Below are 57,671 nucleotides of genomic sequence, written 5' to 3'. Positions count from 1 at the left end.
GATCTCGCGCAAAGACATGGAGCAGCTGGGAGTGCATCATATCCTGCATTCGCTGGGTATTGCCAGGGTGGTGCAGTTCCCGGCCCACACGCACGTGCTCGATGTGGGTACGGGCGGCGGTTTGCCCGGCCTGCCTCTGGCTATTATGTTTCCGGAGGTGCGGTTCCATCTGGTAGACTCTATTGGCAAGAAAATACATGTGGTGCAGGAGATTACCCGCGAGTTGCACCTGCAGAACGTAACCGCTGCGCACACCAGAGCAGAGCAGGTGCGCGAGAAATTCGATTTTGTGGTAAGCAGGGCCGTAACGCGCCTGGCCAACTTTTATCCCTGGATCGCCAACAGCTTTAAGCGAAACGAGCTGCCTGCCAAAGGACTCTACTACCTGAAAGGTGGAGACCTGGCAGAAGAGATCGCAGAATCAGGCCTGATTACGCAGGTATACGACCTGAAGGATTATTTCAGCGAAGACTTTTTCGAGACCAAAAAGGTAGTGTATGTGCCGCTGCCATGAAGCCTTTTCACATGAGAATTCAAAATTAGAAATTATGGCAGGTGGCTGCTCCTGCTTTGTCTGAATCAGGAATAGAGGATTTGCAGGATCTTGTCTGAATCTTTCTATAGGGCCACTACTCAAGGGATTAAAAATTTAAGAATGTGCAGCATAAGCCTGTGCTGGCCCCAGTTTCCGACTACACCCAGCGGAAAGCCGAATCTCCACACCTTCAAATTTCTAAATCAAAAAATTAGCACATCAGCACATTAAACAATCAGCACATTAATCGAACTCCTCCAGCAGGAACTGCACTGCCCGTATTTCTGAGTAATAAATATTGTTCCGGAAGTCGATGGCAAAGCCAACGTGCCCGCCTCCGGATGGCGCCTCCAGGTAGAAATTTGGGTTCTGTTCCGCCTCCTGCACCGGAAAGCAGCCCTTCGACAAGAACGGATCGTTTTTAGCGTTAACGAGTAGGGTAGGGATGCGGATGTTTTTGAGGAACTGTTTAGAACTGGCGCGGGCATAGTAATCGTCGGCACTTTTAAAGCCGTGCAGGGGGGCCGTATAGCGTTCATCAAACTCCGGGAAAGACCACAAAGGGTTATAATCGCTCAGGTCTACCTTGTCTGGGAACAACGCCCGCTTCTCCTGCAGTTTCAGCTCCAGCGACTTCAGGAAACGGCGGCTATAGATCTTCGATATCTTTTGGGCAGAGCCTTTCAGATCGACCGGAGCCGAAAACACGATAGCGCGTTTTACCTGCTGCGGCACCTGCTCTGGTGCCTCGCCCAGGTACTTCAGGGTAATATTGCCGCCGGCACTAAAGCCTATCAGGTAAACCTGCTGATACTTTCCGGTTTGCAAAGCATGCCGGATCACAAAGTCAAGGTCGTCGGAAGCACCGAGGTGGTAGGACCGGAGCAGACGGTTAGGTTCGCCGCTGCAGCTGCGGTAGTTCCAGGCCAGGGCGTCTATGCCCCGGCTGTTAAAGATTTTTACCATGCCTTTTATATAAGACCGCTCGGAGTCGCCCTCCAGCCCGTGCGACAGAATGACGACCGACTCCGAACCTACCAGCGACCAGTCTACGTCTATAAAATCGTTGTCGGGGGTAGGCAGCCGCTCCCGCACATACGGCACATCCCTTACCTGGCGGAACAAGCCAGGTAAAATGGTTTGGAAGTGGCCATTGAGCAGATAAAACGGTGGCTTATAAGCAGAGGGAACTACGGGCATAAGAAATGATCAAACAAATCTGTAATTGTATTTATTTGCGAATTTAAGCTTTTTTAGGCTCTATAAGGCAATAAGTATATCAATATTTTGTTTCTGACGTAATATTAACTCTAAACTTAAAATTTCTTGAACTTATGAAGATAGCAGCAATATTTAAAACCGTATTTTTTGCGCTGGCACTAGGCGCATTTATGTTTGCCTGCGAGCAGGAAACATCGAGCCAGACAGCAACAGAAGCAGAAGTGGTAGAAGTTGAGACGGATACCGATACAGATGTAAGAGATACTCAGATGGAGGCAGAAAGAGAATACAATGATTTTTCTGCCTGGGTAAATGAGAAGTCTGCCAGGGCTGAGACCGCCACCGAAGCAGAGTGGAAAGAAATGAAGCAGGAGTACAAAGACAAAGAAGCTGAACTGGATGCGAAGAGCGATTCCTGGGACGAAAAGACAAAGCAGGAGTGGAAGGACCTGAAGGCCAGCTGGAAAGAAACAGCAGATAAAGCAGAAGCTCGCTGGAAGAAGAACCGCTAGCCCTCTGCTGCAATCCCGAAAACAGAGCTGCTGTGGCCATTGAGCTGTAGCAGCTCTGTTTTCTTTAAAGTGCTTGGTTTTGCCAAAACAACTCGCTTACTTTGCATACGCAAACAGCAAGGGCTGCCGGAATTTTATCCGAAAAAGGCTTTGGATATTAATTCAAAAGACACTACCTTTGCAAACTCATTTACGGATAGGAACAAAGAATTTAATTTTATATTTGAAATAATATGGCTAACCATAAGTCGGCATTAAAAAGAATCAGGGCGAACAACGCTAAACGTCTTCGTAACAGATACCAAGCGAAAACGACTCGTACTTTTATCAAAAGGTTGAAAAGCACAACTGACCAGGCCGAGGCGCAGGAACTATACAAGACAGTTGCTTCCATGATTGACCGTCTGGCCAAGAAAAACATCATCCACAAGAACAAAGCTTCTAACAACAAGTCTAAATTAGCGAAATTCGTTAACGGCCTGGCAGCAGCTTAATCTTTGTAGATTCCCATTCCAGTAAGAAGCCTTGTACGCTGTGCAAGGCTTCTTGTGTTTGGGGCTGCTACTGGCTCCAGCAGGTGCCTGGGTTGTTTTGTCTGGCCTGCTATGCAAAGTGTGTCAGCAGCGGCAACAGTGGGTAATACCTCTGGAGGGCCTTTTTTATTTAAATAATTGTGTTGCGGTACCTGCTTGTGCTGCCTGCCCTTTCCAGGCCAAACCCGTCATAAAAATAAAAGCCTGAGACCGTTCATTCGATCTCAGGCTTTCTGCAGTTAAAGTAGTTCGTGCACTAAGCCACGCTCAGCTTAATCATGTTGGTGCGTCTGTCCTCGCTCATCGGCATGCTGGCAGTGTTCACAAAAACATCGCCTGCCTCCAGGAAACCGCCCTCCAGCAGTGTTTGCTTGATATCGGCAATGGTGGCGTCTGTCGATTCGAAGGTCTCATAATAGAAGCCTCTGATGCCCCAGACAAGGTTAAGCGTGTTCAGGAGTTTCTTGTTCTCCGTGAATACAAAAATATCGGATTTAGGACGGTGCCTGGCCAGGCGCAGGGCCGTATAGCCGGATCTGGTGATGCCGATAATGGCGCGGGCGTTGGTGTCGCGGGCAAGGCCGCAGGCGTTGGCAACCAGGCTGTCGCTCAGGAAGTGCGGCGAGTCAGGGCGAAGCGTGTAGGATTTGTCAAATACGTTGGCGTTGCGCTCCACATTCAGGATAGTGGCCACCATGCTGCGGATGGTCTCCAGCGGGTAGGCGCCCACGGCTGTCTCGGCGCTCAGCATCAGCGTGTCGGCTCCGTCTATCACGGCATTGGCCACGTCGTTGGTTTCGGCGCGCGTAGGGCGTGGGTTCACGATCATGCTCTCGAGCATCTGCGTGGCCACAATTACCGGCTTGGCGGCCTTGTTGCACTTCTCCACCAGCATTTTCTGGATCATCGGCACCTCTTCCATGCCCACTTCCACACCCAGGTCGCCACGGGCCACCATAATGGCGTCGGTTGCCTCAATTATCTCGTCTATGTTGCGGATAGCTTCCGGCTTCTCTATTTTGGCAATTACGCGGGTATCCTTGCCGCGTTCTTTGATAATGCGCTTAATCTCATGAATATCCTCTACCCGGCGCACAAACGAAAGGGCAACCCACTCCACGTCGTGGTCCAGCCCGAAGTGCAGGTCCTTCAGGTCTTTCTCTGTTAAGCAGGGCGCCGACACCGAGGAGTCGGGGAGGTTAATGCCTTTGCGGGGTTTCACGATGCCGCCATAGATCACCTCGGCCTCTACCTCCAGGTCATTGTCCGTAGAGATCACCTTGAGTTCCAGCTTGCCGTCGTCGAGCAGAATGGCATCGCCTGGTTTTACGTCCTTAGCCAATTCTGTATATATAGTAGAGAGCCTTCCGTGTACGGTAAGAGAGCCATCGCAAACAAGCTTTATGATCTGGCCTTCTTCTATTTCAATGCCACCGTTTTCTACGTCGCCCAGGCGTATTTTAGGGCCCTGCAGGTCCTGCACCAGGCTCACGTTGGTGTTCAGCTCCCGGTTAACCTCGCGCACAAAGTTGATGACCTCCAGGTGCTCTTCGTGGGCACCATGAGAAAAGTTAAGACGGAAGGCATCAACACCTTCTTTCACCAATGCCTGAAGACGCTCATAGCTATTGCTGGCAGGGCCAACGGTGGCCAGTACTTTTGTTTTGTTAAAAAATTCCATATTAGAAGATCAGATTTTTCTTGAATTCGATTTTTGAGTAAAATTATTTTTGAAGGTTAAGTTGCCCGGTCCGAACGCTTATCGAGAGCAATCTCAACAGAGCTGGCTTACAGTGCACCTCCGGCAGGCAGTGTTGTGGTGTTCTGTAGCGTAATGTAAATAGAAGGGCGGGTGCCTGGCATAAAGCGCTGCCTCTTGTTTAACTGCCCGGAGAATGTTTGTCCATGCGATCATCTTCACATTTGTAATTGTTAATCAGATGTTTGCCTCTTGCCTGCCCTGCCTTGCAAAAGTACTTTTGTTTACATAATTGTGCTAGCAGAAGCCAACTTATTTTGTGGCCGGGTTTATTTTGCTTACACGTTAAAGCTACACAAAAAAGCTTTATAACATGGCGGCGAAACCTGGCAGGCCGTCGTTTTTTACTGCAATTTCCGAATAACACCAAAAATAAGATTCTTAGTCCGTAAAACTACATATAAGGCATAAAACTTTTCAAAAGGCACGAATGCCGTAATTTTTTTTGATATTGTCTGCTGAAATATATTTCTTTGCACTGTGTTTTAATTAACTATAAGAAAAAATGTCGGAAATCGCAGAAAAAGTAAAGGCTATCATCATTGATAAGCTTGGTGTTGAAGAATCAGAAGTAACCCCGGAAGCAAGCTTCACAAACGATCTTGGTGCTGATTCATTAGATACTGTTGAGCTTATCATGGAATTCGAAAAAGAATTCAACGTATCTATTCCAGATGATCAGGCTGAAAATATTGCAACCGTAGGGCAAGCTGTAAGCTACCTGGAGGAACACGCAAAATAGTACCCCCTATCATCACTCTATTATTAGTTAAATTTCTACTATCTATCCTCTACTAACAGCTTATGGAGCTTAAGAGAGTTGTAGTTACTGGGCTAGGCGCACTCACGCCAATTGGGAACACTGTTGCAGAATACTGGAACGGCTTATCCAATGGCGTGAGTGGAGCTGCGCCTACTACACGTTTCGATGCCGGTAAATTCAAGACGCAGTTTGCGTGTGAAGTGAAGGGATACGTGCCAGAGAACTACTTCGACCGCAAAGAGGCCCGCAAAATGGACCTCTTTTCGCAATTCGCAATGGTTGTGGCTGATGAAGCTGTAAAAGATGCCAACCTCGTGGAAGGCACTTACTCCCCGGATCGGGTTGGCGTAATCTGGGGCTCCGGCATTGGCGGGCTGCGCACTTTTCAGGAAGAGTGCGTGAACTTCGCCCATGGCGATGGGACCCCCCGCTTTAACCCGTTCTTCATCCCGAAAATGATTGTCGATATCAGCGCCGGCCATATTTCTATCAAGTATGGTTTTCGCGGTCCGAACTTTTCTACAGTCTCTGCCTGTGCCTCAGCCACCAACGCCCTCATCGACTCCTTTAACTATATCCGCCTGGGTATGGCAGATGTGATCGTGAGCGGAGGTTCTGAGGCGGCCGTTACAGAAGCTGGTATAGGTGGTTTTAACGCCCTGAAAGCCCTTTCGGAGCGTAACGATTCCCCGGAAACCGCATCGCGCCCTTTCGACAAAGACCGTGACGGCTTTGTGCTGGGTGAAGGTGCCGGAGCCCTGATTCTGGAGGAATACGAGCATGCCAAAAAACGTGGCGCCAAAATTTATGCCGAGATCATCGGTGGCGGCATGTCGGCAGACGCCTACCACATTACAGCACCACACCCCGAGGGCTTAGGAGCCCTGAACGTGATGCAGAATGTACTGCGCGATGCCAACATCAAACCCGAAGAGGTCGATTATATCAACGTGCACGGCACATCCACACCACTAGGCGATGTGAGCGAGGTAAAGGCTATCCAGACGGTGTTTGGGGAGCATGCCTACAAACTCAACATCAGCTCTACCAAGTCTATGACAGGCCACTTACTGGGGGCAGCAGGAGCAATAGAGGCCATTGCCTCTATCCTGGCGATCCAGCATCAGGAGGTGCCGCCTACCATCAATCATTTTACAGACGACGAAAGCTTCGATCCGGGCCTGAACTTTACGTTCAACAAGTCGCAGAAACGTGAAGTGAAGGTAGCGCTTAGCAACACCTTCGGATTTGGTGGACACAATACATCTGTTTTATTCCGTCAACTGAACGATTAGTGTTTGGTCCTATTAAACCGGTACGGCGCTTTTATCAACGTATTTTTACTAAGGATAAAGACCTGGTGCGCGCTGTTGCCGGCATAATAGGCACAACACCGGACAACATGCGCCTGTATAAGCTGGCCCTTACCCATACCTCGTATGCCCGCCAGGCAGCTGGCAGCAAGCACGATACCAACGAGCGTCTGGAGTTTTTGGGAGATGCTATACTGGGCGCGGTGGTGGCAGAGCTGCTATTCAAAAAATTCCCCTACGAAGACGAAGGCTTCCTGACAGAGATCCGCTCACGCATCGTGAACCGTGAGTCGCTGAACCAGATGGCTTTGAAAATAGGCCTGAACCTGCTCGTGAAAGTAGATGTGGCAGGACAGGGACCTCGCCATAAATCAGTGAACGGCAATGCCCTGGAGGCCCTGGTGGGGGCTATCTACCTGGATAAGGGCTATGACCGGACGCGCCTTTTTATCCTGGGCAAGCTCATAAAGCCGCATGTGGACCTGCACCAGTTGGTAAATACCATATCGAACTTCAAGAGCAAGCTCATCGAGTGGGCTCAGAGCCAGAACATGGAGATAAAGTTCGAGATCGTGAAGCGGAAGCAGCAGGGAAATACTACCGAGTTTACCTGCGAAGTGTCTATTGATGGCAAACCCATTGCCATTGGCGTAGGCCTCTCCAAGAAGAAGGCCGATCAGGCGGCAGCCGAGAAATCGCTGGCCTTACTCAATATTACGTAAGGAGGTGCCAGGCCTTCTATGCCTTCCTGCCATTGTCTGAACCTTGATCAGAAGGATTTCCCGAATTAACCTGATTTTGAATTATTCTAATGAAAATGCCCCTCCGGAGGATCTTTCAGTACACAGGACGCAGGACATAAGACACAGGATTTTTTCTCCGTGCTGGGCGTAGTTTCCGACTACGCTCTTTTTATGTGGGTTAGGCTGTGACTAACCTCGTTGCCAGAGCAGCGAAAAACTATGATGCCAGAAATAATTAAGGAAAATTGGCAAGGCGTACATGTTGCGTCACAGTGCGCGGTCCGAAACTACGCCCAGCGTTTTTATTAATGTCAGCACAGGCCATTCATCTTCAAATCTCCCCACCTTCAAATCACCAAATCAGAAAATTAGCATCCTGAATTGTCTGTTTTTTTAAGAGCATCGCTTAACTTGCTTAGGCGTAGTTGCGTTAGAAAACCCGATATGGAAGATATAAGACTTATACTGGCAGGAGCCGCGCTCAACCAGACACCGCTAGACTGGGAGGCGAACCTCCTGAACATAAAAAATGCCATCGATGAGGCGAAGGCACATCAGGCGCACATCCTGCTGCTGCCCGAACTCTGCATTACCGGCTACGGCTGCGAAGATCTTTTTCTGAGCCCCTGGCTAGCCGACAAGACGTTTGAGAAACTGCTGGAGGTGAAGGAATGGTGCGACGGATTAACAGTGTGCCTGGGCCTGCATGTTATTCATAAGCGCGATGTGTACAATACCGCCTGCGTTATAAAGAACAAGCAGATTGTTGGTTTCACAGCCAAACAGTTCCTGGCCAGAGACGGGGTGCATTATGAGCCCCGCTGGTTTACGCCCTGGCCTGCCAACCAGGTAGATGAGTTCGAGATGCTGGGCCAGCGCTACCCTATCGGCGATATTATTTATGAAGAGCAGGGTGTGAAGTACGCTTTTGAGATTTGTGAAGACGCCTGGCGACCCGACCGACCAGCAGAGCGGCACATGCCCAAAGGGGTACAACTGATCCTGAACCCCAGCGCCAGCCACTTTGCCTTAAGCAAAACCGACCTGCGGCATCGCCTGGTGGTAGAGGCCTCCAAAAAATACCAATGCGCCTACCTGTACGCCAACCTGCTCGGCAACGAAGCAGGCCGCATGATCTTCGACGGAGAGGTGCTGATCGCCCAGAACGGTAAACTGATACGGCGCAACGAGCTGCTCTGCTTTAAAGATGTAGACCTGGAGTTTGCAGAAGTCTGCTTTGGCCAAGACCCGGAAATTGCCGAAACCATCGATTATCTTCCTCCCATCGACGAGAACAAAGAGGTAATTGCCGCTCTGTCGCTGGGGCTGTTCGACTATATGCGCAAGAGCCGCAGCAGGGGCTTTGTGCTGTCGCTTAGCGGCGGGGCCGACTCCTCTTTATGTGCCGTGGCAGTGGCTGAGATGGTTCGCAGGGGTATCGAGAGTTTAGGCGTGCTGGTATTTGTGGCTAAAACCCGCATGTTTGGCATGCAGGAGCTAGCCCATTTCGAATCTATGCCGGAGGAGCAGGCCCGCAAAGAGCTGGTGGGGCATTTACTCACCTGCGCCTACCAGGGCACGGTAAATTCCTCCGACGATACCTTTAACTCCGCCAAAGAACTGGCCGCCTCTATTGGGGCCGTGTTTCATAACTGGACCATCGACGAAGAGGTGCAGGGTTATATCGGTAAAATAGAAGATGCCATTGAGCGGCCACTAACCTGGGAGCAGGACGATATCACGCTTCAGAACATACAGGCCCGGGTTCGTGCCCCTGCTATCTGGATGCTGGCCAACATTAAAAACGCCCTGCTCATGGCTACCTCCAACAGGAGTGAGGCCGCTGTAGGGTATGCTACCATGGATGGCGACACGGCAGGCAGCATTTCTCCGATTGCCGGTATCGACAAGGCTTTTCTGCGCCAGGTGCTCATCTGGATGCAGACGGAGCTGGGTTATGAAGGCCTGCAGTATGTAAACAAGCTGCAGCCTACCGCCGAACTCCGACCAGCCGAAGAAGCCCAGACCGACGAGAAGGACCTGATGCCATACGAAATTCTGAACCAGATCGAGCGGCTCGCCTTTTACGACCGGCAATCGCCGCAGCAGGTGCTGGATAAGCTGATAGCCGATGGCCTGGCACCGGAAACAGCGAACGGGTACATCCAAAAGTTCTACAGCCTCTGGACCCGCAACCAGTGGAAACGCGAACGCTACGCCCCAGCCTTCCACCTCGACGATTACAACCTCGACCCGCGCAGCTGGCTCCGCTTCCCGATCCTGAGCGGCGGCTACCGCGATGAGCTGCAGCAGCTTAAGTATTAGTGGCTTTAGCTGAATGAGAAACTGCCGGGGCAGCAGCAGCAGTGTGCGTCTCTGGAGGGGCATTTTCGTTCAAATAATTGCTCTACCATACATGCTGTAGCCATTTAGTTGCCCATTCCAGGTGAAAACGCGACGCTTGCTGTACTATAGCAGCAGGTGCCGCGTTTTTGGCTTATAAAAGGGAGCACCACTTTGTGTTATCCCTGGCTGCAGCAGTAGTGGCAATACAAATTTTTTCCCTTTCCGATTTATTGTAACTTTGGCAGGTCTATCCTCCGCTATATGAGCATACTGAACTATATTACCTGGAATGTTGATCCAGAGATCTTTTCTATCGGCCCGCTTTCTATCCGTTGGTACGGCCTGCTGTTTGCCCTGGGCTTTGTAATCGGGCAGCGCATTCTCACTAAAATTTACGTAGCCGAAGGCCGCACCGAAGGCGATGTGGACGTGATCACCCTGTATATGATCATCGGTACCGTAATAGGAGCCCGGCTGGGGCATACCTTGTTTTACGACCCTGCTTATTACCTGAGCAACCCGATCAAGATACTGATGATCTGGGAAGGTGGGTTGGCTAGCCATGGGGCTACCATTGGCATATTGCTGGCCCTGTGGTTTTTTAGCCGCAAGCAGAAGCTCGATTACATGTGGGTGCTGGACCGGATCGTGATAGTGGTGGCGCTGGGTGGTGCCCTGATACGTCTCGGCAACCTGATGAACTCCGAGATTATCGGCAGGCCAACAGACGTGCCATGGGCTTTCCTGTTCGAGCGCAACAACGAGGTGATAAACGGCGTTCGTGCCTCTGCCGACCCAAGGCACCCCACGCAGTTGTATGAGTCCTTGTCAGTTTTTCTGCTGTTTGTGCTGCTCTACTGGCTTTGGAGCAAATACAGGAGTCGCCTGCCAAAAGGCCTGCTGTTTGGCATCTTCGTAACAGCCCTGTTCAGTTTCCGGTTCCTGGTGGAGTTCCTGAAAGAAAACCAGGTAGATTTTGAAGACACCTTAGCCCTGAACATGGGGCAGATCCTGAGTATCCCGCTTATTGTGGCCGGTATCATTATCCTGATAAGGGTATGGCAAAAGCCTACACCCGTGCTCCCTGACGGCAAAAGACTGGAAACGCCACATCTGAGCAGCCGGTAATCTGGGCGGGCGCTGGAGCAGCAATCTTTGTGGTTATCTAAAAAAGCAGCGGGGCCGGCACTAAGTGCCGGCCCCGCTGCTTTTTTAGCATAATCTAAATAATGCATCCAGATGGCTGACATCTGGATGGTCTGCTTATTGTAGCATTAATACCCAAAAGGAAAGACGCCTTTGAAAATTCGGGAAAGGCTTAATTCAGAGAATACCTGTACAAATTTCCGCCCTCGCTGGTAATAACGAGCGATTCAGGATTAATAAAAGCTACGCCTTCTGTCTGGCCTGCCCCGGTTAGTTTAACCTCCCGGTACTGGCCCTCATAGAATTTTCCCGGACTTTTTACATTACTGAAAATATGTAGCCTGCCTACGCTTAGCAGCACAACCTTATCTCCGTTCGGGCTGATATCGGCCCCCGTAATGCCAGCTCTTATTTTATGGCTGCCAATAAGCTTTGCCTGCTGCTGCCCCGGCTTATCCGACAAGCGGTAAATTTTGGCTGTTTCTTTCATGCCGCGGTCTTTTGAGATGAGGTAAAGGTTGCCTGCATGCCAGAATACGGCCTCGCAATCAAAGTTCATTTCTTTTTTTGATGGCGGAAAATCCTTCTGGTCTTCGTAGCTGAAGCGGATTGCTTCTGGTTTGCTGTAGTCTTTTGGGTTTACTTTATAAATGGCCAGCTCTTTGCGCTTGTTTTTATTGTTGCCGGTATCCGCTATATAAATATTCCCCTCATCATCTCGGGCAAGATCTTCCCAATCGACATTGGGTAGGCTGAGCTTTATAGTTTTTACAAGCTTCCCGTTTTTGTCGAGCTGGTAGAGGTTCGGTTTGTTGCCGGCATCGTTGTGCGTCAGGTAACCGGCACTTTTTGGCAGCACCTCTATGCCCGAACTCTCAGGAATTTCGCCGGGTAGCGCCGAAACCTTCTCTAAGCCTGCAGGGGCACTGGTCTTTTGCACCAACGGATCCCATAAAAAATAATAGCTGATAGCCAGTATCGTAATAAAAGCAAAAAAAATCTTAATCATAAGTTTCATAGTATATGGTACAACGGCGGCACAGGCATAAAGGCTAATGTATTACGCACAGAAAGCAAGCCGGTGCCATTTTTTTTATCAAAATCTGAGAACCTGATCAATTACCGGATAAATTACAGCAAGCGGAATTAAATAAGATGGATATACTGAAGATAAAAGAGACCTGCCTGTACGTAGATGACCTGGAGCGGACAAAAGAATTCTACCATCAAAAACTGGGGTTCGGAGTGATAGGGGAGGTGAAAGGGAGGCACGTGTTTTTCAGAGCCGGTGCCTCTGTACTGCTCTGCTTTGTTGCAGCTGCATCGAAGGAGGGAGGCACACTGCCGCCGCACTTCGGCGCAGGGCAGCTGCACCTGGCCTTTGAAGTGGAGAAGGAGCAATATCAGCCCTGGAAACAGAAAGTGTTAAACCAGGGCATTGCCATAGAGCAGGAGTATGACTGGGGCAGGGGCTACCTCTCCTTCTACTTCCGCGACCCCGACCGCCACCTGCTGGAGATAGTAATGGCAGGTATGTGGGAGAAGTAGGAATTTTGAATGAGTGATTGAGTGAGTTTTGAATGAGAGATTGAGAGAATGAAATGGAAATAAACTCTTAATCTGCTGCTTTTGCTCTTTCTGCAGACTGGCTGAGGAAGCTATAGTAAGTACATTCAAGCAAGACCCGTTGAATAGCAGCAGCAGCAGCGTTCTCTGGAGGGGGATTTTGATTAGAATAATCTCCCCGGATCAGAATTGGTAATTCCAACCAGGCCAGGCAGTTGTTCTTTTTCTAAATTTCCAAACATTCACTCAATCACTCATTCAAAATTCAAAACTCCAAAAGGCTGTCTTTGGTGAACTGCAGGGGCAGCAGGTCCTGAATGGAGCGGCTGCGGTAATATTTGCCATCGGGGCCGTGCAGGAGCACCGGAATGGCCATTTGCTGCTTAAACTCGTATTCTGACATAACCTGGCGGCAGGCGCCGCAGGGTGTTACGGGCAGGTACCTGGTCTCGTTTTGCCGGCGGGCAGCCACCGCTATTAGCTTTATCTTCTGTTTCGGGTAATGGGAGCTCATGGCAAACAGGGCGGTGCGCTCGGCACAGAGGCCCGACGGATAAGCTGCATTTTCCTGGTTGCTGCCTTTAAAGAAGGTGCCGTTGTCGAGAAGCAAGGCTGCGCCCACAAAAAAGTTGGAGTAAGGCGCATAGGCATCGTTGGCGGCTTCTTCAGCCAGTTGCATAGCCTGCTTTTCCTCCCTGGTCAGCTCTTCTGCTGAATCTAATACATCAATATGTATCGTAATATTTAGCGCACCTGCCATTATAGGATATAAATTAGAAAAGGGCTATAAATATAAGTTAATATCCGCTGAATAACCAACCCCTGTTGGGGTGGTTGTAAGCTGCATCGTGTTTTGTGCCATATAATTTACAGGCTATGACAAAAAAGATACTGCTGCTGGGAGCAGGCCGCTCTGCCGCTGCGCTGATAAATTATTTACTGGAAAATGCCCCTGCAGAGGGCTGGGCCATTACCATCGGCGATGTGCAGGTAGAGCACCTGCAAACAACTGTGGCGCCCTTGCCCTTTGCCAGAGCCATGGTGCTGGAGGTGCAGCAGCCGGAGCAATTGGCAGTAGAGGTAGGCAAAGCCGATGTGGTGATCTCGCTTTTGCCTGCGGCATTTCATGAGGTGGTGGCCAAAGAATGCCTGCGGCAGGGCAAACACCTGCTCACGGCCTCCTACGTAAGCCCCGAAATCCAAAGCCTGCACGAGGAGGCGCTGCAGAAAAACATGCTTATCCTGATGGAATCTGGCCTGGACCCTGGGTTAGACCACATGTCGGCTATGGCGGCGCTGCAGCAGATCAGGCAGAAAGGCGGCAGACTGCTGTCGTTTAAATCGTTTACCGGTGGTTTGGTGGCGCCAGAAAGCGATAACAACCCCTGGCACTACAAGTTTACCTGGAACCCGCGCAACGTGGTGCTGGCCGGGCAGGGAACTGCTCGTTATATCCAGAACGGTGAATACAAATACATTCCATACCACCAGCTGTTCCGGCGCACCGAAAGAGTAGAAGTGGCAGGCTACGGTACCTTTGAGGGCTATGCCAACCGCGACTCCCTTAGCTACAGAAAACTTTACAACCTGCAGGACATCCCGACCATGCTGCGCGGCACCCTGCGCCGGGAAGGTTACTGTGCCGCCTGGCATGTGTTCGTGCAGCTCGGCATGACAGACGACTCTTACCAATTGGACAATACAACTAACCTGACAAACCGCAGTTTCCTGGAATCGTTTTTGCCTCCTGCCGCTGCCACAGGTGCAGGTTTACCGCAGCGCCTCAGTTGGTACCTTGGCATACCGGAAGATGGAGAAATAATGCAAAAGTTGGCCTGGCTGGAGCTATTCGAGGACAAACCCATAGCGCTGCCGAACGCCACTCCGGCTCAGGTGCTGGAGCAGCTTCTGAAGGAAAAGTGGCGTCTGGCCCCCGGCGACAAAGACATGATCGTGCTGCAGCACCAGTTTGTGTACGAGATGGCAGGGGAGCAGCACGAATTAACATCTTCGCTGGTGGTAACGGGAGAGGACGAGGTGCAAACGGCCATGGCCAAAACAGTGGGGCTGCCCATCGGCATCGTGGCGAAGTTGCTGCTGCAGGGGAAAATTACAAAACGCGGGGTCGCAATTCCGGTAGATCAGGAGCTGTATGAGCCTGTGCTGGCGGAACTGAAGCAGTACGGGATTAACTTTACGGAAATTTAAAAGATAAGAATGAAAATGGCGCTGGAACCGTTTCTCCTTTTCCAGATCAACCAGATTATTCGAATGAAAAAGCCCCCCCAGAGGCTCTGCTGCAGCTGAAATGGACAAAAGACACAGGGCTCTTCTAAAGTTAAAAGTTATGTGTTGCGAGTTGATTGTTGTTTAAAATCTGGAGAATTCATTTCCGAATTTTTACATCTCCAAATCTTCAAATCCAAAAATCAACCACTTAACAATCAGCAATTATTTGAATGAAAAAGGCCCTCCAGAGGTTTTTGCTGCCTGTCAGAAAAGAAGGTAGTACGGCTGCAACAGCTGTATAAATTGTAGCGAATAAGTCACTGCATCGGCCTCACGGATATAAAAAGTTTGTGCAGTGGGAGCAGGGGTGGCTGTTCTGGTATAAGTCTGAATATGGCGGATGCACTTGCCTCCAAGGCGGGTGAAGACCTCCAGCGAATGCGCCCGGAACAAGCCGAAACCGGCTGCCAGCTGCTCAAAATGTTTTGCTTCGGCTGGCGGCAGCAGCAGGTGCAGTTGGCCGTCCGGAGTAAGGTGCTGTGCTGCAAAGGCCAGAATGTCTTCAAATAGTAGGTCACCGGTGTGTTTGGCGGTATCCTTAGCTTTGTTGCCCGACTTAAGCGAACTCAGGAAAAATGGCGGGTTTGATAAAATAACATCGTACGGCTGCTGGTTCTCCTTTGCGAACTCCTGCAGGCTGTGCGGGTGCAGGTGCAGGCGGTCTGCCCAGGGGCTTGCCCCGAAATTCTCCGCCGCCTGCACCTGCGCCTCCGGGTTTATTTCCACGGCATCAATTTCTGCTTTAGACCGCTGTGCCACCATCAGGGCCAGCAATCCGGTGCCGGTGCCGATGTCGAGTATCCGCTGCGCCTGTGCCACCTCCACATAAGCGCCAAACACACAGGAGTCGGTGCACACCTTCATGGCGCACTGCTCCTGCTCCACCCGGAATTGCTTAAACTGAAAGTAGCTGTTGGGCATGGGGTAATTTTGAATAAGTGAATGAGTGATTAAGTGAATGAGTGATTGAGTGAATGGAGTTAAAATTACTTTTTTACTGATGTTAAAGACCAGCGGCCAAGACCTCGCAGCGTGCGCAGCTCCTGCGAGCGTCTAAGGAAACAGTAGCAGTTCTCTGAAGCGAAACACTCGCAGGAGCTGCGCACGCTGCGAGGTTAGTGCCAAACTAAATTATTTGAATGATTTTGCCCTTCCGGAGGCTCTGTAACTCCTGCTGCTGCTGCTGCTGCACAACAGCAGTTACTTATATAAAAAGCTGCTTCTGTTACTCCTGCTGTTGGGTACATGAAGCAATAATTTGTTAGCTCCATTTATCTATTCGCTCATCTACTCAATCATTCATTCAAAATTAGAAATTCCCTCATTCAAAATTACTTCGAATTGAACTGTCCCGACTCGAAGCCTTCGTCGATGAGCAGGTTGGGGGAGAGGGCACTGGCTACGGCCAGTTCGTCGCAGCGCTCGTTTTCGGGGTGGCCGGCGTGGCCTCTTATCCAGACGAATTTTACGTTGTGTTTGGCGTACACCCGCAGGAAACGTGCCCACAGATCGCCGTTGGCTTTGCCAGAAAACCCTTTTTTCTGCCAGCCAAACACCCAGCGCTTTTCTACGGCATCTACCACATATTTAGAGTCGGAGTAAATGGTGACCGGAATGCCTGGTTTGGTTATTGCTTCCAGGCCCACGATCACGGCCAGCAGCTCCATGCGGTTGTTGGTGGTTTTGCGGTACCCGGCGGTTAGCTCTTTTTCGTGCTGCTTCCAGCGCAGAATCGTGCCATACCCTCCGGGGCCCGGATTTCCGCGCGAGGCTCCGTCAGTAAATAATTCGATCATAGGTTTGAGATTAGAATGAGTGATAAAATTAAAGACTTACTCACTCAAAATTTAACTCCAGTGTCAGGCTGCTTTTGAAGAGCTTAATGGCGATGGCCAGCAGGATAATGCCAAAGACTTTCCTTAGCACATTGGCTCCGTCTTTGCCCAATTTCCGCTCTATCCAGCTCGATGATTTAAGAACAATGTAGACGAAGATCAGGTTGATGACGATGCCGACCAGCACGTTGGGGAGCGAGTAGGCCGCCCGCAGCGACAGCAGCGTGGTCATGGTGCCGGCTCCTACTATGAGCGGGAAGGCCAGGGGTACAATGGAGCCGCTTCTGGTGTTCGGGTCGGTGTGGAAAAAGTCCTTGCCCAGGGTCATTTCCAGCCCGATCAGGAAAATAACAATAGCGCCCGCCATGGCAAACGACTGAAAGTCGATGCCGAACAGCTGCAGGATAGACTGCCCCAGAAACAGAAAAGCGATCATCAGGATGGCCGACACAATGGTGGCTTTCTCCGACTCAATATGCCCTTCCCGCTTGCGCAGATCTATGATGATCGGGATAGACCCCAGAATATCGATCACCGCAAAAAGCGTAAGCGTAACAGAGGCGATTTCTTTCAGACTGAACATAGCGGTTCGTTTTGAGTAGCGCAGGTGCTAAGAAGAAACACAGAAATTCATGTGCCTGGGCCGTCTTAAATCCAGGAGTAGTTCTGCAGGAAAAAGCGTTTCAGCTCCTCGTATTCCTCGTCCTGAATGGCCGGGAAGTTGGCAATGCGAAACGTGTTGCGTTGCCAGGGTCCGTAGCCATTGCCCAGCCGGATATCCAGTTGCAGGGCTCTCTTCTTGATCTCATCCACCAGCCGCTCGTTTGCCTGCAGGGCGATCACTGTCTTGGAGCGCACCTCTTCGTTCTCCACCAAAGGTGCAATTTCGGTGAACTGGCTGAAAAAAGCATACAGGTCCTGGGCTCTGGCCGTCAGGTGCTCGTCGAGTTGCTTTACCAGCGGGCGCTCCTCGAGCAGGCGCTTGAGCAGGTAAATGTTGAGCACGTTGGGGGTGTGGGTGGTCTGGTAGTTGAGCATTTTCTCGTACATGGCCAGCAGGCTGTTGTAATGGCCCCGCTCATTCTTCTGCTTCGCCCTGAAAATAACGCGCGGCGAGCAGGCCATTACGGCCAGGCCCGAAGGCAGGCCGAAGCATTTCTGCACCGAGGCAAACCAGATGTCGGCTTTGATCAGCTTCAGGTTCAGGCCGGCCATAGACGAGGTGGCATCTACGGCAATCAGCTTGTCGCGGAAGCGGTTCTGCAGGTTCAGGATGGGGGTGGCCGAAACGTGGGTGCCGTTGGAAGTTTCGCTCTGCGTGAAGCAGATCAGCTCCGTGTCCGGCGAGATGGCCAGGTCCTCCACCGGCATCTGTTCGTTCAGGTCGAAGCGGAAGCTTTCGGCTTTGGGACGAAGCTTTTTGGCGTAGTTAAACCAGTTCTCCCCAAAAGAGCCGTTAAAAATATGGGAGCTCTTGCTGGTGGTGAGGCTCTGGACCAGAATTTCCCAGCACTCGGTGGCCGAGGAAGCAAAGTAGATGTGGTAATCCTGCGGAATGTTAACTTTTTGCCTCAAAAGGCTCACCACCGTCCGCGAAAGCTGCACAAACTGGTCCCCGCGGTGCGGAGTTCCCAAGAATCCTTCGTCGTACGCATCAGTCAGGTATTGGCGCACTTCCGGATACACTTTGGATGGACCAGGATAAAAATTGAGCATAAAAATGTGTTCTTAAATATCGTGTTTAGTCTATCTTTAGAGCTTAATCAGACGCAGTCTTAACAGGCTTTGTTACGAAGTTTTGGCTCCGAAGCCAATCTTATTCGGCTTTAGGCGCTCAAAGTACTGCAGGGCAAGCCGGTAGCTGTCGAGTCCGAAGCCGCTGATGCAGCCTTTGCAGTAAGCAGCAAGCATACTCTTATGACGGAACGCTTCGCGGGCAAAAACATTTGATATGTGCACTTCTATGACGGGTGCCTCGATGGCCTTGATGGCATCGGAGAGGGCAACGGAGGTGTGGGTGTAGGCACCGGCATTGAGCACAATGCCCTGGTAACTGTATCCTACTTCGTGCAATTTGTCAAGCAGCGCCCCCTCATGGTTCGACTGGAAGTAAGAGAGCTCCAGGCCCGGGAAAGCCTGTTTCAGTTCCTCGAAATACACTTCAAAAGACTGGGTGCCGTAAATGCTTTTCTCCCGGATACCCAGCAGGTTCAGGTTGGGGCCGTTCAGGATCAGTATTTTCATATGCGGGTGTTTAGGGGCTTATAGGCCATGAATTGCAAAATGCTCTAAACTGCAAAGGTAAGATTAACTATCTTTGCTTTTTCATAACGGAGATAAGTTTTTGATAGGCCTGCCTTAAGGAGGGAATTTTAATTTGTTAAATGGCTGGCTGAGTTGAAAATTTGAAGATGGATTGGCAGCGCAGGTTACGAAAGCTATCAACTTTCGCTCATAGCGTTTAACTTCCTGGTGTTCTGAATCAGGCAAAATGACTGTCGTCTAACATCTGGCATCTAATAGCAGTAGTAGCGGCTCCGGAGGGCGTTTTTGATTGGAATAATTTGGTAACCGAGCCTGTTTCTCTTCTACACTAATCCGTTAATACTTCGTCTGAAATCTGGTATCTAAAACATGAACTGGCCCATCTGCATCAAACAATTTGAACAGTACCTGCAGCTCGAAAGGTCGCTTGCCGGCAACTCGGTGGAGGCATACATGCGCGACATCCGGAAGCTGACCGACTTTATGCAGCTGAAGGGCTACCACGAGAGCCCGGAGCAGATGACACCCGCCATTGTGCGGGAGTTTTTGCAGTGGGTGTCGGAACTGGGCATGACCCCGCACTCCCAGGCCAGAACCCTGTCGGGCATACGCGCTTTTTATAAGTTCCTGATCATGGAAGACATGCTGGCGCACGACCCCACCGAAACAGTGGAAGCGCCGAAGTTGAACCGCAAGCTCCCCGACACGCTGGATTTTCATGAGATAGAGCAGCTGCTCAGCGCCATCGACCTGTCTACCCCGGAGGGCACCCGCAACCGCGCCATGATCGAGACACTCTACAGCTCCGGTCTGCGGGTGTCTGAGCTGCTGGACCTGAAGATGAGCAACCTCTACGAAGACATGGGGTTTCTGAAGGTGGCTGGCAAGGGCGACAAAGAGCGGCTCGTGCCCATCGGGCGCGATGCCCTGAAACACATTAAGCTCTACCGCGAAGGCATCCGCTGCCACCTTACGGTTAAAAAAGGGCACGAAGATGTGCTGTTCCTGAACCGGCGGGGTGCCAAACTGACGCGCGTGATGGTGTTCACGATTATAAAAGACCTGGCCGCCAGGGCGGGCATTCAGAAGCAGGTGAGTCCGCATACGTTCCGGCACTCCTTTGCCACGCACCTGATAGAGGGGGGCGCCGACCTGCGGGCGGTGCAGGAAATGCTGGGCCACGAATCCATTACCACCACCGAAATTTACACGCACCTCGACCGCGATTACCTGACGCAGGTTATAAAAGATTTTCACCCGAGGAGTTGAGACGCCTCGCCAAACTCAAAACGGAGATTTATGCCAGCCTGCTTCCTGCTACAACAGAAGCATTTTATAGCAGCAGGAATTGTTCTTGAGCTGCTGAAATTGCTCCGACTGCTTTACGGTGATGCCCTTGCATTTTTTCCTGCCATTGTATCAAAATAGAGTATATTTAATGCACAGTAGCAACAGCAGGAGCTACTGCTGCAGAATTGGTTCTTTTTTATAAAAATATTTATATATATGAATAAGCTTACTATCAGTAATTTTGAGGAATTCGCGCAGCACGAGGGCGCGGAGCTGGGCGTGTCGGACTACCACACCATCACGCAGGAGCAGATAAACCAGTTTGCCGATGCTACCCTGGATCACCAGTGGATACACCTGGATGCCGAACGCGCCAAAACTGAGTCGCCCTTCAAGAGCACCATCGCCCACGGCTACCTGACGGTATCGCTGCTGCCTTACCTGTGGGGCAAGATCATTGCCGTCCAGAACCTGAAGATGCAGGTAAACTACGAGATAGAAAGCCTGCGCTTTAAAGAGCCCGTGCTGGTAGACAGCCAGGTGCGCTTAAAGGCCAAGCTGCTCTCCCTCAAAAACCTGCGCGGCATCGCCAAAGCTCAGATAGAGGTAACGCTGGAGATAAAAGACAGTAAGAAGCCAGCCTACACAGGGGTTATTACCTTTCTGTACCACTTCAATGATTAAGGCTTCGCCAAGTTAGAAATCAAAAATTATGATGGCGCGAACGTCTCCGCTCGTGCCGGTTATTCTGCTGCCTCCGGCCTCCTGGAAGTGATTAAGCAAGAACATTGTTTTTCTTGAAAAAAACTGGCACAGGCACCAGGCGCTAAATTATTGGAATGAAAACAGGCCTCCGGAGGTTCTGTTGCTCCTGCTGCTACTCTTCGTGTGGGGCAGGAGCAGCAGCCAGCAAAGGTCAGTTCTTCAGCTCTTTCGGACTTTTCAGTTCAAATGTTGCCTGGCAGTTGGTTTATTAGCACATCAGCACATGAAGCCATTAGCGCCTCACCCCAATTATTCAGATCAAAAACCCCCTCCGGAGGCACTTCTGCTGCTGGTGCTGCGGCTCGTTTCCTCCTTCCGGAAACAGGAACAAAATCTTAGAGGTAAGTCGTGCTTATTGTCCCTGACTTTCTATCTTTGCTTACCTGTAACCAACCCCCAACGCTGCCGTGTACAAAACCCTTATTCGCCCGCTCCTTTTTAAAATAGATCCCGAAAAAGTACATTACCTGATTGTGGATGCCCTGAAAGCCGGCTACAAGCTGCCGCTCTCCAAGACTATCAGCAACAGCCTGTTTCAGGTTACGGACCCGCGCCTGGAGCGGGAGCTGTTCGGCATTAAATTTCCGAACCCGGTTGGTTTGGCGGCAGGATTCGATAAGGATGCGCGGCTGATAGATGAGTTTGCCAACCTCGGTTTTGGCTTTATCGAGATCGGCACGCTTACGCCCAAGCCACAGCCGGGTAACCCGAAGCCCCGTATTTTCAGGCTGCCACCCGATGGGGCGCTCATCAACCGGATGGGCTTTAACAATGGCGGCGTAGAGGAAGCCGCAGCACGGCTGCGCACCCGGAAGAGCAAGGTGATTGTGGGCGGCAACATCGGCAAGAACAAAGTAACGCCCAACGAGGATGCCACCTCCGACTACCTCTACTGCTTTAAGGCGCTGTACGACGTGGTAGACTATTTTGCCGTAAACGTGAGCTCGCCCAACACCCCGGACCTGCGGGCCCTGCAGGAGAAGGAGCCCCTCAAGCAACTGCTGCTGGCCCTGCAGGAGCAGAACGGCAAAATGCCAAAAGCAAAGCCGATCCTGCTCAAAATTGCCCCAGATTTAAATGAGTCTCAACTCAACGATATCATAGAAATAGCCATAGAGGCCAGACTGAGCGGTATTATTGCCACTAACACCACTATCAGCCGCGAAGGACTTACAATGCCAGGTGCCACCGTAAACGAGATGGGGGCAGGCGGCCTCAGCGGGAAACCACTTACCAAACGCTCAACCGAAATAATACGGTACCTGCGCCAGCACCTGCCCGCTGAGATCAAACTCATAGGCGTAGGAGGCATTATGACGGCCGACGATGCGCTGGAAAAGCTGCAGGCCGGCGCCGACCTGGTGCAGCTCTATACCGGCTTTATCTACGAAGGCCCTGCCCTCATCAGCCAGATCAACAGGAAATTGCTGGCCGGATAAATTTTGGAAACGCGCCCTTTTTGCTGAACGGTTTCACCTGAAAAATTGTAAATTTGAAATCTTAACTTGTAGAGGGTATGGCAAAGAACACTTACAGAAACGATGCGGTGAACGCAGGGCGGGCAAGAAATGAGGTACGAGGACGCAACGAACCACGTAAAGCAAATACACCTGCAGGCGCAAAACCAAAGAAGGAGAAGAAGAAGTTCTCGTTTAAACTGCCCAGAATCGCGCTGCCCCGTTTTGAGTTTGCCTTTCTGAAAGATAAGCGGCTAAAGCTGTTTGTAGGCTTCTTTTTCCTGCTTATTTCCTTTTTTCTAACTATAGCTTTTGTCTCTTACCTGTTCACAGGCCAGGCCGATCAGAGCGTGGTGGAGTCGGTAAACGGCACCACCCTGAAGCAGTCGGGGCAGGAGGCGGAGAACTGGCTCGGGTTGTTCGGCGCCTATGTGTCGCACCTGTTCATTTATGAGTGGCTGGGCATCGGCGCTTTTTTTATCATCCCGATTACCTTTATTACCGGTTGCCGCATCGTGTTCAGGCGGCTCACACTCTCTCTGTCGCACGTGCTTAATTTCTGCTGTTTTTCGATGCTGTGGCTCAGCCTGGCTATGGGGTACACCGTGCTGGTAACAGACAAAGTCGATCAGCTGGGTTTTCTGGCCGGAGGCATTGGGGTAGAGTCTGCCATCTGGCTTACCAGCCTCATTAACTGGGGCACTGGCCCTTTGCTGGCTTTTCTGCTGGTGGCCTTCCTGATCTTCTTCTTCAACATCACCAGCATCAACTGGAGCAAGTTGTTAATGTCCGATACCGATAAGGTAGAGGTTGACAGAGGCAATTCTTCCTCGCTGGGCGAGGTGATAAATGCTAAAACACGCGGCGTAAACCACTATGCTAACCCGGCTGCCTCGCTGGAAGAGGAAGAAGAGCCGGAGGAAGAGGAGGTGCTGGAGGAAGATGATGCCTACCTCGACGAGGAGTATGAGGAAGAAGAGGACCTGGATGAGGCTGAGGAAGAAGCCATAAACCGGGCTCTGGAAATAGAGCTGAGCACCCTGAAGGCGGAGCCGCGCCCACCGGCCAAACCAAATCTGCCGCCTACGCTGGAACTGGAGATTAATTCTCCGCTTCCTGAGGAGCCGGAAGAAGAAATAGAGCCTTTTAAAAAGCCTGAGCCAGAACCGATAGACCTGGAAATAGATGAAATGCCGGAAGAAGCCATGGGAGTGGAGATGGAGAACTACGACCCAACGCTGGACCTGGCCCGCTACCAGTACCCGACCATTGACCTGCTCAACGACTACGGCGCCAACAAAATACAGGTAACTAGCGAGGAACTGAAAGCCAACTCCGACAAGATTGTGGAGACGCTGGGCAACTACAACATCGGCATTGCCAGCATCAAAGCCACCATCGGCCCAACGGTTACCCTCTATGAAATTGTGCCGGATGCGGGTGTGCGGATCTCTAAGATCAAGAACCTGGAAGATGATATCGCCCTAAGCCTCGCTGCCCTGGGCATCCGTATTATCGCGCCAATTCCGGGCAAAGGTACCATCGGTATTGAAGTGCCGAATACCAAGAAGGAGATGGTCTCGATCAAATCCATTCTCTCTACCGAGAAGTTCATGAAAAGCGACATGGACCTGCCGATCGCCTTTGGCCGGACCATTACCAACGAGGTGTTTATTACCGATCTGGCCAAAATGCCACACCTGCTTATGGCGGGTGCCACCGGGCAGGGTAAGTCTGTCGGGCTGAACGCCATCCTCACCTCTTTGCTCTATAAGCGCCACCCCTCGCAGCTCAAGTTTGTACTCGTAGACCCTAAAAAGGTGGAGCTCTCGCTCTTTAACAAGATCGAGCGCCACTTCCTGGCCAAACTCCCCGATAGTGAAGAAGCCATTATCACCGACACCAAAAAGGTGGTAAACACGCTCAACTCGCTCTGTATGGAGATGGACCAGCGCTACGACCTGCTCAAAGATGCCGGCTGCCGTAACCTGAAGGAGTACAACCGCAAATTTGTGGAGCGAAAGCTGAATCCCAAAAAGGGACACAAATTTATGCCGTTCATCGTGCTGGTGATAGACGAGTTAGCCGACCTGATGATGACGGCCGGTAAAGAAGTGGAAACACCGATTGCCCGTCTCGCCCAGCTGGCCCGTGCCATTGGCATTCACTTGGTGGTGGCCACGCAGCGACCGTCGGTGAACGTGATCACGGGTATTATCAAAGCCAACTTCCCGGCGCGTATCTCTTTTAAAGTAACTTCCAAAATAGACTCCCGCACCATTCTGGATGCCGGTGGGGCTGACCAGCTGATAGGCCAGGGCGATATGCTCTTCTCTATCGGGTCGGATATGGTGCGTATTCAGTGTGCTTTTGTGGATACACCTGAAGTGGACCGCATCTGCGACTTTATCGGAAACCAGCAGGGCTACAACGATGCCTACCTGTTGCCAGAGTTTGTAGGCGACGAAAGTGGCACTGAGAAAACAGATTTTGATCCGTCGCAGCGCGACCCGATGTTTGAGGAGGCAGCCCGTATTATTGTGCAGCACCAGCAGGGCAGCACCTCGCTCTTGCAGCGCCGCCTTAAGCTGGGCTACAACCGCGCTGGTCGCCTGATCGATCAGTTGGAGTCGGCCGGCATAGTAGGTCCGTTTGAAGGCAGCAAAGCCCGCGAAGTTTTAATTACGGACGAATACAGTTTGGAACAGTTATTGAATACGATGGGGTAAGTAACAAAACCGAAATTACCGACATGAGAAAATTATTATCTGTTCTGCTGATGGTGTTGACATTCGTGAATCTGGCAAGTGCGCAGCAGGACCCCCAGGCTGGCAAGATCCTGAACCAGATGAGTGCCAAGTACAAGAGCATGAAGGCCTTTAAAGCGACCTTTGCGCAGACGATGGAGAATCCTTCCTCCAAGGTAAAAGAAACCATGGAAGGCGACATTCTGGTGAGCGGGCCCAAATATCACCTTAGCATAAGCGGCCAGGAAATTATCAACGATGGCAAGGTCATGTGGACCTACCTGCAGGATGTGAACGAGGTAACCATCACAGAAACCGATGCGGAGGCAGAAGCCATGTCGCCGGGCAAGATTTTCGAGATGTATAAGAAAGGCTACAAATACGCGTACGCCGGCACCGAAACCGAAGGAAACCAAAAGTACGACGTAATTGAACTGGCCCCGGAAGATAGGAGCAACCCCATCTTCAAGGTGAGACTCTTCATCAATCAGAAAGACAATACCCTGAAGAAATGGCAAATGTTCCGCAACAACGGCAACCGCTATACCTACGCCATCTTAAACTTTCAGGCAAACCCTAGCCTGGCCACCGACGCATTCACCTTTAACAGAGCCAAGCATAAAGGAGTAACCGTAGTGGACCTGAGATAATACTATCCGGCCATTACTCAACAAAAGCGGCAGGTTGTCCCGGTTAGGGCAGCCTGCCGCTTTTTACTTCAGTACAGATGTATGGTTGTTCAGCAGGAGCAGCCGTTTTCCTCCGGAGGTCCATTTTTATTCAAATAATTGCTGACACGAGTGCTCCTCCAATTTGATTTTTAGAAAGATCTGATGCTTGTAAAACAGCCAGAGAGCACATCTGCCATAATTTCTAATTTCTTATTTTTGAATTGGCCATGCCTTCGTGGCTGGTTCATGAAGAAGCGTGGTGGTGGGCTGGAGGTGGCATGAGATCAGAAAAAAACAGCTGGTGCCGGCAAAGCTTCTGCCGTTAAAACTTTTTAGCACGCCCCGAAAAACGTAGCTTTGCCACTCCTCAACAACCTTTTTCAGCCCATGACGAGAGCCCAGCTATTTGAACAGATCCTCCAGAAGAAATCGTACTTGTGCGTAGGCCTGGACACCGACCCCGAGAAGTTGCCCGAGCACCTGCTCGACGCAGAAGATCCTGTTTTTGAGTTTAACCGCCAGATAATTGAGGCTACCGCCGATCTGTGTGTAGCCTATAAGCCCAACATTGCCTTTTATGAAGCGCAGGGACCGGCCGGGTGGGTGAGTCTGGCCAAAACGCTGCAGCACATCCCGCAGAACATCTTCACCATTGCCGATGCCAAGCGTGGCGACATCGGGAACACCTCCGAGCTCTACGCCCGCGCCTTCTTCGATACCATGTCATTCGACTCCATCACGGTAGCGCCGTATATGGGCTCCGATTCTGTAAAACCTTTTCTGCGGAAGGAAGGGAAATGGGTGATCCTGCTTGCCCTGACCTCCAACCCCGGCAGCCAGGATTTCCAGCTGCTGACGCTGAAAGACGGGGAGCCAGAATACCTGTTTGAGCAGGTGCTGAAAACGAGCGCTACCTGGGCCACGCCCGACCAGATGATGTATGTGGTAGGTGCCACGCGTGCCGACTTTGTGGAGCGCGTGCGAACCATCGTGCCCGATAGTTTCCTGCTGGTGCCGGGAGTGGGTGCGCAGGGCGGCAGCCTGGAAGACATTTCGCGCCTGGGTATGAACAAGCAATGCGGGCTGCTGGTGAACTCCACCCGCGCCATTATCTACGCCTCCTCCGGCCGCGACTTTGCCGACAAAGCCCGCGCAGCCGCCCTGGAAGTGCAACAGGAAATGGCACAGTACCTGGAGAAGTTTCTGTAGGGGTGGGGTCTCTTGTCTAATCCGGTTATGTTTCGTTATAGACTTTAGAGTGAACTAGTCATGATTTTGTCCCGTTTATTTAAATTGTAAGGAATATGAAAATGGAAGCTGAAGAGATAAAGAGAGAAATTCAAAAGGTTATAGATCAGGTGCCTGAGGATCAGCTTGATACTATACTTCTTTATTTGAAAGAAATGCAGGTAAAGAACAAAAGCCAGATTAATGCAAACCAGCACCTTAAAAAGATATTAGAAGAAGATAGAGAATTGTTGAAAAGGCTTGCTCAATGATCACTGTTAAAGAGGTTGAGCTAATACATAATCTTCTTATTGATGAGTTTGGAGGTGCAAAAGGCATCAGAGACTTTGGTGCTTTAGATGCTGCCCTTAAGAGGCCCTATGCAACTTTTGATACAGTAGAACTGTATCCGACTCCCATCGAAAAAGCAGCCGCCATCATTGAAAGCATTCTTTTGAACCATCCCTTTGTTGATGGTAACAAGAGAACTGGCTATGTATTAATGAGACTCATTCTGCTGCAAGCCAATCAGGATATTGTGGCTCATCAGGACGAAAAATATGACTTTGTGATAGCCATCGCCAAAGGTGAGCTTTCTACAGAGAGCATAACAGAGTGGATAAGGGCAAGGGTAGAGTAAGCAATACTCTATGCATTCTCTTTCTAAAGGAATAAAAAACATCTCCGCCACCAGCACTTCCGTTTTCACTTCTCCGTCTTTTGCTGTATTATTACCTATAGAACTTGCACCGCTTACAGCATGAAAGAAGATTTTCTGGCTTACCTCTGGCAGTACCAGTATTTTGATAAATCGGCGCTTAGTACGGCGGCAGGCGAGCCGCTGCAGGTGCTGCGGGTGGGCTTTGCGAACTCCGATGCCGGCCCCGATTTTCTGGAGGCACGCCTGCGGGTGGGGGAAGTGGAGTGGTCTGGCAGCGCCGAAATCCATGTCAGGGCCTCAGACTGGCACCGCCACCAGCACCAGGAAGACCCGCGTTATGACCAGGTAGTGCTGCATGTGGTGTGGGAGGCCGATAAACCCGTGCACCGCCGTGATGGCACCCTGGTGCCCTTGCTGGAACTGAAAAACAGGGTAAAGCCCGGGATGCTGCAAACTTACCAGCAGCTGCAAAAATCTGGGAGCACCATTCCCTGTGCCGCCTTCTGGCCATCTGTACCCGAAATTACCAAAACAGCCATGATGGAGCGCACCCTGGTGGAGCGCCTGGAGCAGAAGGGAGCCTCCATCCTGCAGAACCTGACGCAAAACGGCAGCGACTGGGAGCAAACGGCTTACGAACTGTTGTGCAAAGGCTTCGGCTTTAAGATTAACCAGGTGCCATTTGAGCGGCTGGCCCGGGAACTGCCCCTGGCAGTAGTGCGAAAACACCGCCAGTCACTGTTCCAGGTAGAGGCCCTGTTGTATGGCCAGGCAGGTTTCCTGGAGCAGGAGGTGCCGGAGGAGGAGTATCCCCGTAACCTTGTAAAGGAATTCAGCTTTCTGCGCCACAAGCACCAGCTGCAGCCCGGCCTGGAGCGGCAGCACTGGAACTTTCTGCGCCTGCGCCCTGCCAACTTCCCGACGGTGCGGCTGGCCCAGCTGGCAGCGGTGCTGGCAGCGCATCAGCAGTTGTTTTCCAGGCTGATAGAGGCGAAGGATGTGAAGGCGTACGAAGGGCTGTTTATGCAGCCGGTGTCGGCGTACTGGCAGCAGCACTACATGATTGGCCGCGAAACAGCCTCCGAACATACGTCCATCGGCAAAAGCAGCGTGCATAACCTCATCATCAATGTGGCTGTTCCGTTGCTGGCAGCCTATGCCCAGTACACACAGGAACGAGCATATCTGGAGAAAGCCGTATACTTGCTGGAGAAGGTGAAAGAAGCATCGAACAGAATTACGCGGCAGTACGAGGAACTGGGCTGGAAAGCGGTTTCGGCAGCAGACAACCAGGCGGCCATTGGGCTGTTTCAGCGGTACTGCCAGCCGTTGCACTGCCTTCGTTGTGCCATCGGGCATAAGATACTGAAACAAAGTCCTGCTACTGCGTGAGCCAGCTGATTCTTTTCTTCCTAAATGTTGTCTTGCTTTCTGCACTTGTGCTATACCTGCATAGGCTATGCCGGCCAACACATCTGAAACCTTATTTTTATCCGGCGCTGCTACTTAAACTGGTGGCAGGGTTGCTGTTAGGCGTGCTATACTTTTATTATTACAAAGAAGGAGATACGCTCCTGTACAATAGAAGAGGACTTTGGGGAGCCGCTCTCTTAGATAAGTACGGGCTACAGGCGTACCTGGAGTATCTGTTCTTAGATACTGTGCCGCAGCAGAGCCCACTGGCAGGTGTGCAGGTACCTTATTATAGCAGTGCCTGGAACACGGTAAAGCTGGTAAGCATCCCGCTGGCATTAACCGGAGGAAATTATTTTTTCAGTACACTATATCTCTCTTTGTTTAGTTTCGGTGGCATGTGGTTTCTGGTGAATAAGCTCAGTACACATTTCTCTGGTACAACAGAGGCAGCGGTTCTGGCATTTCTGTTTTTCCCTTCGGTGGTATTCTGGTCATCCGGTGTTCTAAAAGAAAGTTTTATTATGGGTGGTATGGGATTGTGCGTAGGCGGCTTTCTGGAGCTGTACCGGCCGCAGAACCTGCAACACAGAATAAAGTATTTTATACTGGCGCTAAGCGGGGCTCTGGTGATGTGGTATGTAAAATATTTTGTAGCAATAGCCGTAGTCGCATTTCTGCTTCTGGCTTTCATTTTAAGAATTCTATGCAAATCAGAAACTGTGGGCAGATTAAATATTTATCTGAAGTCAGGTATGGGCGTTTTGCTGTTCGCAGGTGTTGTGTTAATCGCTTCTCAGCTTAACTATAACTTAAATTTCAGCCAGTTGCCAGTATCGGTTTACGAGAATTACCTGAAATACAGTGTCGTTCCGGAAGGGAAGCCGGGAATTTATTTGCCTGCCTTAGAGCCAACCTACTTAAGTTTCGCGCTGCACGCCCCGCTCGCTTTCTTTGGTATACTGCTAAAGCCCTTTATCTGGGAAGTATATAACCCCTTAACCCTGGTGGCTGCCGCAGAAAATACTTTTCTCCTCCTCTTGCTGCTCCTTGCCTGTAAAGATGCAATCCATAAAAGGATAAAACCAGGCCAGGATTGGCACTTACTACTGGCAGCTCTGTTTTATATAGTGGTTATGGGCGTACTGCTGGCTTTTAGCATGCCAAACTTAGGCACTTTAAGCCGCTACAGAATCGTGTTCCTCCCGTTTCTGCTCTATCTGCTGCTGAGTAGCACATCTGCCAGGCATTTTCTATCTCATTTCAAAATCAGCAAAAAATGATAAAGCGGCTGGTTCTGCTAATAGTTGCTACCTTAATATTGTTTGGCTTCTGGAAGGTTGGCTCTTACTATAGCCAGAACAGGCTTTATTTCCATTATCTGCTCGATGCGTATTGGGAAGGTAGAAAAAGCGTGGTCGAGGACGGCTATACAGACAGAACTTCCTATTTGCCAGGAGAGGAGCAACAGGTTTATGTTAATGCTACGTCCAGGAGAAATTCCTTGCTACGGTTGTATGATATCAACGGTGCCGTAGTAGATAGCGTCCAGGTTTTAGTTCAGCCGCAAGAAGCAGGTCCAAACCCCAGCGAGGAGGGGTATGGATACAAGGCTACTTTTACGTACAGATTACCGGATTTGCCGAGTGGCATCTACCTCTGGGAGAAAAAGATACCGTTCACCTTAAAAGCAGAAAATGCAGAGGTGGTGGTGGTATACTCATCAAACACGGTAAATGCCTACAACATTTCAGGAGGTAAAAGCCTGTACAAACTATTTTCTGAAAAAACTCATGTTGTTTCCTTTCAGCGGCCAATGTTGCCTGCCGTCTCTTTTTTTGCGGAAGACGGACTGAAATGGCTGAAATCGACTTCTTATAACATCAACTACATCAATGACCAGGATCTAGACATACCAGGCATATTGGCCGGTGCTAAAGTAGTCTTGATAATCGGGCACAGTGAATACTGGTCACGCCGTGGCCGAAGGCAGTTAGATGAGTTTATCGATAAGGGTGGACATTGTATGATTCTTTCGGGCAACACGATGTGGTGGCAGGTGCGGTATAGTACTGACGGTACAAAGTTGATCTGCTACAAAGAAAAGCCCGACCCAATAGCCGCAGACAGCCTGAAATCGACCTTCTGGAATAATCCTGTTTTACATTATCCGCTTACACCCAGCATTGGGGCCGACTTTAGCAGAGCCGGGTATGGCCGCAAAAGCTGCAAAGGCTTTGGCGGATATAAAATTTTAAAACCGGACTCTCCTGTTTTTCAGGGGCTTCTTCTCAAAGAAGGCGATGTGCTGCAAGTTTCAACCAAAGAGTATGATGGTGCACCGCTAAAAGGGCAGGAGCCAGATCTTAGGCTAGATAAGGCAGCGCTTGGCTTTTATAAGGCAGAACTACTGGGCTACGACAGGGCAGTGGATGCTCAGGAAGGATTTGCAACGTTTATCTTATTTCAGAAAACTCCTGCTTCGGGCGTAGTCTTAAACACAGCTACTACAGATTGGTGCGGTGCGCACGGCATTGGCGGGCCAGACTCTTTAGCTATCAGAAAAATAACAAGTAATGTGTTAGAGGCCATGCTTTCTAACAAAAACCTCTTCACTGAAGCACCATAATTCCATTCTTCGTACCTTTGCACATTATTTAAGAAGAGCTATGCAAAACCCTGTAATTATACTTGGCGCCCAGCAGTTGGGTACCGCCGCCCTCGATATTTTCAGCAGCAACAGCGTGATCGTGTACTGCTTTCTGGACGATAGTGAGAAACTGCAGCAGACGGAGATCAACAACGTATCGGTGATGAGCCGCACTGAAGACAGCGAATTTCTGAAGCTTATCGGCAAGAAGTGCGATGTGTTTGTGGCGGTAGAAGATGCCGCCGCCCGCAAAGGCCTGATCAAGATGCTGAAGTCGGAGTACGAGGTGGTGCCTGTAAACGCCATTCATAAATTCAGCGCTGTGTCGGAACATGCCTGGTTGGGGCATGGCAACATGGTGGGTGCTGGCGCTGTTATCAACAACAACAGCCGGATTGGCAACAATTGCCTTATCCAGTCCAGGGCGCTGGTCGATACCAATGCCGAGATTGGCGATTTTGTTCATATCGGTGCCGGTGCTATTATCAATTCGGAAGTGGTGGTGGAAGAGGGGGCCTTTATCGGTTCCGGAGCCGTGATCGTGTCGGGAGTGAAGATCGGCAAGAATGCCCGTGTGGGAGCCGGCTCGGTAGTGGTGGCCAATGTGCCGGCCAAGGCCACGGTGTTCGGGAACCCAGCTACAGCCGTAAAATAAACTTTTTGCCCCGGAGTTGCTGTTTAGGGTTCAGAAATTGAGTCCGATCATTTGGAGGTGCTGCAACTGTTGCTAATTTGCGGCCAGAAAAGTTTTTCAAAAGAACCAATAGGTCACTCCGGTTTCTCCTGTGGTACTGCTGACAAGTTGCAACGTAACGTGCGGTTTATGGGGATCTGGAGATCCCCAGCAGTTAACTTTCGGATTAAGAAATCCGAAAGAGCGGCACAAAGGAAAACGAAGGAGTAGCAGCAGCAAGAGCGGCAGCTCCGGAGGGCCAAATTCGTTAGCATAATTCGGTTGAGGAAAATGAGCTATAAATAAATTCACTCATTCACTCAACTTCATTTGAAATTTGATTACCACTCATTCAATACTAAAAATAAAAAAAACACTTAGTTGAACCTAAGCCGTTATGAACAAAGACTTTAGCATCCTGCTTTACTATTGCTACACGCCAATAGAAGACCCTGAAACTTTCCGCGAGGAGCATCACCTGCTTTGCCTGGAGCTGAACCTGCTGGGCCGCATCATTGTGTCGTCCGAAGGATTGAACGGTACCGTATCGGGCCTGGTGGCCGACTGCGAGAAGTACATGGCCGCCGTAAAGGCCGATCCGCGCTTTGCCGGCATCGACTTTAAAATCGATTATGCCGACAAGCATGCGTTTGCCAAGCTGCACGTGCGCCACAAGCGCGAGATTGTGCACTCCAGCCTGCTGCACATAAAACCATACGAGAAAACAGGCAAGCACCTGGAGCCAGCGGAGTTCAGGATGATAAAAGACAGCGACGATGTGGTGCTGGTAGACGTGCGCTCCGATTATGAGCATTCTGTTGGCCATTTTAAAGGTGCGTTCAGGTTTAATATCGAGAACTTTCGCGACTTCCCTCAAAAGGTGGAGGAGCTGAAGCAGTTCAAGGACAAGAAAATTGTGACTTACTGCACCGGTGGCGTGAAGTGCGAAAAGGCCAGTGCATTCCTGCTCGAGCAGGGCTTTGAGAACGTGTACCAATTGCACGGCGGCATTATTAAATACGGTCTCGAAGAAGGCGGCGAAGATTTTGAAGGCAAATGCTACGTGTTCGATAACCGCGTGGCCGTAGAAGTAAACAAGGTAAACCCGACTGTCGTTTCAGAGTGCCACGTATGCGGCACCAAGAGCGACCGCATGGTGAATTGCGCCAACCCGGTGTGCAACATCCATGTGCCGATCTGTGAGAAGTGTGGCTGGGACCTGGAAGGCGCCTGCTCCGATACCTGCAAAACCCACCCCGATAAACGGGCTTACAATGGCACCGGCTACTACCAGAAGGAGCTGAATGGTTATAACCCGTTAAAAGGATTCAGCCGCCGTAAAGAAAAAGACGTATCGATATAAGCATAATCTTGAAGTATGAGAAAAGCGTGTGTTTTAAGCAACCACGCTTTTTTTATTCTCTGCTTATTTAGTAGCTTCATAGAGCTGTTTGCCTCTGCCAACAGCAGCAGGAGCAGCAGCAGACGAAACGCCTCCGGAGGGGCAGTTTTATTTAAATAATTGCTGCCTGGAGCTACAGAAGAATAATTGTTTGTGCGCAAATATCCAAACACCTAAAAACCGCCTTGCTACTGTTATGACTGCTATACCGGAATCTGAACTCATCCTGAACCCCAACGGCTCCATCTATCATCTGAACCTGCTGCCTGAGCAAATCTCCGACACCATTATTACCGTCGGCGACCCCGACCGGGTGGGTGCGGTGAGCAAGTACTTCGACGAAATTGAATGCCATGTGGCGAAGCGGGAGTTTATAACCCACACAGGATATTACAAGGGCAAACGCATCACCGTCATCTCCACCGGCATGGGTACCGATAACATCGATATCCTGATGAACGAGCTGGATGCGTTGGTGAACATCGATTTTGTGACCCGGGAGGCGAACCCGGAGCCTATCTCACTTAAAATTGTGCGGGTGGGCACTTCTGGCTCGCTGCAGGAAACAGTGCCGGTGGGCAGCCTGCTGGCCTCGCATTATGCCGTTGGCCTCGACACACTGATGCAGTTTTACCCGCTGGAGCAGAACCAGACGGAGCAGGAGCTTACCAGGGCGCTGCAGCTGGCGCTGGGTATTGGCTTTCAGCCATATTGCGCTAATGGCTCGCTGCACCTGGTCACCAAAATCGGCTACGACATGATTCCGGGCAACACCCTTACCTGCCCCGGGTTCTACGCGCCGCAGGGCCGTGCCTTAAGAGGAGGTTTGCTCAACCAGCAGCTCCTGGATCTGTACCAGCGCTTCAGCCTGGGCGATTTCCGGTTCACCAACTTCGAGATGGAAACAGCCGGCTACTACAGCCTCGGCAGGCTGCTTGGGCACGAGGTGCTCTCGCTGAATGCCATCGTCGCCAACCGTATTACCGAGGAGTTTGCAAAGGATGCCGACGAGGTAATAGATGACCTGATCGTAAAAGTGCTGGAGCGAATATAGCAGCAGGGGGCAAGGCTCCGGAGGGGCATTTTCATTGAAATAATTGGTCCGGAAAAGAGCCGCAACAGCAGAACGGCCTGCAGAAGAACAAGTCTTCTGCAGGCCGTTTATATTTTTGGCAGCTGAGGTAAGGGTAGTTTAGAGCTTAGCAGTTTTCTACTTTCACAATAGACTGTAGGGGCAGAAAAGCACCGGCTTTCAAAAGCACAAACTTATCATCATTTGCCCACACGGTTGTTTCTACTCTTTTTAATTCGCCCTGCTCGGTGCAGAAAGTGATGGCTGCTTTATTTCTGTAAGCATTTCCTAAAATTGTAGCCCGGTTTATTTCGTAAGCGCGACGGCTGCGGGCGCCAGGGTCTTGCAACACATCTTCTTTACAGAAATGTAAAGCAGGTATTCTCTCTTTCTCGATCAGATTGACAGTCTTCATAAGGATTCTATAATTTAAGGGCTTTAACTTACTATCGTTTGTTAGTATAACGCTTTAATATATATTTTTAGTTCTGAAGAGGCAAATTAATTTTTTGCTAAATACCTTGAAATTGCAGAAGAGTTTTTTGTGCCAGTATGAAAAGAAGCAATTTGTGTAGCTACTTTTAAATCTGCAGCAGGAGCAGTATAACGGTAATTTTTAAACAAGTGAGAACTAAAAAGCCTGCTCCCGGACAGGGACAGGCTTTTTAGTTCTGAAGCGTATGGTATTGGAATTATACAAGCACCTAGCTGATAACGATTGGTTGCTGCAGGTATATAATTCAAAAATCAAATGACTGTATTCGTATCGAAATTCTCAAGGTAATCTGCCACACGGCGTACAAACATGCCACCCAGCGCGCCGTCAATCACGCGGTGGTCGTAGGAGTGCGACAGGAACATGAAATGGCGTATGCCGATCAGGTCGCCTTCCGGCGTCTCGATTACAGCAGGCTTTTTCTTGATGGTTCCTATGGCCAGTATCGCTACCTGTGGCTGCACGATAATAGGGGTACCCATAACGTTGCCAAAAGAACCTACGTTGGTGATGGTGTAGGTGCCGCCCGACAGGTCGTCTGGGGTCAGTTTATTTGCCCGGCCCCGGTTAGCCAAGTCATTTACCTTTTTGGTAAGGCCATTCAGGTTCATCTGGTCAGCCTGCTTTATGTTCGGCACGATCAGGTTACCGCTTGGCAGGGCTACAGCCATACCAATATTTATCTCTTTGTGTCGTATTATATTGTAGCCATCCACCGAGATGTTGATCATCGGGAAATCCTTGATAGCCTTCACAACAGCCTCGATGAACAGAGGTGTAAAGGTCAGGTTTTCGCCTTCCCGCTTTTTATACACATCTTTCCATTTGTTTCGCCAGTTTACGAGGTTAGTAACATCGGCTTCTACAAAGGAGGTAACATGTGGTGCTATGCGCTTGCTTTCTACCATGCGGTCGGCAATCATGCGGCGCATGCGGTCCATCTCTATAATTTCGGAGGAGCCGCTGTAGGAGGCGGCAGGTTTAGCAGCAGCTACGGCAGTTGTTTGAGGCGCTGGTTCAGCAGCCGGTTGTGCCTGAGGCGTAGCAGTGGTTTCTGCCGGGGCTTTGGCGCCTGGTGCTGGCTGAGGGGCTTTGGGCTGGTTAATTTCTGCTGCTGGTGCCTGCCCACGGGCTTTTACGTAAGCCAGCATGTCTTTTTTAGATACGCGACCCTCCATGCCCGTGCCCGGTATATACTCCAGCTCCTCCATCGATATGCCTTCTTCTCGGGCTATATTGATTACCAGCGGCGAGTAGAAACGTCCTGGGATTGGCTTATCGAGTTTCGTTAGGGTGGTTCCTTCAGGCGCCGTTTCAGCTGGTGCAGGATCTTCTTTGGCTGTGTCAGGGGCTGCTGCCGCAGCTGTAGCAGTCGCTTCGGCAGCGGCAGGAGGCGCATCGGTGGCTTCTTCGCCGTTGGTGCTGATAATGGCAATAGGTGCTCCTACGGCTACCACATCGCCTTCCTGTACAAGTATTTCTTTTAGTATGCCTGCTTCGATGGCCGGTACTTCAGTATCCACTTTATCTGTCGCTACCTCCAGCACCGACTCGTCTTCCTCAATGGGGTCGCCCACTTTCTTAAGCCATTTCAGAACTGTGCCTTCCATGATACTCTCGCCCATTTTAGGCATTACCATTTCTACAAGTGCCATGCGTCTTCTTTAATTGATCGTTAGTCGTGGATCGTATTTGAAAAAGGAGAAAAACAAGGTAATAATCTTCCATAAAGCTTGCGCAGCAACTGCCGCTACGCCTGTTTCCGGGCAAATCCTAAGCGAAAGGCCCGTCAGCCACTATTGCTTTCTCCTTATAAGATAATCTTACTGGTTTTGTTGGCCCTGATTAACCACCAGAAACCGGAATCTGATGAAATAAATACGCAGTATTTCATCTTTAAATACAGACAAAGGTAAGGATTTTGAGCTATTCCTCAACGGTTCCGGTCAAACTTTGCCGGATCAGGTTAAGCGCTACCAGAGCTGTGTACTCAATATTCAGCAGCCTTCCTTTGTTGTAACGGAGCAGCCTGGTTACTGTTTTCTCTTTGTCGGCATAGGCTATCCAGATGGTTCCCACGGGTTTATCCAGGGTGCCGCCATCGGGGCCGGCAATGCCGCTGGTGGCAACGCCAATGGTGGTGCCAAACTTCAGGCGCACCTGCTCTGCCATCTCCCGCACCACCTGCTCGCTTACGGCACCGTACTGCGCCAGCGTTTCGGGGTTTACCTTCAGCTCCTTTACCTTGATATCGTTGTGATAGGCAATAACACTGCCCATAAAGTACATGGAGCTGCCGGCAATGCTGGTAATTTTGTGAGCCAGGTAGCCGCCGGTGCAGCTCTCGGCTGTGGCGATGGTATAGTTGCGGGCGTTTAGCAGCATGCCTACCACTTCCTCCAGGCTAATTTCGCCGAAGGCAAAAATGTAGGGGGCAATACGGTCGGTGAGGAGGTTGAGCTGTTCCAGCAGGTCGTCTTCCAGCTTTTCAGGATCGGGGCCGGTGCCGGTGAGGCGAAGCCGCACGCCGTTCATGTGTGGCAGGTACGCCAGCCTGATATGCGGAGGCAGGCTCAGTTCCCACGGCTCCAGCTTTTCGGCCAGCGTAGACTCCGGAATGCCTACTGTCTGCACTACTTTGTGTATGATCTGGGGAGGGTCAAAATACGCCTTTAATTTTGGCAGCACAATGTCTGTCATCATGCGCTTCATCTCAAAGGGCACACCCGGCATCGATACAAAAACCTTCCCGTCTTCCTCGAACCACATGCCCGGTGCAGTTCCGATCGCGTTCCGGACAGGTGTGCAGGCGGCTGGCAGAAAAGCCTGCTGGCGGTTCAGTTCACTGAGCTCCATGTGCTTGTTTTTAAAAATAGCCTGCACATCGGCCAGCGATGGATCATGCAATTGCAGCTCTGTATGGAAATACGCAGTAAGAACAGGTTTCGTCAGGTCGTCTTTCGTGGGCCCCAGGCCCCCGGTTATCAGAATAGCGTCGGCCCGGCTGCGGGCAAGGTTGAGGGCAGCTACCATGTGGCTGGCATCGTCAGAAACAGAGGTGATTTGCTTTACCCTTATGCCGATTTTGGTTAATTCGGCACCCATCCAGGCCGAGTTGGTATCTACTATCTGTCCGTAAAGTATTTCGTCTCCTACGGTAATGATCTCTGCCGTGACCGTTCTCATTTTGTAATTGGTCTGATTTGTGATTAGGATTAGTAAACTGGTGCTGCACCAGGTTAAATTTAGAAATTCAAAATGAAGCATGGTACCCAAATGCTGCTTTTCCTAATGGAGATCACATGAGATCAGTAGAAAAACTCCCTAAATAATGGAGAATCCAGCACCTGATTAATAATAATTTCTAATTTTGAATTTCTAATTTTTAAGTTGGCGCAACACGAGCTCCACATAAGTTCTTCTAAGATATGAGAAAAATTGTTTATTCTTCATTTTTTGCCCTTGCCCTTGGTGCTTCGGCTTGTACGGTGGCTGAAATTCAGCGAACCGTAGATGGTGTGATGGCCGGCACCGGTGGGGCTGTAAGCCGTGAGGAAGTAGCCTCAGGCCTGCGTCAGGCGCTGGAGGTAGGTGTGAAAAACGGTTCCGGCCAGGCTTCGCAGCTGGACGGCTACTATAAAAATCCGCTGATCCGGATTCCGTTTCCAGAGGATGTGCAGCGGGTGGAGAACACGCTCCGGCAGATAGGCCTGGGCAACGAAGTAGATAAATTTATACTTACCCTGAACCGTGGGGCTGAGGATGCCGCCAAAAGTGCCGTGCCTATTTTTGTGTCGGCCATTAAGCAGATGACGATACAGGATGCCTGGGCTATTTTAAAAGGCGAGAAAGATGCCGCCACGCAATACCTGATCCGCACCACCTCGCCGCAGGTGCGCGATGCCTTTTTGCCTGTGGTGCAGAAGTCTCTGGAGAAAACAAATGCCACCCGCTTTTATACCGACATCGTAACGCAGTACAACAAGATACCGCTGGTGCAGAAAGTTAACCCGGAGCTCGACCAGTACGCCACCCAGAAAGCGATGGATGGCCTGTTTCTGCTGATCGCGCAGGAGGAGGCCAATATCCGGGAAAATCCGGTTGCACGTACTACGGAGCTTCTGAGGAGAGTCTTCACAAAAGAAAATCAATCATGAAATAACATAAGTTTACCCTTGTGGGCACCCGCTTTACTACAAAGTAGAGCGGGTGCTTTTGTTTTACATAACTTTCACGTACAAAAAAAAGTACAATACAGCAAAATTTTCGGAAAGCAGGACAACAGCATGTAGAAAGTTGAGAGATATGGCAAAAGCACCATTTACGTACACCGCACTAACCAAGGAAAGAGATCTGGACAGGCTGGTGGAAGAGATCGGGGAGGCACGAATTGTGATGTTGGGGGAGGCCTCGCACGGAACTTCGGAGTACTATACCTGGCGCACCGCCATCACCAGGCGGCTGGTAGTGGAAAAAGGTTTTCAGTTTGTAGCCGTAGAAGGCGACTGGCCCGAGTGCTATGCCCTGAACCGCTTTATAAAAGGCTACGAAAAGGCAGGAAGCAAGATTGCCGATGTGCTGCAGGTTTACCGGCGCTGGCCTACCTGGATGTGGGCCAACTGGGAGGTGGCGGCGCTGGTGGAGTGGGCAAAGGACTTTAACCATGTGCGGAACCTGAAGGAGAAAGTCGGTTTTTACGGGCTCGATGTGTATAGCCTGTGGGAGTCGCTGGAGCAGGTGCTTGAGTTCCTGAACCAGCACGACGGGCAGGCCGCAGAGGCTGCCAGGCAGGCTATTCGGTGTTTTGAGCCCTATAACCGCGACCCGCAACACTATGCACAGGCTACTGCCTTTGTGCCAACCGACTGTGAAAACGAGGTGGTGGAGATGCTGCAGCGAATTGCCAGAAGGCTTGAGTTTCCGAACGACCAGGAAAATGTCTTTAATGTGGAGCAGAATGCGCTCGTGACCGTAAACGCCGAAAAATACTACCGTGCCATGATTAAAGGAGGGCCAGCTTCCTGGAACGTGCGCGACTCCCACATGATGGAGACACTTGACCGCCTGCTCGAGCTGCACGGGCCAGACTCCAAAGCGATTGTATGGGCCCACAACACCCACATCGGCGATGCCCGCGCCACCGACATGGCCAGCGATGGCATGCTAAATATTGGCCAGCTGGCCCGCGAAAAGTATGGCATGGATCAGGTGAAGCTGGTTGGTTTCGGGTCGTATAAAGGTACTGTGATAGCCGGGAAATCGTGGGGTGCCCCTATGCAGAAAATGGAAGTGCCCGAAGCAAGGCCCGGCAGCTGGGAAGCCATGCTGCATGAGATAAGCGAGGAGGACAAGGTTATGCTCTCCGGCGATCTGCGGGAGGTGCCGGAGTTGCGGAATCCTATACCGCACCGGGCGATAGGCGTGGTATATGACCCTAAGTTTGAACAGTTTGGCAATTACGTTCCATCCGTTATCCAGGAGCGCTACGATGCCTTCGTCTACTTTGAGGAGAGTCAGGCTGTGCACCCGCTGCACCTGAAGTTGAAAAATGCCAGAGAGCCCGAGCTGTACCCATGGAACTACTGATGGCGGGGGTACCTCACTTCCGGATTATTCTAATGAAAAATGCCCTCCAGAGATGATTTCTTCTGCTGCCGCTAGAATCTTCTTTATCAGGTAGATGATTTCTGTTATTTTAAAGGCCTGTAAGGTTCTACTAAATACTGATTCGCCAATTTAGTGAAACCTGCCACCTGCTCTTGTTGCCATTTGCTGGTGTACCCCAGTTCTGCAGCCATTACGGCTGCTACGTCGGGAGCCAGGTCTATGGCTGCTCTGGCATCCAGGAAAAGAATACGTAGCCGCCGTGCCAGCACATCTTCTACCGTTCTGGCCATTTCGTGCCGGGCCGCCCACACTACTTCAGCCAGTACGTTCGGAAAACGCGTATGCAGCTTTCTCCCCAACTCCGGATGGTCGGCAATCAGGGTTAAAATACCAGCCGCATCGCTTCCGTAAACAGCGAGGTGATCTGTTCCGGCGACATCGGCCTCGGCTCCATGAATTTTAATATGTGCTGTGGTACAGGGGGCCGGAGAAAGGTTGCCTGCTTCGACGGCTGCCTCTACCGTGTCTTCCGCCATTTTGCGGTAAGTGGTCCATTTGCCGCCCGTTATGGTAACCAGACCAGAAAATGATACCAGTAATTTATGGCTGCGGGAAATCTCCTTTGTTTTGTTTGTATATTTACCGTGCGCAGCCAGAGGGCGGAGTCCGGCAAAGACACTGAGCACATCTTTCCGTTGGGGTTTCCTGCTCAGGTACTGCCCGGCAGTGTGCAGGATAAAGCTAATTTCCGCTTCCAGGGCTGTCGGCTCCAGGTGGCATTGCTCTAAAGGCGTGTCCGTTGTGCCCAGCAGCACATGCCCGTACCACGGCAGGGCAAATAGCACGCGCCCATCAGAAGTCCTGGGGATCATCAGAGCTGTATTTCCTGGCAACAAAGAGCTCTCTACCACCACATGCACCCCTTGGCTGGGCCTTACCAGCGGGTCGGAAGAAGGGGAGTCCATGTGCAGGAGCTCATCTGCGAACACACCGGTGGCATTGATGACCACCTTTGCCTGAAGCTGATACTCACGGCCAGTTTCTAAATCCTGTGCCATCACGCCCGCCACTTTACCCGCTGCATCTTTTACTAAACCGGTAACCCTGACATAATTCAGCAAAACTCCACCGTGCTCGGCACATGTCTGCGCCAGGTTCAGGGCAAGCCGGGCATCATCGAACTGCCCGTCGTAGTAACAGATGCCTCCTTTGAGGCCTTTCGTTTTCAGGTTAGGCAAGAGCCGTTTTACTTCGGCCCCGGATAGAAAAGTAGTTTTCGGCAGGCGGTGCTTTTCGGCCATCCAGTCATATACCTTCAAGCCAATTCCGTAGAAAATTTTACTCCACCAGCTATAACAGGCTATCACGAATGGCTGTACTTTTACCAGGTGCGGGGCATTCTGTAGCAGGAGTCCTCTTTCATATAATGCCTCATATACCAGCTTCACGTTTCCCTGTGCCAGGTAGCGCACCCCGCCGTGCACCAGTTTTGTGCTGCGGCTGGAGGTTCCTTTGGCAAAGTCAGACTGCTCCAGCAACAATGTTCTATATCCTCTGGCGGCAGCGTCCAGGGCCACTCCCAAACCTGTAGCGCCTCCTCCTACCACAATAATATCCCAGATTTTACCACTTTCCATCTCCTCCAGAAACTCCTGCCGGTTAAAGTGGTTATGTGGCTTTCCCATTATTTTCGTGCTTATAGAAGTGGGGTCTGGAATCGGGTATGTTAGCTAATACGGATAAAGCCTGGCGGTGTGGTTGCTTTTTTGCCTTTCTGAACGCATGTACACCTTTGTTCCCCATCAAGAGGTATAAGGCATTGAGATGCCTGTTCCAGACTTGTCCTCTGGCCGCACAGCCAGTTTTTCTGGAAGGGATAGTGGCCAGGCAAAGACGATCTCACTTAATGGCCAGCGCATCCACCTGCACATAGGAATTGCGGGGTAAAAGGCAGATTATTTAAATGAAAAAGCCCTTCCGGAGACTGCTGCCTCTGTTTTTGAGTTGATCATATAAGCTTGCGCATAACTATGTGCGCCAAACGAAAAGAACCTGGCGCCTCGTGATGTAGCGCTACATCACGAGGCGCCAGGTTCTATCATAAATAGTTGCCGGAGGGGCTTTTTCATTCAAATAATCTGCAAAGTCCTGTTGCAGTGCTGCGGGCACCAGATGGCCAGCCGCTTTCCGGTTAAAAGGCCCGTACTATTGCATGTTATGGTAAACGGCTTGTACGTCGTCGTCTTCCTCTATCTTCTCGATCAGGTTCTCTATTTCCTCGGCCTGCTCATCGGTGAGTTCGGTGCGGGTGTTGGGGATGCGCTGCAATTCAGCTGTTATCACATTCAATCCTTTTTCTTCCAGCGCTTTCTGCATGGTGCCGAAGTCGGTAAACGCAGTTTCTACGATAATCTCTCCCTCGTGCTCATAAATATCGTCGGCGCCATAATCGATCAGTTCCAGTTCCAGCTCTTCTATGTCCACGCCTTCGGTGGCCACCTTAAAGATGCCTTTGCGCGTGAAAATAAAGTCGAGGGAGCCTGTTTTGCCCAGGGCGCCGCCGGCACGCGAAAAGTACACCCGCATGTTGGCCACGGTGCGGTTTATGTTGTCGGTGGCGGTTTCCACCAGAATGGCAATGCCGTGTGGGCCATAGCCTTCGTATACCACTTCGTCGTAGTCTTTTTCTTCCTTAGACGATGCGCGTTTTATGGCAGCCTCTACGCGGTCTTTGGGCATATTCACACCCTTTGCGTTTTGGATGGCGGTACGGAGGCGGGCATTCGACTCGGGGTTCGGGCCGCCTTCTTTTACTGCTATTACAATCTCTTTACCCAGGCGGGTAAAGGCCTTCGACATTTTATCCCAACGTTTAAACTTACGGGCTTTTCTGAATTCAAATGCGCGTCCCATCGTGTCTGTTTATAGTGATGCTGCAAAGTTAGGCAAAATGGCAATCAGATATAAATTAGTGAAGAGGTAAAAGTTAACAGTTCTCTTGCCGGAGGCAATTATTCTAATGAAAATGGCCTTCTGTAGATTTTTTTCAAGACACTGGACGTGAGACGAAGGGCTTTTTAGCGTGAAGCGTTGACCTGTAGTTTACGTTCCATCTTCAAATTTCCAGATCAACCTTAAACAATCTAGCAACCAGCAACCAGATTATTTGAATGAAAATGCCCTCCCGGAGCATGGTAGGAGGAAGTGTAGTTTGGTTAGCGGCGGCTTGCCGGGTGGTAGTCGGTAATGAGGAGGCGCTGGTCGCAGAAGCTGTACTCATGCTCAATGTTGGAGCCCACAATCAGGATCCGGCCTGATTTGTTCAGTTCCACGTGCTCCCGGTACCAGGCGATGCCCTCGCTGTCGAGGTTGGTGGTCGGCTCGTCGAGCAGCAGCAGGGGCGTGTCGGCGTAGAGCGCCAGGCCCAGCTTCAGGCGCTGCTTCATGCCCGACGAGAAGTCTTTCACAAACTTGTGGCGTGCCTTTTCCAGGCCCATCCGCTCGATGAGTTGTTGCTGGCTGATGTTGTGCCGCAGCGGCTTGAAGTTGACGTGAAAGGCCAGCATTTCCTGCAGCGTAAATTCCTCGACCAGTTCCAGGTAAGGTGCTGTAAGGGAGAGGTGCCGGAATGCGTTTTCGGGGGCAATGGGCTGGTTGGAGAGCGAGTAGGAAAGCTCGCCTTCGCTGGGCAGGTTGTGGCCCGCAATGAGGGTAAGGAGAGTGGACTTCCCGGAGCCATTGTGGCCCAGTATGGCATAACTGGTGCCTGACTCAAACGTAAACGTCAGGTTCCGGAAAATCCACTCGTAATTATAGCGTTTACCTAAGTTGCTTAGGTTAATTAGCATCTTTTGAAAAGTATCCTTTGATAAGGCCCCGCCCGGAGTTACGGATAAAATTGGTGATCTCGTCGCGCTCGGTGCTCGGCATCAGGTCCAGTTCTATCTTGTCGAGGGCCTGGGAGTTGTTGAGGCCGCTCATAAACAGGAAACGGTAGATCTGCTGTATTTCGTTTATCTGCTCGCTCACAAAGCCTCTGCGGCGCAGGCCAACAGAGTTGATGCCGGCATAAGAAAGCGGCTCCCGCGCTGCTTTTATGTAAGGCGGCACATCTTTCAGCACGAGGCAGCCGCCAGAGATAAAGGCATGCGACCCGATTTTTACGAACTGATGTATGGCGCTCATGGCACTTACAATGGCATAGTCGCCAACTTCTACGTGGCCTGCCATCTGCACCGCGTTTCCGATGATGCAGTTGTTGCCCACCATGCAGTCGTGCGCTACGTGTGCATAAGCCATTACCAGGCAGTTGTTGCCAACCACTGTCTTCATCTTGTCGATGGTGCCGCGGCTGACCGTTACGTACTCTCTTATAACCGTGTTGTCGCCGATAATGGCCGTTGTTACTTCTCCGGCAAACTTCAGGTCCTGCGGCACGGAGGCTATCACAGCGCCCGGGAAAATCTTGCAGTTTTTGCCGATGCGCGCGCCCTCGTTAATGGTCACGTTTGGCCCGATCCAGGTGCCTTCGCCAATCTCCACATTTTTATGGATGGTGGAGAATGGTTCTACAACAACATTTTGAGCTATTTTCGCCTCCGGGTGTATGTATGCTAGTGGCTGGTTCATGCGTCTTTTTTAACAATCATTGCCGACATCTCTGCTTCAATTACCAGTTGGCCATTTACAAAGGCCTGACCAGCCATTTTGGCAATACCGCGCTTGAGAGGGGCCAGCAGTTCACATTTAAAGATTATCGTGTCTCCGGGAAGCACTTTGCGCTTAAAGCGGCACTTGTCGATGGCCAGCAGATAAGTCCAGTAATCGTCCGGGTTTTCCATGGCATTGAGCACCAGAATACCACCCGTTTGTGCCATGGCCTCTATCTGGAGCACGCCTGGCATTACCGGATTATCCGGAAAGTGGCCCTGAAAGAAGGGCTCGTTCATGGTCACGTTCTTAATGCCGGCCACCATGGTCTCGTCCAAATGAATAATCTTATCGATCAGCAGGAAAGGGTACCGGTGCGGCAGCGTGGCTGCGATCTGGTTTATATCCATAACCGGCGGCTTTTTAGGGTCGTAGGTCGGGATGTTCTTGATGACAGACTCCTGAATGAGGCGCTTCACTTTTTTGGCGAAGGCCACGTTGGCCGCATGGCCGGGGCGGGCCGCCAGAATCTGGCCTTTTATGGGCCGGCCGATCAGGGCCAGGTCGCCCATCAGGTCGAGCAGCTTGTGGCGGGCAGGCTCGTTTTTAAAGCGAAGCTCGGTATTGTTCAGAATGCCTTCTTCCTGCACCGTAACCTTCGGCTTGTTCAACAGCTCCGACAGGTGCGCCAGCTCGTCTTCCTGCACCACACGGTCCACGATCACGATGGCATTGTTCAGGTTGCCGCCTTTAATAAGGTTTTGCTTAAAGAGTGCCTCCAACTCGTGCAGGAAACAGAAAGTTCTGCAGGAGGCAATTTCATCCTGAAACTGTGTAATATCGGTGATGGAGGCATGCTGGCTGCCCAATACCGGCGAGTTATAGTCTACCATCACGGTCAGGCGGTAATCGTCGAGCGGGAGGGCGGCTATCTCTACACCGCGGCTATCGTCTTTGTAGCTGATGCCTTTGGTGATCTCGAAGTAGTTGCGCAGGGCATTCTGCTCCTGCATGCCAACCGAGCTCAGGGCCCGTACAAACTCGATGGCGGACCCATCCATGATCGGAGGCTCAGGACCGTCCAGCTCAATCAGCACATTGTCTATCTGCAGGCCAACCAAAGCTGCCAGGGTGTGTTCTACGGTGTTTACGCGTGCACCATTCTGCTCTATGGTGGTGCCCCGCGAGAGGTCTACCACATTGTCTACATCCACGTTTACCAGCGGTTGCCCGGGCAGGTCGATGCGCTGAAACTTATAGCCATGGTTGGCAGGGGCAGGCTTAAACGTCATGTTAGACACGATGCCTGTATGCAATCCAATGCCCGTAACGGTTACAGGAGCCTTTATGGTGTGCTGTTTTTCGTTCATTAATGTAATACGGTGTTTTAATAGTTGGGCTTTGTATCGCAAAGAGAGCAGAAAACTGTCGTTTGCCATACAAGCTACCGGGCACCCAAAGGGGCACGCAAACTTACTATATAATCACGGCTCTTACTAGTATTATTTTATATCCCTGATCTCACTCTGGTTGCGTGTCAGATCCTTTAGTTCTTCCAGATCGCGCTGCAGGTCGGGCAGGTTCCGGAAAACGGCGAGCGCCTTCAGGTTTTGCTTGTAATCGAAGGCAGGGGAGCCCTGAATGATCGTGCCCGGCTTGTTCACCGATTTAGAAACGCCAGACTGAGCGCCAACGGTTGTTTTGTCGGCAATGGTAATATGGCCCACAATGCCTACCTGACCGGCAATGACGCAATTGCTGCCAACCTTTGCGGAGCCTGAGACACCGGACTGCGCGGCAATAACCGTATGGCGGCCAATTTCCACATTGTGCGCTATCTGCACTAGGTTGTCGATCTTGGTGCCTTCTTTGATGATGGTAGAGCCCATGGTGGCGCAATCGATGGTCGTGTTGGCGCCGATGGAGATGTTGTCTTCGAGCACCACATTGCCGATCTGGGGAACGGTGGCGTAGCTGCCATCGGGCTGCGGGGCAAAACCAAAGCCATCGCTGCCGATTACCACGCCGGCATGAATGGTGCAGTTAGCGCCAACCACTGTATTGGAGTAGAGCTTGGCGCCGGCAAAGAGGGTGGTGTTATCGCCAATGGTTACATTATCGCCGATATACACTTGCGGAAAAATACGGACGTTGCTGCCGATAGTGCAGTTGTGGCCGATATAGGAGAAGGCACCACGGTAATGACCTTCGCCGATGGTGCTGTTGTTGCCCATAAAGCATGGCTCCTCAAGGCCGGTTTTGGAGGCCAGCAGAGCCGCCTGGTAGTAACTCAGCAGTCTCGAAAAGCTGGAATAGGGGTCTGCCACACGGATCAGGGCTGCCGCAACCGGTTTTTTGAGTTCCAGCTTTTCCGATACAATAACGGCGCTGGCACCGGTGGTGTATAGATAAGGCTCATATTTAGCGTTCGACAGAAAAGCAAGGGAGCCTGCCTGTGCCTCCTCTATCTTACCAAGAGAGCTGACTTTCGCCTGCTCGTCGCCTTCTATCTTTCCCTGCAGCAGGTCCGCTATCTGTAGAACAGTAAATTCCATGTTATAAAATTATGGCAAAAAAATTCAGTAAATACGTCCGGGGCGTAAACTTAATAAAAATCTTGCGCGTGTGCCTAATAAGTGTCGGCTTAAAATGAGATGCAAAGGTGGATGTGGCCTTCCAGGCGCTTAGAATTGGTTTTTCTGCTTCAGCAAACGCCTTACAAATAGTAACAGCAAATAGATCATAAAATTATAATGTTGGGTAAGAAGGAGCGATCGAATTTCTCAATTATTTAAATAAAAACCGGCCTCCAGAGCAGCGCCTGCTCCTGCTGCCTGAACCTGTTTTATGAGGTGAATTTGAAGAGGAGAAATGCAGCATGCGGACCGGAAGAAGGAAGCCAGGCCTGTGCTTCGGCAAATTCAAAATCAGAAATCCTAAATTATGGCAGCGAGGCGATCTGGCAACTTTGTAAGTCTCAAGCCTCTCTGGAAATCAAATTAGAGGAGCACGAATAGGTTTGCGCCACGGCCGATTATTCTAATCAAAATGCCCCTCCGGAGGCGCTGCTGCTCCTGCTGCTGCGGATTATTCGTTACTCAGAATTTCTAATTTTTAGTTTTGAATTTGGCGCAGCCTTAATGCGCCACCTCCTTCGGGTAGCAGATGTAGTATTTCTCCACCTTATCGCGCAGGGCCCTGATGTTGGGCAGGTCCGAGGCATCGGCCACATCCACTACATAGCCCGCCTTGGTGAGCACATCTATCGACTGCCCCTCGGCCTGGTAGGCGTTGTTGCTGATCTTGCCGGAGATCATCAGGTACTTCACCTCTCCGGCGCTGATCTTATAATGCTCCTGCACCAGCTCACTTATCCCGAGCAGAAACTCCTCCTCAAACGGTTTGCTGGAAATGATAACTTTAAACAATCTGCGGTTCAGGATGTTGGTGGAGAGGAAGGAGAGCGTCCGGTCGGAATGGGAGGCCCAGAGCTTGATGCCGCTCCAAACATCGTGGTCATCGAGTGCTATAAAACGCTCCAGTATCCGTTGGTCAGTCTCGAAATTCTCCAGCGTCAGGTCAGAGGCCAGAAAATAAAGCAGGCAGGGGCTGCCCGGCACCTCCACTCCCGCCTGCACCAGCTCCCGGGCCCGCTGCACGGTGCGCAGCACCATGTTCTCGGCGCTGATCACGGTTTTGTGCAGGTACACCTGCCAGTACATCAGGCGGCGGCTCACCAGAAAGTTCTCGATGCTGTAGATCGCTTTCTCCTCCACCACCAGTTGGTCGTTGGCCACATCTAGCATTTTAATCAGGCGGTCGGCGCCAATCTTGCCCTCGTACACACCGGTGTAAAAGCTGTCGCGATTCAGGTAGTCGAGCCTGTCCACATCGAGCTGGCTCGACACCAGCTGGTGAAAAAACTTGCGGTGGTAGGTGCCGGTAAAGATCTGCATGGCCAGGTTCAGCCTTCCTCCGAACTCCTTGTTCAGCATCTGCATAATGTGGAGCGAGAGGTGCTCGTGGTGCACTTCCTTAAAGATGGCGGTCTCGAGAGCATGCGAAAAAGGGCCGTGCCCGATGTCGTGCAGCAGGATGGCGATGAGGGAGGCCTCGTACTCGTTGTCGTAAATTTCGTTATTTTTACTTCGGAGCGTATCCAGCGCCATGCTCATCAGGTGCATGGCACCCAGGGCATGGTGAAACCGCGTGTGCAGTGCACCGGGGTATACCATTTCTGTCAGGCCCAGCTGCTTAATGCGGCGCAGGCGCTGAAAGTAGGGGTGCTCTATGATGTCATACAGAAGATCAGAGGGGACCGTGATAAATCCGTAAACGGGGTCATTTATGATTTTCTTTTTGTTCATCAAGAAATAAAATTAAGTGCCCTAACCGTTTGGGTAGCATAGCAGTAAGCATATAAGAAGCCATTATGGCAGCCTGAAACCATTTAAGGAACAGTATTTGAGCTGATTAACCCAATACCAAAAATTAACTAACATAAAACTATGCAAAGATATAACATTTTATGGGCAGACGATGAAATAGACCTGCTCAAGCCACATATTCTTTTCCTGGAGGAGCGGGGCTACGACATTACACCAGTAAACAGCGGCGCCGACGCCATCGAGAAGTTTGAGGAAAGAAGCTTCGATGTGGTTTTCCTGGACGAGAACATGCCCGGCATCAGCGGCCTCGAAACCCTGACAGAGCTCAAAGCCCTGCGCCCGGCCGTGCCCGTGATCATGATCACCAAAAGCGAGGAGGAGCACATCATGGAGGAAGCAATCGGCTCTAAAATATCAGATTACCTGATTAAACCCCTCAACCCGAACCAGATCCTGCTGTCGGTAAAAAAACTGCTCGACAACAAGCGGCTGGTGTCGGAGCGCACCAACATGAGCTACCAGCGCGATTTCCGGACGCTGGGCATGGCCTTTGGCGAGCGGCTGAGCCCGCAGGAGTGGGCCGATATCTATAAAAAACTGGTGTTCTGGGAGCTGGAGATAGACGAGACGGAGAATAAGAGCATGGCCGACGTGATCAACATGCAGAAAGATGAGGCCAACTCCAACTTCGCCAAATTCATCATGGATAACTATGAAGACTGGATCAACAAGGAGTCTGACGATGCCCCGCTCATGTCGCATGAGGTATTCCGGGAGCGGGTGTTCCCGATGATGAAGGAGTCTGACAAGCCCGTGTTCTTCCTGCTGATAGATAACCTGCGCTACGACCAGTGGAAGGTGCTGGAGCCGATCATCTCCGACATGTTTACCGTGGATACCGAGGAGATGTACTACTCTATTCTGCCAACCACCACGGCCTACGCCCGCAACGCCATTTTCTCAGGCATGCTGCCCAGCGAAATCGCCAAAAAGTACCCGAACCTGTGGGTGGGCGACGATGAGGAGGAAGGCAAGAACCTCAACGAGCCGGACTTCCTGGATATACAGTGCCAGCAGAACCGCATCACCGACAAGCACAGCTACCATAAGATTACCAACCCGGCAGCCGGCAAAGACCTGATCGCCAAATTCAACAACCTCGACAACAACAAGCTGAACGTGATCGTGTATAATTTCGTGGATATGCTCTCGCATGCCCGCACCGACAGCAACATGGTGCGCGAGCTGGCCCCCGACGAGTCGGCGTACCGTTCCATCACCCGCTCCTGGTTCCTGCACTCGCCTTTGTATGAAACACTGCGGCTTATCTCGGAGCGCAAGGCCAGGCTCATTATTACCACCGACCATGGCACGATCCGGGTTAAACGGCCTTTCAAGATCATAGGAGACCGGGCCACCAACACCAACCTGCGCTACAAGCACGGTAAAAACCTGGGCTATACCGATAAAGATGTGTTTACAGTGCCAAAGCCCGAACGATTTTTCTTGCCAAAAGCGAACGTTTCCACTACGTTTGTGTTTGCAATCGAGGACTACTTCTTTGCCTATCCTAACAATTACAACTACTACGTGAATTATTATAAAGATACTTTTCAGCATGGCGGTGTATCGTTAGAGGAGGTCATTATTCCGTTAATAACCCTTACACCGAAAAATGCATAACACTGCACCTGAGAAAGCACGTATAAAGATGTCGTCGTTGGCCGATTTGCCGGCGGCGGCTTCTGTGCTTTTGGAGGAATCCAGGGAAATTTCTGTTATCTTGTTCGAAGGACCGATGGGAGCCGGCAAAACCACCCTCATAAAAGAGCTTTGCCGTCAGTTGGGGGTGGCAGAAAACGTCAGCAGCCCGACCTTTGCTTTGGTAAATGAGTATGAGACAGCAGCAGGCAACCTGATCTATCATTTCGATTTTTATAGAATAAAAGAAGAACGGGAGGCCCTGGAAATGGGCGTGCTCGAATATTTTGATTCGGGGAGCCTGTGCCTGGTAGAGTGGCCGTCGCTTATCCCGAATTTGTTGCCCGAAAATTACCTGCATGTTTCGATGCAGCCCGCCGCCGAGGGTGAGGAGCGCATCATGATTATTAAGAAAGTATGATATGACGGAGAGATTCGCCGTAAACATGGGCAGGTTAGCCACCAGTTCCGCACTGTACCCCAAAGAGTCGATGCTGGCCGTAGAGGAGCGGTACCGCAGCCTCTTTATCGGGTTGCCTAAAGAATCCTCGTTTCAGGAAAACCGGATCGGCCTCACACCGGACGCTGTAAAGCAGCTCACCGACATGGGGCATCGTATCTGGCTGGAGTCTGGTGCCGGCAGTCCCTCCAAATATTCCGATCATGAGTACTCGGAGGCAGGTGCCAAGGTGGTGTACTCGGCAGAGGAAATTTACCAGGCCGAAATTATCCTGAAGATCGCCCCCCCCACTTATGAAGAGATAGAGTACCTGCGCCCGAACCAGACCCTGATATCGGCTCTCCAGTTCGGAAACCTGACCGCTGACTATGTGCAGGCGCTGCTCCGGAAAAAGATCAATGCCATTTCTTTTGAGCTCATTCGCGACGTATCTGGGTCGAAGCCTGTGGTGCGGGCCATGAGCGAGATAGCAGGAAGCACCGTTATGCTGATTGCGGCCGAGTACCTGAGCAGCAGCAACGAGGGCAAAGGGGTTATTCTGGGCGGTATTACAGGAGTGCCACCCTCAAAAGTGGTTATTTTGGGAGCTGGCACCGTGGCCGAACACGCTGCCAGAGCCGCCATAGGCTTGGGCGCTGAGGTAAAAGTGTTCGATAACCACATTTACAAGCTCCGCCGCCTGAAGCATAACATAGGGGCGCAGCTGTTCACCTCTACCCTGGACAAGGCGGTGCTCTACAACGAGATTAAGCAGGCCGATGTGGTTATTGGCGCCCTGGTAGCCGACGAAGGCCGCATGCCCTGTATGGTGGAAGAAATGTTAATCGCGCAGATGAACCCTGGCTCCGTGATCATAGATGTCTGTATCGATCAGGGAGGTTGCTTCGAGACATCCGAAGTAACATCTCATAGTCGCCCTGTATACCGCAAATACGATATCATCCATTACTGTGTGCCCAATATTCCTTCGCGGGTTCCCCGCACGGCCACCAATGCGCTCAGCAATATTTTTACTCCCATCTTTGCCGAAATTGCAAAGCACGGTGGCATCAACGAAATCCTGTTTATGAACGAGCACTACCGGAGCGGCGTCTACATCTACAGAGGCAGCCTCACCAATGCCCAGATCGCCAAAAAGTTCGGCATGCGCTATAAAGAGTTGGGGCTCATGATTGCCGTGCGGAATTAGGCTTTGTCTGAATCTTTATATAGGGCCCCTACCCCAAGAGTTTACAGCATGTAAGAATGTTCTTTGCCTTGCATAAATCAAGAAATGTCATGAATGCTGGGTGTAGTCGGAAACGAGCCCAGTGGGGTGTTATTCATCTTCAAATCTGCAAATTGAAAAATTAGCACATCAGCACATTACATCATTAACCAAATTATTCCAATCAAAATAGTCCTCCGGAGCTGCTTGTGCCTCTCAACCTCCTTTCATCTTGCCCATTAGCAGCAGCACCTTCCAGGCTGCCTGCACCTGGTTGTCCTCCAGCAGTTTTTTGCCTAGTATTTCCAGCTCCAGTTGCAGCTTTTCGGGTTGGTCTTTAAACTTGTTGATGGTGTAGGCTACAATCGGCTCCTTTTTAAACGCTTTCACAGCGGGTTCTATGGGCGGCATGGGGATATTGGCCAGCCGGGCCAGGTTATTGCCCGTCAGGATGGTGCTGTTGCGGATAAAGTCGGGGAGCTGTTCGATGCCCATGCCTATGTCGCGGGAAGGCTTGGGAAGCATAAAAATGTTGTCGCCATTTGCCCTGATGTAATAGTCGCCGCCCATACGCGCTACGGCATCCAGTTCATAGGGGTCAATGCGTCCTTTTTCGTCCAGTACCGCCTCCTGCACATGTATTAGCAGCACTTCGCAAATTACAAGGTTGCCTGCGCCACCCTCTTTGCCAAGCCTGATAATGTCGTTTACGCGGCACTCTATCGCTACAGGTGCTTCGGCCACGCGTGGAGGCTTCACCAATCCGGACGGCACCGGTGTCAGGCCGGCTTTGATAAACTCGTTTATGCCAGTAGCATACTCTGTGCTGGCCAGCGACATTTGCTCCACCAGGTTGTAGCTGGCAATATGAATCACGACTTCCCGGGTTGCTTTTACGTTGTCGAGGGTATGTTTGGAAGAGTTGTCGCGGAAGCGCCGTAGTGGGGAAAAGATCAGGATGGGCGGGTTGGAGCTGAAGAGGTTGAAGAAGCTGAAAGGGCTCAGGTTTACATGGCCTGCCGCATCGGTGGTGCTGGCAAAGGCTACCGGCCTGGGTGCAACGGCACCTGAAAGCAGGCTGTACACTTCAGCTGATGGCGTGTCTTGCAGGTTAATTGTTTTCACAGTCATGGTGTAAGGGCGGCGTTACTGGTTTGTTGATTGTTAAATAAAGGTGTTGAAAAGAAAGATGCGCAGCCATGTCCTTATAGCCTCTGCAACTAACAAGGGTCAACCAACCTGTTAAAACCGGACAAATGAATCAGCCAACCAAATTGTCTGTCAGGTGAAAAATGCTTGAATTGTGGTCATGGAAGCGGAGTTCTGAAATTTCGAATTTTTAAGTTGGCAAAGCTCCTAAGTCTGGCATCTATTTAAACGGCCGGCAGCACCTGGCCCTTCACTTCTCCGAAGCCAATCCGGATACCCTCTTTCTCGGCAAAGCCCCGCATGATCACGGTGTCGTAATCGTGGAGGAAGCTGCGCTGGGAGCCATCGGGGAGGGTAAGCGGGGTGGAGCCTTGCCTGGTCAGCTCCAGCAGCGAGCCAAACGAACCTGGCTCGGAGCCACTGATGGTGCCGGAAGCGTACAGGTCGCCTACCTGAAGGTTGCAGCCATTGCTGGTCTGGTGCGCCAGCTGCTGGCTCATGTTCCAGTACACCTGTTTGAAGTTGGTGTGGCATAGACTTATTTCCTCTCTATCAGCAGGTTGCAGCAGCACTTCCAGGTTGATGTCGTAATGGCGGTGGCCGGTAAAGTCGAGGTAGGGCAGGGGCCTGGGCACTTGCTCAGGGCCTTTTACCCGGAATGGCTCCAGGGCATCGAGCGTGACCACCCAGGGCGAGATGGAGGTGGCAAAGCTTTTACTCAGAAAAGGGCCAAGCGGCACGTATTCCCATTTCTGCACATCGCGGGCCGACCAGTCGTTCAGCAGCACCAGACCAAAAATATGCTCATCGGCTTCTTCGGTACTCACGCGGCTGCCAGGCGTGGTTTCTTTGCCGGTTACAAAAGCCAGCTCCAGCTCAAAGTCGAGTTGCTGGGTAGGTCCGAAAACCGGACTTTCCTCCTGCGGGTCCAGCGTCTGGCCGTTAGGGCGGTGAACTGCCGTGCCAGATACTACAATAGAGGAGGCGCGCCCATGGTACCCGACCGGGAGGTGCCGCCAGTTCGGGAGCAGCGGGTTCTCCCGGTCGCGGAACATTTGCCCTACATGGGTGGCGTGCTCCAGGCTGGAGTAAAAATCGGTATAGTTGCTCACCTTTACCGGCAGCAGCATTTCCACGTCTGTCATCCGGATGAGGCATTTCTGCATCAATTCGCTGTTCCCGCTGATCTCCTCGTTGTCGGTGCGCAGCAGCTCCGACACTCTGTTCCGGATGGCACGCCAGGTTGGCCGGCCTAAGGCCATAAAGTCGTTCAGGAAAGGGCGGTGAAAAACGGTGGGGTCAATGTCGATCAGCTCAAACATGTTGTACTGCCCCAGCACACACATATCCAGTACGTAGCTGCCAATGGCCACCCCTACCCGCGGGTCTTTTTCAGGTGTCTGGAAAATGCCGAAGGGCAGGTTTTGGATAGGGAAGTCGCTTTCAGGGGAAATCTGAATCCAGGAGTGCAGGGTGGGGTCGTTTGCTCTGATCATGGTGTGCGTAAAAGGCTTATGGTTCTGGTGCGTTGTATATCTGGCCTAATCAATATTTAGCAGCAGCAGCAGGAGCAGCCTGGCTTCCGGGAGGAGCATTTTTATTCAAATAATCCAGATATTGGTGCTGCTAATCAATATATCCTGATAATTAAATGTTTACGTAAGCTTACACATTTCGTCAAGGATTTTTCAGGTATAAAGTATGCAGTCTGCATATTTTCAGAACTGCAAAGAGGTAGAGCACTGCGTTTTTGTATGAATTTTACTCTATCTGAGTCGGTTCCTGCTGCTACACCATATGACGTATGTCTTGTATATTATAGGCCCAAGCGTACTGAATTGCTGCACATTTTGAAGACCAGCAGCCAAGACCTCGCAGCGTGCGCATCCCCTGCGAGCGTCTGGACGAGGAGCTTGACTGGATTATTCGAATCAAAATGCCCCTCCAGAGGTTTTGCTACACCTGCTACTGCGCAACGTCAGTTCAATACTGAAGAAGCAACAGTTCAGCCAGAAGCATAAAAAAAGCGGGTGCTGCCAGTAGTTACCAACAGCACCCGCCAATATTTTGTGTAGAAGTAAACTTATCCTAAAAGCGGCCTTATGCCTGCGTCAGGTTAACAGCTTCTACGGCTCTTATCTCTGGTATTGCCTTCAGCACCGACTGCTCAACACCAGCCTTCAGTGTCATCGTAGACATGGGGCAGGAGCCGCAGGCACCCAGCAATTCCAGCCTCAGTACCATGTCGTCGGTTACTTCGAGCACCTTCACGTTGCCGCCGTCAGCTTCCAGGTAGGGCCTGATCTGATCCAGGGCGCTTTCTATTCGAAGTAAAAAATCGTTGTCTACGTTTGTAACTGTCATTCTCTTAATTTTTTATTTCTACGATCTGCGTTTTGGCCAGCGTGGCGTTCCGAACAGATACCTGCTGGGCAACGGCCTGGGCTAACTCTTTGAAAACACCGGAAGCCGGAGAATCGTTCTGTAAAACCACAGGAGTTCCGTCATCGCCGCTCTCGCGGATGCTCTGCACCAGGGGCACCTGGCCCAGCAAAGGCACGTTGTACTTGTCTGCCAGCAGCTGGCCGCCACCTTCTCCAAAAATATAATATTTGTTTTGGGGTAGCTCAGCAGGTGTAAAATACGCCATATTCTCCACAATACCCAATACCGGCACGTTAATTTGTGGCTGCAGGAACATCTGCAGGCCTTTGGTGGCATCGGCCAGGGCCACTTTCTGTGGTGTCGTCACGATTACGGCACCGGTTACCGGCAGCACCTGCACCATGGTCAGGTGAATGTCGGAAGTGCCTGGAGGCAAGTCTAATAGCAGGTAATCGAGCTCTCCCCACTCCACATCAGAGATAAACTGTTTCAGGGCGGAACTGGCCATAGGACCACGCCAGATCACAGCACTGTCCGGAGGGGTCAGAAAGCCGATCGACATCATCTTAATACCGAACTTCTCTACCGGCACAATGTAGTTTTTGCCGTTGTCGCCCTGCACCATGCCGGGCCGTGTCTGCTCCGTGCCGAACATGGTGGGGATGGAGGGGCCCGAGATGTCGGCGTCTATCAGGCCTACTTTGGCTCCCGACTGCGCCAGGGCTATGGCCAGGTTGGTGGTAACCGTAGATTTGCCTACGCCCCCTTTGCCTG

53 protein-coding genes (2 of these 53 running past the window's edge) are annotated in these 57,671 nt (G+C 51.1%); 29 read left to right on the top strand and 24 right to left on the bottom strand.

Translation table 11 applies throughout. From position 1 onward, the window contains the following. Window positions 1-514, top strand: the 3' portion of a protein-coding gene (gene rsmG / locus FJM74_RS11605; protein ID WP_187262767.1) for a 16S rRNA (guanine(527)-N(7))-methyltransferase RsmG. 125 nt of this gene lie to the left of the window's left edge; the window shows 514 of its 639 coding nt (coding positions 126-639); its start codon lies beyond the left edge, outside the window; its stop codon occupies window positions 512-514. A gap of 264 nt (window positions 515-778) precedes the next feature. On the opposite strand, the gene FJM74_RS11600 is transcribed toward rsmG, so the two are convergent. After that, window positions 779-1,735 (bottom strand): YheT family hydrolase, encoded by a 957-nt coding sequence (locus FJM74_RS11600; protein WP_187262766.1) that lies wholly within the window; start codon window positions 1,733-1,735, stop codon window positions 779-781. Window positions 1,736-1,869: 134 nt separating this feature from the next. Between FJM74_RS11600 and FJM74_RS11595 the strand changes: the two genes are divergently transcribed. Continuing rightward, window positions 1,870-2,268 (top strand): hypothetical protein, encoded by a 399-nt coding sequence (locus FJM74_RS11595; protein ID WP_187262765.1) that lies wholly within the window; start codon window positions 1,870-1,872, stop codon window positions 2,266-2,268. 233 nt (window positions 2,269-2,501) lie between these two features. Further along, window positions 2,502-2,762 carry a 30S ribosomal protein S20 gene (gene rpsT / locus FJM74_RS11590; protein ID WP_187262764.1) on the top strand — a complete coding sequence of 87 codons (261 nt, stop codon included), beginning with the start codon at window positions 2,502-2,504 and terminating at the stop codon, window positions 2,760-2,762. A 295-nt stretch (window positions 2,763-3,057) separates the two neighbouring features. Here the strand turns inward: rpsT and pyk are convergent, their stop codons facing one another. Beyond that, the gene (gene pyk, locus FJM74_RS11585) at window positions 3,058-4,482 is read right to left on the bottom strand and encodes a pyruvate kinase (RefSeq protein WP_187262763.1); all 1,425 of its coding nucleotides are present in this window, start codon (window positions 4,480-4,482) and stop codon (window positions 3,058-3,060) included. A 583-nt stretch (window positions 4,483-5,065) separates the two neighbouring features. Between pyk and FJM74_RS11580 the strand changes: the two genes are divergently transcribed. The 5 genes from FJM74_RS11580 to lgt all read left to right on the top strand — a co-directional run bounded on the left by FJM74_RS11580 (window position 5,066) and on the right by lgt (window position 10,853). Further along, window positions 5,066-5,302, top strand: coding sequence for an acyl carrier protein (locus tag FJM74_RS11580; protein WP_018477241.1), 237 nt, complete (start codon window positions 5,066-5,068; stop codon window positions 5,300-5,302). Window positions 5,303-5,364: 62 nt separating this feature from the next. Next, window positions 5,365-6,618 (top strand): beta-ketoacyl-ACP synthase II, encoded by a 1,254-nt coding sequence (gene fabF / locus FJM74_RS11575; protein WP_187262762.1) that lies wholly within the window; start codon window positions 5,365-5,367, stop codon window positions 6,616-6,618. Between the two features lie 65 nt (window positions 6,619-6,683). Further along, window positions 6,684-7,358, top strand: coding sequence for a ribonuclease III (gene rnc / locus FJM74_RS11570; RefSeq protein ID WP_187262761.1), 675 nt, complete (start codon window positions 6,684-6,686; stop codon window positions 7,356-7,358). A gap of 465 nt (window positions 7,359-7,823) precedes the next feature. Then, a complete protein-coding gene (nadE, locus tag FJM74_RS11565; protein ID WP_187262760.1) occupies window positions 7,824-9,704 on the top strand; it encodes an NAD(+) synthase in 1,881 nt (626 codons plus the stop codon). Between the two features lie 282 nt (window positions 9,705-9,986). Next, window positions 9,987-10,853, top strand: coding sequence for a prolipoprotein diacylglyceryl transferase (gene lgt / locus FJM74_RS11560; protein ID WP_187262759.1), 867 nt, complete (start codon window positions 9,987-9,989; stop codon window positions 10,851-10,853). Window positions 10,854-11,043: 190 nt separating this feature from the next. Here the strand turns inward: lgt and FJM74_RS11555 are convergent, their stop codons facing one another. Then, entirely contained in the window at window positions 11,044-11,880 is an 837-nt protein-coding gene (locus FJM74_RS11555; protein WP_241739082.1) for an NHL repeat-containing protein, read from the bottom strand. 146 nt (window positions 11,881-12,026) lie between these two features. Here FJM74_RS11555 and FJM74_RS11550 point away from each other — a divergent pair, with 146 nt between their 5' ends. Beyond that, window positions 12,027-12,419 carry a VOC family protein gene (locus FJM74_RS11550; RefSeq protein ID WP_187262757.1) on the top strand — a complete coding sequence of 131 codons (393 nt, stop codon included), beginning with the start codon at window positions 12,027-12,029 and terminating at the stop codon, window positions 12,417-12,419. Between the two features lie 283 nt (window positions 12,420-12,702). Here FJM74_RS11550 and cdd read toward each other — a convergent pair whose 3' ends face one another. After that, complete coding sequence (cdd, locus tag FJM74_RS11545; protein WP_187262756.1) at window positions 12,703-13,197, bottom strand: cytidine deaminase; 495 nt, start codon at window positions 13,195-13,197, stop codon at window positions 12,703-12,705. 116 nt (window positions 13,198-13,313) lie between these two features. On the opposite strand from cdd, the gene FJM74_RS11540 reads away from it, so the two are divergent. Next, window positions 13,314-14,645, top strand: a complete 1,332-nt coding sequence (locus FJM74_RS11540) for a saccharopine dehydrogenase family protein (RefSeq protein ID WP_187262755.1) — start codon at window positions 13,314-13,316, stop codon at window positions 14,643-14,645. 285 nt (window positions 14,646-14,930) lie between these two features. On the opposite strand, the gene FJM74_RS11535 is transcribed toward FJM74_RS11540, so the two are convergent. The 5 genes from FJM74_RS11535 to aroQ all read right to left on the bottom strand — a co-directional run bounded on the left by FJM74_RS11535 (window position 14,931) and on the right by aroQ (window position 18,805). Further along, window positions 14,931-15,647 (bottom strand): tRNA1(Val) (adenine(37)-N6)-methyltransferase, encoded by a 717-nt coding sequence (locus tag FJM74_RS11535; protein ID WP_187262754.1) that lies wholly within the window; start codon window positions 15,645-15,647, stop codon window positions 14,931-14,933. Between the two features lie 410 nt (window positions 15,648-16,057). After that, window positions 16,058-16,522 (bottom strand): ribonuclease HI, encoded by a 465-nt coding sequence (gene rnhA, locus FJM74_RS11530; protein WP_187262753.1) that lies wholly within the window; start codon window positions 16,520-16,522, stop codon window positions 16,058-16,060. A 40-nt stretch (window positions 16,523-16,562) separates the two neighbouring features. Next, window positions 16,563-17,144, bottom strand: coding sequence for a MarC family protein (locus FJM74_RS11525; RefSeq protein WP_187262752.1), 582 nt, complete (start codon window positions 17,142-17,144; stop codon window positions 16,563-16,565). 65 nt (window positions 17,145-17,209) lie between these two features. Beyond that, window positions 17,210-18,277, bottom strand: coding sequence for an aminotransferase class V-fold PLP-dependent enzyme (locus FJM74_RS11520; protein WP_187262751.1), 1,068 nt, complete (start codon window positions 18,275-18,277; stop codon window positions 17,210-17,212). 72 nt (window positions 18,278-18,349) lie between these two features. Further along, complete coding sequence (aroQ, locus tag FJM74_RS11515; protein WP_187262750.1) at window positions 18,350-18,805, bottom strand: type II 3-dehydroquinate dehydratase; 456 nt, start codon at window positions 18,803-18,805, stop codon at window positions 18,350-18,352. Window positions 18,806-19,195: 390 nt separating this feature from the next. On the opposite strand from aroQ, the gene xerD reads away from it, so the two are divergent. From xerD to FJM74_RS11445, 14 genes are all read left to right on the top strand, one after another. Further along, complete coding sequence (gene xerD, locus FJM74_RS11510; protein WP_187262749.1) at window positions 19,196-20,095, top strand: site-specific tyrosine recombinase XerD; 900 nt, start codon at window positions 19,196-19,198, stop codon at window positions 20,093-20,095. A gap of 237 nt (window positions 20,096-20,332) precedes the next feature. After that, window positions 20,333-20,800, top strand: a complete 468-nt coding sequence (locus FJM74_RS11505) for a MaoC family dehydratase (protein ID WP_187262748.1) — start codon at window positions 20,333-20,335, stop codon at window positions 20,798-20,800. A gap of 488 nt (window positions 20,801-21,288) precedes the next feature. Next, window positions 21,289-22,320 (top strand): quinone-dependent dihydroorotate dehydrogenase, encoded by a 1,032-nt coding sequence (locus tag FJM74_RS11500; RefSeq protein ID WP_187262747.1) that lies wholly within the window; start codon window positions 21,289-21,291, stop codon window positions 22,318-22,320. Between the two features lie 77 nt (window positions 22,321-22,397). Further along, a complete protein-coding gene (locus tag FJM74_RS11495; protein WP_187262746.1) occupies window positions 22,398-25,067 on the top strand; it encodes an FtsK/SpoIIIE family DNA translocase in 2,670 nt (889 codons plus the stop codon). Window positions 25,068-25,090: 23 nt separating this feature from the next. Beyond that, window positions 25,091-25,735 (top strand): LolA family protein, encoded by a 645-nt coding sequence (locus FJM74_RS11490; protein WP_187262745.1) that lies wholly within the window; start codon window positions 25,091-25,093, stop codon window positions 25,733-25,735. 408 nt (window positions 25,736-26,143) lie between these two features. After that, window positions 26,144-26,965 (top strand): orotidine-5'-phosphate decarboxylase, encoded by an 822-nt coding sequence (gene pyrF, locus FJM74_RS11485; RefSeq protein WP_187262744.1) that lies wholly within the window; start codon window positions 26,144-26,146, stop codon window positions 26,963-26,965. A gap of 95 nt (window positions 26,966-27,060) precedes the next feature. After that, window positions 27,061-27,255: a hypothetical protein gene (locus tag FJM74_RS11480; RefSeq protein WP_187262743.1), complete on the top strand. Its 195-nt coding sequence runs from the start codon at window positions 27,061-27,063 to the stop codon at window positions 27,253-27,255. Further along, window positions 27,252-27,623, top strand: coding sequence for a type II toxin-antitoxin system death-on-curing family toxin (locus FJM74_RS11475; RefSeq protein ID WP_187262742.1), 372 nt, complete (start codon window positions 27,252-27,254; stop codon window positions 27,621-27,623). Before FJM74_RS11480 ends, FJM74_RS11475 begins: the two co-directional genes overlap by 4 nt. Window positions 27,624-27,743: 120 nt before the next feature. Beyond that, a complete protein-coding gene (locus FJM74_RS11470) occupies window positions 27,744-29,036 on the top strand; it encodes a DUF2851 family protein (RefSeq protein ID WP_187262741.1) in 1,293 nt (430 codons plus the stop codon). Between the two features lie 122 nt (window positions 29,037-29,158). After that, window positions 29,159-30,340 carry a hypothetical protein gene (locus FJM74_RS11465; protein ID WP_187262740.1) on the top strand — a complete coding sequence of 394 codons (1,182 nt, stop codon included), beginning with the start codon at window positions 29,159-29,161 and terminating at the stop codon, window positions 30,338-30,340. Continuing rightward, a complete protein-coding gene (locus FJM74_RS11460; protein WP_187262739.1) occupies window positions 30,337-31,686 on the top strand; it encodes a N,N-dimethylformamidase beta subunit family domain-containing protein in 1,350 nt (449 codons plus the stop codon). The genes FJM74_RS11465 and FJM74_RS11460 overlap by 4 nt, the downstream gene beginning before the upstream one ends. A gap of 40 nt (window positions 31,687-31,726) precedes the next feature. Next, entirely contained in the window at window positions 31,727-32,362 is a 636-nt protein-coding gene (locus FJM74_RS11455; protein ID WP_187262738.1) for an acetyltransferase, read from the top strand. 415 nt (window positions 32,363-32,777) lie between these two features. Further along, the gene (gene trhO / locus FJM74_RS11450) at window positions 32,778-33,743 is read left to right on the top strand and encodes an oxygen-dependent tRNA uridine(34) hydroxylase TrhO (protein ID WP_187262737.1); all 966 of its coding nucleotides are present in this window, start codon (window positions 32,778-32,780) and stop codon (window positions 33,741-33,743) included. A 235-nt stretch (window positions 33,744-33,978) separates the two neighbouring features. Continuing rightward, entirely contained in the window at window positions 33,979-34,836 is an 858-nt protein-coding gene (locus FJM74_RS11445) for a nucleoside phosphorylase (protein ID WP_187262736.1), read from the top strand. Window positions 34,837-34,981: 145 nt separating this feature from the next. On the opposite strand, the gene FJM74_RS11440 is transcribed toward FJM74_RS11445, so the two are convergent. From FJM74_RS11440 to FJM74_RS11425, 4 genes are all read right to left on the bottom strand, one after another. Continuing rightward, the gene (locus FJM74_RS11440; RefSeq protein WP_187262735.1) at window positions 34,982-35,269 is read right to left on the bottom strand and encodes a hypothetical protein; all 288 of its coding nucleotides are present in this window, start codon (window positions 35,267-35,269) and stop codon (window positions 34,982-34,984) included. A gap of 86 nt (window positions 35,270-35,355) precedes the next feature. Further along, entirely contained in the window at window positions 35,356-35,598 is a 243-nt protein-coding gene (locus FJM74_RS11435) for a hypothetical protein (protein WP_187262734.1), read from the bottom strand. 3 nt (window positions 35,599-35,601) lie between these two features. Further along, a complete protein-coding gene (locus tag FJM74_RS11430) occupies window positions 35,602-37,005 on the bottom strand; it encodes a dihydrolipoamide acetyltransferase family protein (RefSeq protein ID WP_187262733.1) in 1,404 nt (467 codons plus the stop codon). 271 nt (window positions 37,006-37,276) lie between these two features. After that, on the bottom strand, window positions 37,277-38,536 hold the full coding sequence (locus tag FJM74_RS11425; protein WP_187262732.1) for a competence/damage-inducible protein A: 1,260 nt from the start codon (window positions 38,534-38,536) through the stop codon (window positions 37,277-37,279). A 242-nt stretch (window positions 38,537-38,778) separates the two neighbouring features. On the opposite strand from FJM74_RS11425, the gene FJM74_RS11420 reads away from it, so the two are divergent. Further along, window positions 38,779-39,507, top strand: coding sequence for a DUF4197 domain-containing protein (locus FJM74_RS11420; RefSeq protein WP_187262731.1), 729 nt, complete (start codon window positions 38,779-38,781; stop codon window positions 39,505-39,507). A gap of 148 nt (window positions 39,508-39,655) precedes the next feature. Beyond that, entirely contained in the window at window positions 39,656-40,936 is a 1,281-nt protein-coding gene (locus FJM74_RS11415; RefSeq protein WP_187262730.1) for an erythromycin esterase family protein, read from the top strand. Window positions 40,937-41,040: 104 nt separating this feature from the next. Here the strand turns inward: FJM74_RS11415 and FJM74_RS11410 are convergent, their stop codons facing one another. The 7 genes from FJM74_RS11410 to FJM74_RS11380 all read right to left on the bottom strand — a co-directional run bounded on the left by FJM74_RS11410 (window position 41,041) and on the right by FJM74_RS11380 (window position 49,974). Further along, a complete protein-coding gene (locus FJM74_RS11410; protein ID WP_187262729.1) occupies window positions 41,041-42,642 on the bottom strand; it encodes a glycerol-3-phosphate dehydrogenase/oxidase in 1,602 nt (533 codons plus the stop codon). Window positions 42,643-43,162: 520 nt separating this feature from the next. Then, window positions 43,163-43,870, bottom strand: a complete 708-nt coding sequence (locus FJM74_RS11405) for a YebC/PmpR family DNA-binding transcriptional regulator (RefSeq protein ID WP_187262728.1) — start codon at window positions 43,868-43,870, stop codon at window positions 43,163-43,165. 302 nt (window positions 43,871-44,172) lie between these two features. Then, window positions 44,173-44,805 carry an ABC transporter ATP-binding protein gene (locus tag FJM74_RS11400; RefSeq protein ID WP_187262727.1) on the bottom strand — a complete coding sequence of 211 codons (633 nt, stop codon included), beginning with the start codon at window positions 44,803-44,805 and terminating at the stop codon, window positions 44,173-44,175. Next, window positions 44,795-45,586 (bottom strand): acyl-ACP--UDP-N-acetylglucosamine O-acyltransferase, encoded by a 792-nt coding sequence (lpxA, locus tag FJM74_RS11395; RefSeq protein ID WP_187262726.1) that lies wholly within the window; start codon window positions 45,584-45,586, stop codon window positions 44,795-44,797. Before lpxA ends, FJM74_RS11400 begins: the two co-directional genes overlap by 11 nt. Then, complete coding sequence (locus FJM74_RS11390) at window positions 45,583-46,977, bottom strand: bifunctional UDP-3-O-[3-hydroxymyristoyl] N-acetylglucosamine deacetylase/3-hydroxyacyl-ACP dehydratase (RefSeq protein WP_187262725.1); 1,395 nt, start codon at window positions 46,975-46,977, stop codon at window positions 45,583-45,585. Before FJM74_RS11390 ends, lpxA begins: the two co-directional genes overlap by 4 nt. A 132-nt stretch (window positions 46,978-47,109) precedes the next feature. Next, on the bottom strand, window positions 47,110-48,162 hold the full coding sequence (gene lpxD, locus FJM74_RS11385) for a UDP-3-O-(3-hydroxymyristoyl)glucosamine N-acyltransferase (protein ID WP_187262724.1): 1,053 nt from the start codon (window positions 48,160-48,162) through the stop codon (window positions 47,110-47,112). 582 nt (window positions 48,163-48,744) lie between these two features. Continuing rightward, window positions 48,745-49,974, bottom strand: coding sequence for an HD domain-containing protein (locus FJM74_RS11380; protein WP_187262723.1), 1,230 nt, complete (start codon window positions 49,972-49,974; stop codon window positions 48,745-48,747). Between the two features lie 141 nt (window positions 49,975-50,115). Here FJM74_RS11380 and porX point away from each other — a divergent pair, with 141 nt between their 5' ends. Genes porX through FJM74_RS11365 form a run of 3 tightly spaced genes read left to right on the top strand, consistent with a single transcriptional unit; the run spans window position 50,116 to window position 53,345 of the window. Continuing rightward, the gene (gene porX / locus FJM74_RS11375) at window positions 50,116-51,678 is read left to right on the top strand and encodes a T9SS response regulator signal transducer PorX (RefSeq protein ID WP_187262722.1); all 1,563 of its coding nucleotides are present in this window, start codon (window positions 50,116-50,118) and stop codon (window positions 51,676-51,678) included. Then, window positions 51,671-52,117 (top strand): tRNA (adenosine(37)-N6)-threonylcarbamoyltransferase complex ATPase subunit type 1 TsaE, encoded by a 447-nt coding sequence (tsaE, locus tag FJM74_RS11370; protein WP_241739081.1) that lies wholly within the window; start codon window positions 51,671-51,673, stop codon window positions 52,115-52,117. Before porX ends, tsaE begins: the two co-directional genes overlap by 8 nt. A gap of 1 nt (window position 52,118) precedes the next feature. Further along, window positions 52,119-53,345: an alanine dehydrogenase gene (locus FJM74_RS11365; RefSeq protein ID WP_187262721.1), complete on the top strand. Its 1,227-nt coding sequence runs from the start codon at window positions 52,119-52,121 to the stop codon at window positions 53,343-53,345. Window positions 53,346-53,579: 234 nt separating this feature from the next. Here the strand turns inward: FJM74_RS11365 and FJM74_RS11360 are convergent, their stop codons facing one another. The 4 genes from FJM74_RS11360 to FJM74_RS11345 form a co-directional block, all read right to left on the bottom strand. After that, on the bottom strand, window positions 53,580-54,494 hold the full coding sequence (locus FJM74_RS11360; protein WP_187262720.1) for a flavin reductase family protein: 915 nt from the start codon (window positions 54,492-54,494) through the stop codon (window positions 53,580-53,582). A gap of 242 nt (window positions 54,495-54,736) precedes the next feature. Continuing rightward, a complete protein-coding gene (fahA, locus tag FJM74_RS11355; protein ID WP_187262719.1) occupies window positions 54,737-56,008 on the bottom strand; it encodes a fumarylacetoacetase in 1,272 nt (423 codons plus the stop codon). 604 nt (window positions 56,009-56,612) lie between these two features. After that, complete coding sequence (locus FJM74_RS11350) at window positions 56,613-56,876, bottom strand: NifU family protein (RefSeq protein WP_187262718.1); 264 nt, start codon at window positions 56,874-56,876, stop codon at window positions 56,613-56,615. A 4-nt stretch (window positions 56,877-56,880) separates the two neighbouring features. Continuing rightward, window positions 56,881-57,671: the 3' portion of an Mrp/NBP35 family ATP-binding protein gene (locus FJM74_RS11345; RefSeq protein WP_187262717.1), read on the bottom strand. It continues 313 nt past the right edge of the window; 791 of the gene's 1,104 nt are visible here — the last part of the coding sequence; its start codon lies off the right edge, out of view; its stop codon occupies window positions 56,881-56,883.

Source organism: Pontibacter beigongshangensis (assembly GCF_014332515.1).
Classification (GTDB): domain Bacteria; phylum Bacteroidota; class Bacteroidia; order Cytophagales; family Hymenobacteraceae; genus Pontibacter; species Pontibacter beigongshangensis.
This window is presented reverse-complemented; position numbering and strand designations above follow the sequence as displayed.

Excerpts from the sequence above, each read along its gene's own strand:
- FJM74_RS11495 (WP_187262746.1), top strand. The coding sequence starts at position 22,398 with ATGGCAAAGAACACTTACAGAAACGATGCGGTGAACGCAGGGCGGGCA.
- lpxA (WP_187262726.1), bottom strand. The coding sequence starts at position 45,586 with ATGAACCAGCCACTAGCATACATACACCCGGAGGCGAAAATAGCTCAA.
- FJM74_RS11505 (WP_187262748.1), top strand. The coding sequence starts at position 20,333 with ATGAATAAGCTTACTATCAGTAATTTTGAGGAATTCGCGCAGCACGAG.
- lpxD (WP_187262724.1), bottom strand. The coding sequence starts at position 48,162 with ATGGAATTTACTGTTCTACAGATAGCGGACCTGCTGCAGGGAAAGATA.
- FJM74_RS11480 (WP_187262743.1), top strand. The coding sequence starts at position 27,061 with ATGAAAATGGAAGCTGAAGAGATAAAGAGAGAAATTCAAAAGGTTATA.
- FJM74_RS11350 (WP_187262718.1), bottom strand. The coding sequence starts at position 56,876 with ATGACAGTTACAAACGTAGACAACGATTTTTTACTTCGAATAGAAAGC.
- FJM74_RS11460 (WP_187262739.1), top strand. The coding sequence starts at position 30,337 with ATGATAAAGCGGCTGGTTCTGCTAATAGTTGCTACCTTAATATTGTTT.
- FJM74_RS11415 (WP_187262730.1), top strand. The coding sequence starts at position 39,656 with ATGGCAAAAGCACCATTTACGTACACCGCACTAACCAAGGAAAGAGAT.
- FJM74_RS11365 (WP_187262721.1), top strand. The coding sequence starts at position 52,119 with ATGACGGAGAGATTCGCCGTAAACATGGGCAGGTTAGCCACCAGTTCC.
- FJM74_RS11600 (WP_187262766.1), bottom strand. The coding sequence starts at position 1,735 with ATGCCCGTAGTTCCCTCTGCTTATAAGCCACCGTTTTATCTGCTCAAT.
- FJM74_RS11425 (WP_187262732.1), bottom strand. The coding sequence starts at position 38,536 with ATGAGAACGGTCACGGCAGAGATCATTACCGTAGGAGACGAAATACTT.
- FJM74_RS11380 (WP_187262723.1), bottom strand. The coding sequence starts at position 49,974 with ATGAACAAAAAGAAAATCATAAATGACCCCGTTTACGGATTTATCACG.
- FJM74_RS11360 (WP_187262720.1), bottom strand. The coding sequence starts at position 54,494 with ATGACTGTGAAAACAATTAACCTGCAAGACACGCCATCAGCTGAAGTG.
- FJM74_RS11400 (WP_187262727.1), bottom strand. The coding sequence starts at position 44,805 with ATGCTAATTAACCTAAGCAACTTAGGTAAACGCTATAATTACGAGTGG.
- pyk (WP_187262763.1), bottom strand. The coding sequence starts at position 4,482 with ATGGAATTTTTTAACAAAACAAAAGTACTGGCCACCGTTGGCCCTGCC.
- FJM74_RS11390 (WP_187262725.1), bottom strand. The coding sequence starts at position 46,977 with ATGAACGAAAAACAGCACACCATAAAGGCTCCTGTAACCGTTACGGGC.
- FJM74_RS11475 (WP_187262742.1), top strand. The coding sequence starts at position 27,252 with ATGATCACTGTTAAAGAGGTTGAGCTAATACATAATCTTCTTATTGAT.
- FJM74_RS11550 (WP_187262757.1), top strand. The coding sequence starts at position 12,027 with ATGGATATACTGAAGATAAAAGAGACCTGCCTGTACGTAGATGACCTG.
- FJM74_RS11520 (WP_187262751.1), bottom strand. The coding sequence starts at position 18,277 with ATGCTCAATTTTTATCCTGGTCCATCCAAAGTGTATCCGGAAGTGCGC.
- FJM74_RS11540 (WP_187262755.1), top strand. The coding sequence starts at position 13,314 with ATGACAAAAAAGATACTGCTGCTGGGAGCAGGCCGCTCTGCCGCTGCG.
- FJM74_RS11535 (WP_187262754.1), bottom strand. The coding sequence starts at position 15,647 with ATGCCCAACAGCTACTTTCAGTTTAAGCAATTCCGGGTGGAGCAGGAG.
- FJM74_RS11420 (WP_187262731.1), top strand. The coding sequence starts at position 38,779 with ATGAGAAAAATTGTTTATTCTTCATTTTTTGCCCTTGCCCTTGGTGCT.
- FJM74_RS11405 (WP_187262728.1), bottom strand. The coding sequence starts at position 43,870 with ATGGGACGCGCATTTGAATTCAGAAAAGCCCGTAAGTTTAAACGTTGG.
- FJM74_RS11470 (WP_187262741.1), top strand. The coding sequence starts at position 27,744 with ATGAAAGAAGATTTTCTGGCTTACCTCTGGCAGTACCAGTATTTTGAT.
- FJM74_RS11580 (WP_018477241.1), top strand. The coding sequence starts at position 5,066 with ATGTCGGAAATCGCAGAAAAAGTAAAGGCTATCATCATTGATAAGCTT.
- lgt (WP_187262759.1), top strand. The coding sequence starts at position 9,987 with ATGAGCATACTGAACTATATTACCTGGAATGTTGATCCAGAGATCTTT.
- FJM74_RS11430 (WP_187262733.1), bottom strand. The coding sequence starts at position 37,005 with ATGGCACTTGTAGAAATGGTAATGCCTAAAATGGGCGAGAGTATCATG.
- nadE (WP_187262760.1), top strand. The coding sequence starts at position 7,824 with ATGGAAGATATAAGACTTATACTGGCAGGAGCCGCGCTCAACCAGACA.
- xerD (WP_187262749.1), top strand. The coding sequence starts at position 19,196 with ATGAACTGGCCCATCTGCATCAAACAATTTGAACAGTACCTGCAGCTC.
- porX (WP_187262722.1), top strand. The coding sequence starts at position 50,116 with ATGCAAAGATATAACATTTTATGGGCAGACGATGAAATAGACCTGCTC.
- FJM74_RS11440 (WP_187262735.1), bottom strand. The coding sequence starts at position 35,269 with ATGAAGACTGTCAATCTGATCGAGAAAGAGAGAATACCTGCTTTACAT.
- FJM74_RS11455 (WP_187262738.1), top strand. The coding sequence starts at position 31,727 with ATGCAAAACCCTGTAATTATACTTGGCGCCCAGCAGTTGGGTACCGCC.
- FJM74_RS11555 (WP_241739082.1), bottom strand. The coding sequence starts at position 11,880 with ATGATTAAGATTTTTTTTGCTTTTATTACGATACTGGCTATCAGCTAT.
- rpsT (WP_187262764.1), top strand. The coding sequence starts at position 2,502 with ATGGCTAACCATAAGTCGGCATTAAAAAGAATCAGGGCGAACAACGCT.
- fahA (WP_187262719.1), bottom strand. The coding sequence starts at position 56,008 with ATGATCAGAGCAAACGACCCCACCCTGCACTCCTGGATTCAGATTTCC.
- FJM74_RS11490 (WP_187262745.1), top strand. The coding sequence starts at position 25,091 with ATGAGAAAATTATTATCTGTTCTGCTGATGGTGTTGACATTCGTGAAT.
- rnhA (WP_187262753.1), bottom strand. The coding sequence starts at position 16,522 with ATGATCGAATTATTTACTGACGGAGCCTCGCGCGGAAATCCGGGCCCC.
- FJM74_RS11410 (WP_187262729.1), bottom strand. The coding sequence starts at position 42,642 with ATGGGAAAGCCACATAACCACTTTAACCGGCAGGAGTTTCTGGAGGAG.
- aroQ (WP_187262750.1), bottom strand. The coding sequence starts at position 18,805 with ATGAAAATACTGATCCTGAACGGCCCCAACCTGAACCTGCTGGGTATC.
- FJM74_RS11595 (WP_187262765.1), top strand. The coding sequence starts at position 1,870 with ATGAAGATAGCAGCAATATTTAAAACCGTATTTTTTGCGCTGGCACTA.
- FJM74_RS11445 (WP_187262736.1), top strand. The coding sequence starts at position 33,979 with ATGACTGCTATACCGGAATCTGAACTCATCCTGAACCCCAACGGCTCC.
- trhO (WP_187262737.1), top strand. The coding sequence starts at position 32,778 with ATGAACAAAGACTTTAGCATCCTGCTTTACTATTGCTACACGCCAATA.
- fabF (WP_187262762.1), top strand. The coding sequence starts at position 5,365 with ATGGAGCTTAAGAGAGTTGTAGTTACTGGGCTAGGCGCACTCACGCCA.
- pyrF (WP_187262744.1), top strand. The coding sequence starts at position 26,144 with ATGACGAGAGCCCAGCTATTTGAACAGATCCTCCAGAAGAAATCGTAC.
- cdd (WP_187262756.1), bottom strand. The coding sequence starts at position 13,197 with ATGGCAGGTGCGCTAAATATTACGATACATATTGATGTATTAGATTCA.
- FJM74_RS11525 (WP_187262752.1), bottom strand. The coding sequence starts at position 17,144 with ATGTTCAGTCTGAAAGAAATCGCCTCTGTTACGCTTACGCTTTTTGCG.
- tsaE (WP_241739081.1), top strand. The coding sequence starts at position 51,671 with ATGCATAACACTGCACCTGAGAAAGCACGTATAAAGATGTCGTCGTTG.